This is a genomic window from Nonomuraea sp. NPDC050680, assembly GCF_040654555.1.
Classification (GTDB): domain Bacteria; phylum Actinomycetota; class Actinomycetes; order Streptosporangiales; family Streptosporangiaceae; genus Nonomuraea.
In genome coordinates this window covers 56,036-111,520 of record NZ_JBFAIF010000006.1, presented here as the reverse complement: position 1 = coordinate 111,520, position 55,485 = coordinate 56,036, and the positions used below count along the sequence as shown (strand labels likewise).

Sequence of the window (55,485 nt, the reverse complement as noted above, 5' to 3'; positions counted from 1 at the left end):
CTATCGTGCCCGGCTCAAGCACCTGCCCGCTCTAGAGACCAGCGGGCTCCGACCAGCTCAAATCGACGCGGTCACCGGACTGGAGACGTCCCTCGGGCTCGACATGCCGCGTGCTCTCATCCAGATGGCGACCGGCGCAGGAAAGACGTTCACTTCAGTTACCGAGGCATACAGGCTGCTCAAGCACGGCAAGGCGCGCCGCGTCCTGTTCCTTGTGGACCGGAACAACCTCGGCCGCCAGGCCCTCGCCGAGTTCCGCAATTACGTAACCCCGGACGACGGCCGGAAGTTCAACGAGCTCTACAACGTGGAACGACTGGCCGGGGACTGCATCCAAGACTCCTCAAGCGTACTGATTTGCACGGTCCAGAAGATGTACGCGCTGCTGCGCGGCGAAGTCGTCGTCAACAACGACGCAGAGGACGACGCAGCCGAAGACAGCGATGCCGACTACGAGACCGATGCCCCAGTAGCCGTCGGTTACAACCCGCGCGTGCCACCGGAGTCCTTCGACCTGATCGTGGTGGACGAGTGCCACCGCTCGATCTACGGATTATGGCGCGGCGTGCTCGACTACTTCGACGCCCATATTGTCGGGCTGACCGCGACGCCGACCAAGCAGACCCTGGGGTTCTTCAACCAGAACCTTGTCTCGCAGTACACCTACGAAATGGCTGTAGCCGACGGCGTCAATGTGGACTTCGACGTGGTCCGCCTCTCGACCAAGGTCGGCGAGGAAGGGTCCCTCATTGAGGAGGGCACCACGGTCAGGGTGCGGAACCGCGCGACCCGCGCACAGCGGCTGGAGCAGCTCGACAGTGATTTCGTCTACGGCAAGCAGCAACTCGGCCGGAACGTCATCGCCGAGGACCACATCCGTACCGTCCTCACCACCTACCGAGACAACTGGCAGCGGTGGTTCCCCGACCGTCAAGTACTGCCCAAGACGCTCGTCTTCGCGGCGACCGACGATCATGCCGAAGACGTGCTGACCATCGCCAAGCAGGTCTTCAGCGTAGGCGATGAGTTCGCCACAAAGATCACGTACAAGGTTCGCAAAGCCGGGAAAAACCCGGACGACCTGATCAACGATCTCCGGCAGGACGCGCGACTCCGTCTTGCGGTGACGGTCGACATGATTGCAACGGGGACGGACGTACGAGCGCTGGAGTGCGTCATCTTCCTGAGGGCCGTCCGTAGCGCGGTCCTTTTCGAGCAGATGAAGGGGCGAGGATCAAGGACGCTAGACTCCGACGAGCTGCGTGAAGTCACCCCCGACGCGCCGGAAGACATCGCCAAGACCCGATTCATCCTGCTCGATGCGGCGGGCGTAACCGATTCACCCAAAGTGGACTCCAAGCCACTGATGTCAGCGACCGACAAGCAGATCAGCTTGGAGACGCTCCTCAAGAAGTGCGCGACCAGAGCCATCAACCTCACCGAGGCCGCAGCCCTCGCTGGCCGACTGGCCCGGCTCAACCAGCAGATCACTCCCGAAGAACGCGAGGAGCTAGCGACTGTCGGCAACGGCATGACGATCACAGCGCTCGCCCGCGCGATCGTAAGGGCGATCGACCCCGATGAGCAAGAGAAAGCCCGCGAGAGCGGTGGAAAGGCGGCTGCGCGAGTACTCGTAGAGGATGCGATCGCACCGCTCACCGGGAACCCCGCATATCGGGAACGAATCCTGGAAATCCGTCGCGACCATGACATCACTTATGACGCGACGACCAAGGACGAGATCCGCACCTTCGTCGAAGTGCCCCGCGAGGAGCGCGCGGGTTCCACAGTCGAGTCGTGGCATGCATACCTGGAGAAGCACCGCGACGAGATCACCGCGATCCAAGTTCTGAGCAAGAGCCGCGGTGGCGGACGCGACGCGCTCGCCAAGCTAAAGGCACTCGCCGCCAAGATCAAGCGACCGCCACACGCCTGGACCCCTATCGTACTGTGGGACGCTTACGAGACTCTTGGTCGGGCAGCAGACTCGCCTCTAGGCAACGCAGAGGTGCCCGATCTGGTCAGTCTCATCCGGTACGAGCTCGGGCTGGACTCTGACCTCAAGCCCTACCGTAGCGTCGTTGAAGAGCGATTCGCGGCGTGGCTGCTTCGCCAGGAGCAGGCCGGAACGGCGTTCACCCCGGATCAGCGATGGTGGTTGGAGCGGATCAAGGATGAGATCGCTATTGGCGTTGGCATCACAGTCGAGGCCATCAAGGGCGTAACCTTTACACCGCGCGGCGGTCAGGCTGGTCTCGTTCGAGACTTCGGCGGCCGGGACCGTGCCCGTGAACTGATCGACGAGATGGATCGAGAGCTGGCTTGAACGAGGCACTGCCGGACGGGTGGGTATGGACGACTCTCGACAAGGTAGCCCTGATACAAGGCGGAATCCAGAAGCAACAGAAACGTCGCCCCGTTCATAACCGATATCCCTTCCTGCGCGTAGCGAATATCGGCCGAGGGTCGCTCGATCTCGATGTGATCCACGAGATAGAACTTTTCGACGGCGAACTCGATCGATTTATGCTCGAATTTGGCGACCTGCTAGTGGTCGAAGGCAATGGCAGTGCCGATCAGCTCGGGCGAGCAGCCATGTGGCGCAACGAAATCCAAAAATGCGTTCACCAGAATCATCTTATCCGCGTTCGCCCAAGTTCATTGCTTGATCCGTCGTTCTTGCAGTATCTATGGAACAGTCCAGTGGTCACTCAGCAGCTGCGACGGGTCGCAAGCTCGACAAGCGGCCTGCATACGCTGAGTACAGCAAAGCTCAAACGAATTGAGATTCCGCTTCCACCTTTTGCTGAGCAACTCCGCATCGTCGAGATCCTCGAAGACCACCTTTCTCGACTTGATGCGGCTAATCGTTACATCGCTAGAGTTCGCCAATCTACAACCTCGTTTGATAAAACACAGCGTCGCGAGCTTCTCGACCCGTGGCTCTCATCGACCCGGAAGCTTAAAACACTTCTAGCCTCGCGCCTTATTAATGGTCGATCGGTTCCCACAGACGACGATGGCTTCCCTGTCCTCCGCCTCACTGCGATCAAGAACAGGGTCCTAGACCTTTCGGCACGGAAGGGTGGGTCGTGGCAGAGAGAAGATGCCACGCCGTTCCTAGTTGAGCGCGGCGACTTCATGGTGAGTAGAGGGAATGGCTCCCTACGCCTGGTCGGGCGCGGGGCTCTCGCCGTTGATGACCCCGATCCGGTTGCTTTCCCGGATACGATGATCCGCGTACGGCCGAATTTGGATGTCGTTGATCCTGAGTTCCTGGCTTTTGTATGGGACTCGCAAACTGTACGTCGCCAGATTGAGGCCGCTGCGCGGACAACCGCAGGAATCTACAAGATCAATCAGAGCATCCTTGAAGCGCTTGACATTCCGATACCTCCACTCGATGTACAGGCTCGCATAGTTGGAGCCGCCCTGGATCACTTTACAGTGATAGAGCGGTTGATGGAGGAAGCCGCCATGGCACAGAAGCGATCCGAGCACCTTAGACGCTCCCTCCTAGTGGAAGCTTTCACAGGAAGGCTGGCCCAGCAAGACTCGGCCGATGAACCAGCCATGGAAATTCTCAAGCGAACCGAGACGGAGCATTACAGCCGACCGAAGAGTCTTCGCTCTCGTAAATCCGGTCCGAACAAGACTACACTTCCACCGCCGAAGATCACAGTTGTGCCAACTGGCACGCAGGAAGAGCTAGCGCTGTGACCATTGACACGCCTTCCAGCACGACCGCCACAGTCCAGGCTGAGACAAACTCTCTCGTCTCAAAGCTCTGGAACTACTGCACAGTTCTTCGCGATGACGGACTTTCCACGATTGATTACGTGGAGCAGCTTTCTTACATGCTCTTTTTGAAGATCGCCGACGAGCAGTATCAAAGCGACCTATCCGAAGAGCCAAAGCGGATTGTTCCAGAGCACTTGGACTGGTCGTCTCTAATCGCAAAGAAGGGCGAAGAGCTAGAAGCCCACTACCGGACCGTCCTCGTAGAGTTGGCGAAAAACCCGCACACCAACCTCGGGACGATCTTCGCTAAGGCTCAGAACAAAATTACCGATCCGGCAAAACTCCAAAAACTCGCCGTTGAACTGATCGGAAAACAGGAGTGGGCTGCTGCCGGGGTCGACATCAAGGGCGACGCCTACGAAGGCCTGCTGGCCAAGGGCGCTGAGGATGTCAAGACCGGCGCTGGCCAATACTTCACGCCTCGCCCACTGATCGACGCGATCATTGACGCCGTACGCCCGACCCCGGATGACACGATTCTGGACCCTGCATGCGGCACCGGCGGGTTCCTCATTGCGGCCCACGCCCACATCGCTCGCGAGTACGCCGGACGCATGACGAAGGCCCAGCAAGATCACCTTTCGTCGAGCGCCATTCGGGGCGTCGAGTTGGTTCCAGGGACCGCGCGCCTCGCCGCCATGAACATGCTTCTTCATGGCATTGGTACGAGCGACGGACCTTCGCTGATCGACGTCCGTGATGCTCTGGCCAAGCAGCCAACCGGCGATGAGCGGGTTTCGCTCGTGCTCGCCAATCCGCCATTCGGTAGGAAGTCCTCCATCACCGTCTACGGCACCGACGGCAGGCTGGACAAGGAGGACATCTCCTACGACCGGACCGACTTCCGTTCTACAACGACGAACAAGCAGCTTAACTTCCTCCAGCACATCATGTCCGCACTCAAGGTCGATGGCCGTGCGGCAGTCGTCCTGCCAGACAACGTGCTTTTCGAGGGCGGGGCCGGTGAGGCAATCCGACGGCGACTGCTCCAGGATTTCGACGTCCACACCTTGTTGCGTCTACCCACCGGCATCTTCTACGCCGGTGGCGTGAAGGCAAACGTTCTGTTTTTCGACAAGAAGGCCCCCCGAGCTGACAAGAAGCCGTGCACCTCCAAACTGTGGGTCTACGACTTCCGGGTAGGCCAGCACTTCACCCTTAAGACCAGGCAGCTCCGACGCCATCACCTGGACGACTTCGTTACCGCATACCTGCCGGGGAAGTCACGTAAAGGCCGGGTAGCGACCGAGCGTTTTGCAGCGTACGACGTTGCCGACCTCCTCAAGCGCGACAAGGTAAACCTGGACATCACGTGGCTCAAGGATCCGACTCTAGAAGACTCAGACAGCCTGCTTCCCCCAGCCGTGATCGCACGCGAAATCGTCGATGACCTGCAAGCAGCGCTCAACGAGTTCGCCGCGATCGCCGAGGCTCTGGGCGAGCCGGTGGACGACACGTCGGCGCCTGAGGTTTGATTCGCTGCCGCGCCGTTCCCGGTGCTCGGGCTTAGCGGCCCTGCACTCCGGGTCGGCTGCCATCGAATGACGTGGTGACCAGATGCGGCGAGCTGAGTGGGACATCCCCGGATGATCAATCGGACCGAGTGAGCCCATCGCTGCGTTTCAGCAAGTCAGACCATATGAGCATCCGTTTCAGCCCGCGCTCGCCTAATGTGTGTGTTGTTCATAGCGAGTGCTCATTGATGCCGTGACGATCGCTGACTGGACAACTCGGCCTAACAGATATGGCGACCCAAGGCCCGTCCTCCATCGGGCCCTGGCCGGGTTCTCCAGTCGCGGATCGAGGACCCCGTCCTCGCTAACCCTCCCGCTTGAGCGCGTAGTTCAGATTCCTTCCGATATGAACTTGGTCATGTTTCAAGGGCGGCCTCGATTCGGAGATTGATCTCGCTGTCGCGCCCGTCGAGGCACTTGGCGTACCGCTTGAGGAGGACTTCCACGCTGTTGCCGGCGCGCTCCGCCACCACGGTCGCGTCGACACCTGCGTTGAGCCACGTGGACAGGGCGGCATGGCGGAGATCGTAAGGCTTTCCAGCGAGCGGCGAGGCGACCTGCTGTGGGGTCAGCGCGAAACGGCGGGCCTCTTCCCAGGCCCGTGAGTAAGTCGAAGCGCCGAGAACGCCACCACGTTCGTTGCGGAACAGCCGTCCGTCTGGGGCCATGCCGAACTCTCGGAGGTGATCTCGCAGGATGCGAACCAGTTCGGGCGGGATCGGCACCGGTCGAACCTCGCGTTCCTCCCTCTGCTTGAGCCCGCGCTGGTCGTGTACCGTCCCGCTGTCGGTCCATTGCTTGCCGCTGCTTGGGCGGGTGACTTCGAGAGTGAGCAACCCCCATCCCTCTTGCGGTAGAAGGCAATCGCTTTCTCGGAGCCCGATGGCCTCGGCTGGACGGAGGCCGGCGAAGTACAGCGTGGCGAAGAACGCCACGAGGCGGCGTCCTCGCGCACGATGCCAGCTGCCAACGTAGGAAAGGCTTACGAGGAGTTCGCGGGCCTGGACGGGGTTGACCACGCATCGCCGGTCAACAGTGTTGTCTCTTGCTACCTTCTTCTGCTTGACGCGCTTGAGAGAGTTCTCGTCCAGCTCGCCGAGGTCGATCGCGTATTCAAGAGCGGTGTTGAGGCCGCGCCGCCGACGGGCCGTCGTGTCGGCCGCCGCCCGTTTGCCGTCGCGTGTGAGCGTGAGTTCCTCGCAGACGTTGCGCACCACGATGGGGTCTGCGAGATCGCTCACGTTAACGGTGCCCTTCTGGAGGAGGCGAACGGCGTAGCTGAGATGTGGCGGCGCCACCTCGTCTTCCTGGCGCGGTAGGAGGGCCCACTGCATCGCGGCTCTGATTTCTTTCTTGGAAAGTTTGGCAGCCTCGTCGGCCAGGAGGGCGAATGTGGCTACCGTGAGGCTGTCCACGATGGCCTCACGGGTCTTGGCGGCGGCACCCTTCCACCGCATGCGCACGTACTTCCTGCAAAAGTCGTACCAGCTCAGAGCCGCCTTCTCCGTCTTGGTCATGGAAGCAGGTAGGCCGGTGAGCGTGTCGAAAGGTTCACCCCTCTTGGCGGCCTTGAGCAGGTCGGCGCGGAAGCTGTCGGCAAGTGCCTTGGTCAGGAACGCCTTAGACTTCGGCTCAGTGCCGACCTTCCATCGAAGCTGGTACGGCTTGGCGCGGCCCTTGCGGTTGCGGATGCTCCAGATCACGACGTCGTGAGTCTGCATGTCGCCCCTTCCTAGGCTGCGGTCTGCTCGAAGGTGGTGAGCCAGGCGTCCAGGTCGCAGCGGCGGACCTTGCGCTTGCCGTTGGGGAGCTTCAGGGACCTCGGGCCGCGGCCGGTGTGCAGCCAGCGGTAGAAGGTGGACTTCGGGACGTCGATCTCGTCGAGGACTTCGGCGATGGTGAGCAGGGTCTTGGGACGCGTTGTCATGGTGGTGCTTGCCTTTCGGGCATCGTGATCGGTGCTGGGTGATGCCTCGGCGGTTGTGCTTGGCGGCTGGTCGCCGAGGGTGTTCGCGGGTGGTTGGGCCGGGGTGAGCCGTCCCAGCCGTCCCAGGGTCATTTCCGCAGGTCAACCCTGGGACGGCTTGATTGGACGGGACGGGTCATGCCGTCCCAGCGATAGGAGCCGTCCCGCTCTGGCCTGCGGTGACGAGGCTGGGACGGCTGGGACGTGCGTCCCTCTCGATCGGGACGACATCGGCGTCCGGGACAGGGTCGAGGCTGGGGCAGTAGCGGGCCCAGGCGTCGGCGAAGTCGGCGCGCTGGTAGCCCTTGGCCTGGCCGTTCGGAAAGCGGATGTTGCCCGAGCGGATGTCGTACTCGCGCAGCATCGTGCCGAGCTTCATCGCGGTCAGTCCGGCGGGGCCGTGGTCGGCCCACTCACTCTCGGGGTCGCTCTTGAGGCGCTCCAGCATGACAGCGGTGGGCAGGGCGGTGTCGGGGCCGAAGGCGGTGCGGCAAGCAGTCAGTAGGCGTACGCGGGCCGAGGTCTGGCCGTTGTCATCGGCCTCGGCGGTGAGCTGCAACGTGGCGGCGCGGGCCCGATCCGGCCAGCCTCCCCCAGCATGGTCAGCAACGATGACCAGGGGTTCCCAGGTATCGGCCGCACGGTCTTCGACGGGCATGCTCGGCTCAGCCTCCTCCAGAGCGGACAGGTCGGCGCGAAGCCACTGGTTCAGGTCGGTCGCCAACCCGCGAAGCGGAGCGCGGTCGCGGCGGTGGCGGTATGGGGCGGCGGTCTCGCCGGGGGCGCGGCGGCGCATGCGGATGACGACGGCGCGGTCTTCAATGGTGTCGGGCATGGCTCCGATGCCGGCGAGTGCGGCCATGGCGAAGGTCGGGATGCTCTCGACGCGGTTGGTGGCGGCGTCGTAGCGTTTGGCAGGGCGGTTGCGCTGGTGTCCGGCGTTGAGCAGGCCGCGGAGGTCTTCGTTGCCGTCGGCCTTGGGGCCGAAGATGGTGTCAGCCTCGTCCACGAGCATTGTCGGCGGGTCTTCGGTGATGGAGCGGTAGACGGCGGCGCTGGATGAGTTGACGGTGATGAACGGCTCATGGCAGGTGGCCTCCACCACGTCCAGCAGCCGGGACTTACCGCAGCGCTTCTCCGGGCCTCGGATGACCAGGCGGGGAGCGTGCGCCCATGCGGGCTGGGCGTGGGTGGCGGCGATCCAGAGAGTGACGGCGTCGGCGGCCTCGGGGCTCGGCAGGATGACGTAGCGGGTGAGCGCGGCGCGTAGTCGGTCGAGCAGGGCGGCGCCGGTGGGTGTGCGGTCGTTCATGGCTGGTGCTCCTAGCGTGGTGTTCATGCGGCCCTGCAACGGCGTGGCTGGGCTTTCATGCCTGCGGACAAGCCCGAGGCGATGACGGCGGCGATCTCGCGAGGCGGGTTCGGATCACCTTCGGCGTTTGCGGTCTCGGCGGCGGACTGGAGGGCGGTGATGACGACCTCGGCGGGCAGCACGCCGCGTGTGACGAGCTGGCCAAGGTTGAAGGCGGCAGTGTTGAGCGCGCGGTTGCGCTCGCCGCGTAGGGCAGCGGCCACACGTTCGACCTCGCCCCGTAGCGCGGCCTCGCCGTACTTGGTCAGCCGGTGATCGGGCAGGCTGGCCAGCAGATCGGCGGTGCTCATCGAGGGCGGTGCGGTGGGTGAGAGTGCCTCGGCAAGCCAGGGCGGGAGCGGCGCGAGCGGTAGGTCGTGAATGATCTCGTAAGAGCCGGTGCCGTCCGGTTGGGTGACGTGGCTGCCAGGGCCGACGACGTAGCCACCGCAGGCGCGGGTGTCGATCAGCCAGCCGAGGCCGCCCTTGTGGCCTGCGCTGTTGCGTAGCCGTAGCCCTTCGGGCGGGGTGAAGTAGAGATGCATGCCACCGCGCCGAGTGCGGACGGTGAAGGTGTCATCGGGGTACGGCTGGCCGCGCTCGGCGCACAGCAGGCGGAAGACGTGCTCTCCGTTCTGGGGGTGATGCTGGTCGAGGCCGGCGGGCGGGCGCTCGCTGGGCTTGGGCTGGTCGAGGTCGATCACGACCAGCCGGGACGGACCGCAGGCGATACCGATGTTGTACGGCTGGCGCGGCCAGAAGGCCGCGATGCGGTCGGTGTCGGTGGTGGCGTGACGCTCCCAGTCGGTGAAGCCGCGCAACGGCTTCTTGCCGCGCGGGGTGAGCGGGAAGACGTACCAGCCACGGGCGGCGGCCTGGAGGGCGGCGCGGGTCAGGTCAGGCCACCCCATTGGACGCCTCCTTGGCCCCATGGAACCCGAGGCGGTAGTCCTCGGCGGGGACGTGCATGAGTGCGTCCAATGGGGTGGCGGCGTGCTCGTCGAGCGTGAGCCACTCCCGGCCGAGGCGGTTGAGGTCTTCCAGGTGTGGGTGTGGTGCGGTGGTTCGGGTGTAGCGGTGGGAATGGGTGCTGGTCGGTGTCATGCTGGCAATGCCTTTCCTCGTGATCGGGGTGGGTGGCCTCGGCGGTTGTGCTTGGCGGCTGGTCGCCGAGGCCGTATCCCGGTGCTGCGTGAGCGTGGCTAGAAGGGCGGCTTGTCGCCTGTTGGGGCGGCGGTGGTGGCCCATGTGTCGGGTGCGCTGCCGTTGTGGCTGGTAGGGGCATTGCGGGCCGCTCTGGCGGGCTTGGCGGTGGCGAAGCGCAGGGACGGGCCGAGCTCGTCCACGGTCATCTCAAAGACGGTGCGGTTTTCGCCCTCGTCGGTCTCGTACGTGCGCATCCGGAGCTGTCCAGAGGCGATGACGCGGGTACCTCGGGTGAGCGACTCGCAGATGTGCTCGCCGAGGTCGCGCCAGGCCGAACAGCGCATGAACAGGGCCTCGCCGTCCTCCCACTGCTCAAGCTGCTTGTTGTAGACCCGCGGGCTTGAGGCGATGGTGAAGGTGGCGACGGCCGTGCCGGTCTGGGTGAAGCGGAGTTCGGGATCGTTGGTCAGGTTGCCGATGATCGTGATGGTGGTCTCGCCGGACATGGCGGGCTTCCTTCCTTGAGGCCGGGGTTAGTGGGTGCCGTCGCGGTACAGGCGGCGGATGTAGACGTAGAGCTGCCAGCCGAGGCGAGGCCGCATGCCGGTGCCGTCGCAGGCGCGGCAGGTGCGGTTCTTGCCGCCGGGGCGGCAACGGATACAGCGGCCCCAGGGCCACGTCAGGCAGACGATGATGTAACTGAGAGTGATTGACGGTAGGCAGACCGCTAGAAGGGTGAGGACAGTGGCCATGTGGGCCTCCAGGGCCGTTTTCCGGGTTTCCGCAGGTCAGGGTCTAAGTGCTAGAGCGCAGGTAGAGTGCGGTTTCGGGCTCTAGGAGGGCCTCTAGACCTAGAGGGGTCTGCCTCTAGGTCTAGAGGCGATCGACGGAGCTACGACGCCTTACCTCTGTCACGCTGGGTGACTGCTGAGGCGATGTCGTCACGGGTGATGCCGATGCGGTTCGCGCCCTTGCCGCCGCTTTCGGGCGTGCCCCAGACCTGCATGGTCTTGATGCCGTACGGCTTGAGCGCGGTCGTGAGCTGGGCCGTCTTCGCGCCGCCCTCTAGGCGCGCCCACGGGCCGTAGACGTCGGGTCGCAGTTCGGCGAGGCGATCCACGATTGCCTCGTTCCATACCTTGGCCTCGGACGGCGGGACCACGGCCAGGATGTCGGCGAGCAGGTCATAGGTGGGCGCATGCTGCTCGGGCGTCTCGCCGAGGGCGTGCCCGCTCAAGGCTCCCGTGCTGGCCCGTAGCGCGTGGGCGCGGTCGGCGATGCGTTGCGTGGCGGGTCTCCAGGTAGGCGGTGCGCACCACCTTGGGCATCGGGGTCGCGCCGAGCAGGTAGCCGATACCGGCGTCCATCTTGGGTTGGAAGACGGTGGCGCGGATGCCGTTCTTGTAGGCGGATGTGCCGAGGATCATGTCGTTTTCGAGCTGGCCGGCGACTCGCAGGCAGAACCGGATGGTGACGTTCGCGCTGATGCCGGTGGGCAGGCTGTCCTTGTCCGGGCGCTGGGTGGCCAGCACCAGGATCACGCCGAGGGCGCGGCCGAGCTTGATGATGAACTCGGCGTCATCGCCGGCCTTGTCGCCGAACTCGGCGTGGGCGAACAGGTTCTGGCATTCGTCGAAGATGGCGACCAGCGGATGCAGTCCCAGTGAGCGTTTGTCGGCGATCTGCCGGGTGACCTTCTTGTCCGGGCACAGGTCCGCAGGCAGGGCCTTGAGGGCGGCGGCGCGGCGCATCACCTCCTTGCGGAGCAGCGCCAGCGAGTCGGCGGCGTAGCCGATGGCCTCGTCCTCGATGCCGGAGACGTAGCGGTGGCAGTTCTGCTCGTGCGGGTCGAGGTCGCCGGTGCCTTTGAGTTCGTGGATCCACAGTTCGGCGGTCGGGTCGAGGGCCGCGCCGGAGGCCAGCACCCGTACCGAGGCGGTCTTGCCCTGGCCGGGCTGCGAGCCGATCAGGATGTTCTGCTCAACCAGTGGTACGACGATGGCGCGGCCTCGGGGATCGCAGCCGAACGGGATGCCCTTGAAGACGTCGTGAGAGCTGGCCTTGAGCAGTGGGGACTTGATGACGGTCTTGGACAGGTCCTTGTCTCCCACCCAAAGGATCAGCCGTCCCTCGTGGATGGTGGAGTCGCCCTCAGGCCAGATGCAGCCCAGCGGGCGGCGTAGTGCCGAGGCCATGCGGTCGCGCTTGTCCATCACGTCGGCCACTGTCACGCCGTACGGCAGGTCGATGTCGGCTCGCCAGCCGGGGCCGTCGCGGGTGATCGGGGCGACGAATCGGATGGCGTCCTTGGGGTTCTTGGCGATGGCCTGGTTGATGCCGGCGATGCCGAGCACGGTTAGGGAGCGGACGACGATGTCGCTGGTGAGCTTCTCCACCGTGGACGGTACGACCGCGCGGTTGATCAGCGGGCGGTCTGCGGGCTTGCCGAGGATGCCAAGCGCGGCGATGGCGACCGCGAGCGCCGCCCACTGCACGGCGTTCGTCTGATCGGCCACGATGAGGCCTGCGATCAGCAGCGTGACCAGGGCGGTGATGGAGACCAAGATGCGTAGCCGTACGCGAGAGTCACGTTGCCTGCTGAGCTTCAGGTACGCCTCGGGGTCGGCCTTCTGGACCGCGGCCAGTCGTACCGGCTCGCCCTCCAGGTCGAAGGTCCATTTGATGACCCCGCCCACCAGGCGCAGGAACCCTCGCGGGGCGCGTGCGGTCAGCCGTCCGCCGTAGAGCGGCACGCGGCAGACCTGGTAGCCGGCCACGTGCAGGTAGTGGAGGCCGATCCACTTGACGGTCTCCGCTGCCTCCGTCCGGGAACGTAGCCACAGCGGGACGATTGGCTGTCGGCTGCGTGCCGTCGCCTCCAGCGTGGTCCGCCAGTCCGCAGCGGTCGGACCGGGTTGGTCGACGCGGACGACCGCGCCTTCCAGGACCGGTCCGTCCGCGCTCGCGGGCCTTTCCTCGGTGTCCGGCTCGGACCGGTCGGCGGGAATCTGCGGCTGACGTCCCGCACGGGCGGCGTCCAGGTGGACGATCTCGGCGTCCTTGCCGTTCCCCTGGTCCAGGGCGGCGGACCGGTCCGGGTCCTTGCCGTCCTCGTGGTTGGGATTGTCCTGCTGGTGGGTCATGATGTGTGCACCTCGTCTGACTTGCTGGTCGCGGGGTCCTGGGGCGCGGTCGTTGTCTTGGCGGATGAGGCCGCGCCCCACGTGGCGGTCAGGGACGATGCGCGGTCGGACCGCTGATCGTCCGGTCGGTCTGCGGGCTCTTCGGCGGCGGTCGGAGTGTGCGGTCCGTCCGCCTCGGTGATGCCGAGTTCGGCGCGCCAAGAGGCGGCGAGCAGCTCGGTACGGTCTTCCGGGAACGGGCGCTGGGCTAGTAGTTCGGCCAGCAGCATGGCGGTGATGGCCTGGTTGCGGTCGAAGGTTCGTCCGGGGTAGCCGGTGAAGCTCCAGCGTCCGCCGCGGAGTTCGGTCACGTTCGGGCAGTCGTCCGAAGTCATGTGTGTGTCGGTGATGGTCAGGGTCATCAGGCGGCCTCGTCTTCGCGTACGGGCGGCGTCTGGTTCGCGGGGCCTTCCGTCTTCAGGTGGGACAGGAGCGCTCCGGCACGGTCGGTCGAGATGCTTTGTCCTTGGCGGCGGATGGCGTTTCGCAGGCGGTCACGGGTCAGGGGCTCGCCTTGTGCCTTGAGGTCAGCGGCGACGCGTTGTCCGAGGGGGACGAGGTCGCCCACGTTCGGCCTCGTCTTCTTGGCGCGGGGGCGGTTGGAGGTGGGGCGCTTGCGCGGCGCGGGTGGCAAGGCCGGGGGAACGTTCGCCTGGTCGATACGTACGGCCTCCGCTTTCATCGGGATGTTCTTGGGCGTGAGCTCACCGAGGTAGTACAGAGCTCGCTCGCGGCGGGTGGCCTTCCAACGCCAGAGCAGGCCGTACCGGTCTTGTAGCTCTGTCTTGGCCAGGATGCGTTCGCGCTCGCGTCCGAGTGCCTCGGGGTAGCTGCAGATCTCCCAGAGCACCATGCGGCGCCAGAGTGCGACAGTCGCCATCGGCGCGAGCAGCCAGCGTGAGCGGCGGATCCCGTCCATGTGATCGGGCTTGGCCAGGTCGGCGCGCTTGCGGATGACATGGGCACCGACCTCGATGGCGATGACCCACAGCAGCGGGAGTAGTGCGTGGGCGACGACCGCGAACCAGTCTGTTTGACCGGGTGCGCTGAGGTACGCGGCCACGTTGAGGTAGACCGTCGCACCGGTCAGCGCCCACGGGATGAACCGGAGCCAGCTCAACCGCATGCCGAGCCGGGCGAGCACGATATCGAGTGCCGAGAACACGGCGATGCCTAGGTCGATGCCGAGCGGAACCGTCCAGGCGAACCAGCCGAACGAGGGGCCGGCGGCGTGTGCGACGCGCTCGAAGCTGTTGATGAACCCGAGCAAACCGAGCGCACCGGTAACGGCGGCGGTGACGGATACGGCTGTCCGCTCGCCCTCCGTGAGAGGGCGTGGTGCGGTGGTGGAGGCGTTCATGCGGCTACCTCCTCCGCACAGTCGAGGCAGGTGCCAAGGTGGCGCGGCAGCACGTACCCGACATCCGTCAGGCACACCGGGCAGGTACGGCGGGCGGCGTTCGCCTTTGCCAAGGCGACGCGCTGGCGAAGGGTCGCGGTGCGCTTGGGCAGGGCGAACCGGACGTCGTACAGGTAGGCGGCGCGGACACCGGGGGCACCGTAGCGGCGGGAGCACCACAGCACTTGGGCCTGAACTCCCTGACCGCCAGGACGCAGCCCTTCGGCGGTGAGCTGGCGAAGGGTGCGCAGGTGCGGCGGGGCCATCTTCCACGGGTAGGTGGGGATGCTGTAGCGGTCGCCAGTCGGGTCCCAGAAGCGGGCGCGGATGCGGCTTGGCATCAGGCCACCTCCAGGTCTTCCAGCTCGGCGGCGTGCTCGGCAACCTCGGCGGGCGTCCGGCCCGCCCAGATGCCCGAGGTAGGGCGCGTCTCCAACGCGTAGAGCTCGCAGAACAGCCGGGCCGGGCAGGTGGCGCAGACCTCGCGGGCGACGGCCTCGCGAGCGGTGCGCTCCTCGGCGGTTTCGATTGTGAGCCGAGGGCCGGTGTGCAACTCGGGGTCGTAGGTGCATTCGGGAAGCGGCGTTTCGCCGTCCACACGCCAGGCGGCTTCGACTTCAGCGAGCGACATACGCGCCGGATGTATCGGGCGGTTGCTGTTGTGTGCCACTGGTGGGTCTCTCTTCCTGCGGTTACTTGCTGACGGTCTGGACGAACCGCGCGAACGACTCGGACGCGCTCATGACCAGGTGCGCCGCCGCCTTGACGATGGTTGCTGCGCCTTCTGGGTCCTTCAGGGCGTAGAGGGCAGCGCAGATCATGAGGACGGTCGGGAGCACCTTTCGCGGACGGACAAGCATGTTGAGCCCTCTCGGTTCGAGAACCTGCGAGCAGGTTCTAAGAGACATAGAACATGTACAGTCACGGAGAGTCAAGTCCTAGGCACCGATCGTTTCGGGTTCCTGCGGGCCTCGCCTCGCTCGTTCCTGCTAACTCAAGGGTTCCTCGCCGCGCGCTGCGGCAACACTGTGATCACCCCCGGGACTGAATGCACAGGGGGTGCTTTTAGGGGGTGATCTGGTCCTCGACCAGGAGAAATATCCAGACCAAATTTGTGGAGTTCGAGCTGCGGAAGCCTTGTCCGCGCCATGATGCGAAGGCGCGGATATGTGGAGGTGAACGTGTCTCGAATGCCCAATGTTGCGCTCGCGCAGGCTATGCGGCGTGCGGATTGCTCAAATTCGGGACTTGCTTCGCGAGTGCGGCAAATTGCGCAGAAAGACGGCATAAGCCTGAGTTGCACCCATGTGGACGTCAAGCGTTGGCTTGATGGCGTGAAGCCTCGCTCGGCGACAGCACGGTTCATCGCCGAGGCCCTCTCGCAGAAGGCCGGCGTGACGTTCTCGTTGGACGACGTAGGCTTGGGCAGCGTCGTCACTCCGGAGACGCTTGAAGCCACCCTCGCCCACGGCGGCGGGATATCCGATGTCGGAAGCCTGCTGCTGGGTCTTACACGGCGGGACCTCGCCGATGATCCAGTTGCGCTGGAGTCCGTGATCGTGCCGGACGCCTGGAGTGAGGCCCTGATCGCGTGGCTGCTGTCTCGGCCTGAGCCGCATCATGCCATGGAGAATGCCCGGCCATCTGTCGGTGTGTGGGACGTCCACGCGATTCGGGCGACAACCGAGATCTTCGCGAACATGGGTTTTCAGTTCGGCGGCGGCCACGCGCGTTCTGCGCTCATTCAGTATTACAACCGCGAAGTCGTCCCGATGTTGAACGGAAAATTCACCGAGCCGGTTGGACGATCATTGTACGCGGCGGCTGCGGAAATCACGGAGCTGGTCGCCTGGACGGCTTACGACCTGGGCAGACATGGGCTCGCTCAGCGGTATTTCCTCCAGGGGCTACGCCTCGCACAGGCGTCGGGTGACCGCATGATGGGCGGTCTGCTGCTCGCCGATATGAGCCATCAGGCCAACTATCTTGGCCGTTATAACCAGTCGATACAGCTTGCACGGGCTGCCCAGGAAGGGTGCAAGGACGTCTCCACCGCCACGCCCATGGCCTTGTTCTACGCCATGGAGGCGCGGGCCCACGCAGGCAACGGCGATGAGGCCCAGTGCGCACGCGCGTTGCTCCAGGCCGAGAAGTATTTCAGCAAGCGCAATGTGGAAGATGACCCTCCGTGGTCACGCTACTTCGACGCCGCAGAGCTGGCCAGCGAAGGCGCGCACTGCTACCGCGACCTCAGAATCCCTTCACAGGCCATGGACTTCGTCGGTCAGGCCGTCGATCTCTGTGACCCGATGTACGTGCGGACGCTCGCCTTCGACCGCCTCGTCCAGGCGGCCAGCTACGTCCATATGGGGCATCCTGGGAAAGCGGCCTTGGTTGCGCTGGAAGCCGTCAACCTTGCCGGCTCCCTCAAGTCCGCGCGTTATCTCCGGTACGTTCGAGATCTGAAAGCCGACCTCGCGGGCTTTGACAGCGAAGATTCGGTCAGGGTGTTCAACGCCCTCATCGCCGAGAAATATCCCGCCCTCGGCAGCTAGAACGCCCGCCACTGACGAGGCGCGTCCGGATTCTGCAGGCAGAAAAGGCGATTACGGAACTCGCGAGCGATGGCCTCGTCTTCGTTGACGTTCTGCATCAGCCATGTCGTCATTTTCAACTCGTTGATGTCTCTGAGCACGGGATAGCCCTCCCATGCCAGGACATCGAAGCCGTAGCGGTCCGCGAACTGGTCATATTCGGCACGGGTACCCCAGCCCAGGGAGTGTTCAAGGGCTGTGACGGCGAGATCGGTCTCAGGGGGGCCGAAGGCGAAACGCTCCAAATCGATCAGCACTATGGTGCCGTCGGCGGTCTTGATGAGGTTGTCAGAGTGAGCGTCACCATGTACGGCGCAGGCGGCCAGAGGGAAATGCAGGGTCTCATAGGCCGTCCGGAGTTGCTGGTACTTCCTCAGCAGGAAGTGACGTTCCTCGTCTGAGAGGACATTGGTCGAGGAGATGCGTTCCGAGACGCGCCCAAGGATGTCGAGCTGTGGCAGCGCCAGATCTTCTGGAACTGGCAACCGATGGAGAGCCCGCAGGACCTCGGCTAGGTCGGTCAAAGTCGCGGCACCGCCGCCGTTGTCGATGAAGTGCCACACCGTGACGGGCTTGTCCCTGACAACGAGAGGTTGGGCGTGATGGGTCGTCCGCGCCGCTGGCAGTCCCGCTTCATGAAGCCAGGCGGACACGGCCACCTCTTTGCGAGCGTCGTCAAGAACGTCCAAGCTCCGCGCGATGCGCACTACGACCCGTTCGGCCGCCAGAACGAAGAGGGCATTCTCGCCGAGGCGGATCAACCGCGCGTCTTCGCTCGCGAGGCCAGCGGCCTTGCAGGCCTCCTGGAGGGTCGCCTGTGCTTCCTGAGAGGTGAACGGGACTGCGGCTGACTGGAACACGGTCACTAGGAGCCCTTTGGTTGCGTCTTGACCACGCGGCCTCTACCGGCGCGCTTCTCGACTATCCCCTCTGCTTCTAGCAGCGCGAACGCTCGCCGGACAGTGATACGGCCAACCCCTCGCTCTTGAGCCAGTGCATTCTCTCCGGGGAGCACGGCACCTATGGCGAACTGACCACTGGCTATGTCCTGCCGTAGGGCAGCGGCGACGTCATCAGCGCGCGTGTGCGCATGAGCGGGCCCACCGACGAACCACCCTTTTCCGTGGACGGAGGCGATCAGCTGCTCAGCGGCAAGCAACTGGAACGCCTGTCGGACAGTCCCTTTCGAGACGCCATGCTCATTCGCGGTCGCTGCTTCACCTGGTAGCTGTTGACCAGCCGCGAGGTCGCCGCTCTCGATGCGCTTGCGTATCGCTTCGGCGATCGTCTCGTACTGGGTCGCGGCTGTGCGCCGGCCTCCGGGTGGCAGTTGTCCCACCACGCAACGTCCGCGGCCTGCTTCGCTGACCACCAGTCCCGTGCGCTCCAGCTCGGAGACGGCCTGGCGTACTGTTCCTCGTGCCACGCCGTACGCGCGAGCAAGGACCGCTTCGGAGGGCAGCATGCCACCAGCGGGGGGATCCCCCTCGCGAATGCGACGGCGGATATCCTCGGCTATCCGAATGTAGGTGGGGCCATCCTTCGCCTTGCTCATCGCGCTCCCTCGCCGAGGCACATCGTCTCTAGAGTAGGGCGGACAGGCCAGGACCTGCGATGTATCGCGGTTTCACGCCTTCTTGGAGTCTTCCCCTCAATCGAGCCATGGACGCGATGTGGCGCCAGGTTGGCCAACAAGTCGCCGTTGAGAGGCTCCGAGCGCGATTCACAAGGGTAGCGACGCTCTACGCATCCCCCGGAGCAGTGCCTACGCCAGATGTGCGTGACCGTGCAGGCCTCCGCCTCTTGGCCGGCCTCGTACCACCGCGCCGCCTGGATTCGATGTCAGCATCGGCCGGGTCTTTGCATTCGTGCTCCTTCTCAAACTCCGCGATGAGCAGCCTCCAGATCTCACGCGCCTGCTTGTAGCGTCCCCTACCGGCTTCTTCATAGCCCTCGATAGGCGCAGCTCGGAGAACGAGGAACTGCCCACCCTGACCCGCCCACTCGTACACGCCGCAGCACGACGTCTCAGTGATCCGAATGTGGTCCGTCCGAGGGCGCAGATAAGGTTCCCAGCGCACTACGGGCACGTCAGGAGCCGACACGGCCACTCGGCGCCTCTTCGGCGTACTCCTTCAGGTAGCGGAAGACCTTGCGGCGGCATCGCTGCCATGCGCACGCGAAGGCGAGCTCCAGGAGCGTGTCGGCTTCGAGCTGCAGCTTGATGCCGTAGCCGATCTCATCGGCGGTCAGTTTGGGCAGCGGCCTCGCCCGCCAGACGCCGAGCTGGTCGCGCCACACGTAGAAGCGTCGGAACGCGCCGCGCAGGTCATGGGGCGAGATGCCAAGTATGGAAGTCATGCGGGATTGATCTCCCCGTGTTGCGTTGGGCAGGAACGTCAGCCAAAAATCCATTCCGACTGACGTTTGCCCACGTTAACTCTAGGGGCTCATGGCCACAAGGCTCATGGCAACATAGCCGCGTGACACTTGTGTGTTGTGATCGACTACAGCTCCGGGGTGCCGGTGTATCGCCAGGTCGCCAGCGCGATCCGCGACGACATCACCGCCGGCCGCTACCAGCCAGGAGCGTGGTTGCCCTCAGAGTCCCAGCTGGCGCAGCTGTACGAGGTGGGCCGGGACACGATTCGGGACGCGCTGGCGCACCTGCGGGCCGAGGGGCGAATCACCACGGTCCGCAAGCGGGGGTCAATGGTGGCCACTGAGCCGACCCGAGAGCCGTACCGAGTCCCTGTCGGGGCCCGAGTAATCGCGCGCATGCCGACTCCGGACGAGCGGCGGGATTTGGCTACGCCGGGGGAGCTGCGGGAGTTCGGCGGCATGCCTGCGGGCGTACCGGTCTTCGAGATCGCGCCGGGGCCCCGCAAGCATCGAAAGGTCCTACGCGGTGACCACGTTGAACTGACCTTCGACGATCCGCCCACCAACGAAAGCGATTGAGTCGCGATTGTCGTTGGCCGGGCGCTTCGGCGCTATTCAGATGATGTCGTACTTTCGCCTGATCGATGTGGCTTCTTCCTCGGTGACCTCGCTGGGTGTGCGGCTGAGTGCCTGGCGCAGTTCGTCCTTGATTGCTTGCGCGGAGGTGCGGGCTCGGGTGCTGTGTTGGGTGAGCTGGGCGTCGAACTGCTGGGCGGTCGGCCCTGTCCAGACCTTGCCGGTCCGGAACGTCCGCAACGGTCGCTCGATGTCGGCCTCGATCTGGTCGAGCATCGGGCCGATCGTGCGGGCAGCCTGCTGGAGCGCTTCGTACAGCGGGTTGCGGACCATCGCGGCCATTGGTTTCAGTCCGTTGTCTTCTTGGGGGAGGGGGTCGTGGTGAGGATCAGCTTCGGGGCGACCAGCTTCATCAGGGCGACCACGTCGGCGGTGTTGTCCCGGCCTTTGACGCCTCGGACGAGTTCAATGCTCAGGTTGTCGTAGCCGCGTACGAGTACTGCGGCGGCCTGGGCGTTGTTCGTGCTACCGCCCTGTCCGTAGTAACCAACCGCACCGGGAATGATGTCCGGTAGGCGTTTCGCGCCATGGCTGATCTCGAAGTCGACCTCTTCTTTCGATCCATCGGGGGAAAGTGTGATGTCCAGTGCCTTCAGCTTGTCGCCAGTCGGCAGGTAGACGAAGCATCCGCCACTGCCCCAGTCTTTGCCGGCGGTCAGGTCGAAATCCCCTTTGACGAGGGGGTTCTCCACGCCAGTCATCAGCCGTACCGCATCCAGCGGGATGTAGTCGCAGATGTAGGGTGCAGCGGCGACCGACGGCAGTGGCGTCTTGTTCACCGGAGGCTTTTCCTGCTGGCATGCGGTCAGCAGCACCAATGCGCTCAGTACCGTGATGGTGAAAGCGAGATGCGCCCTCATGGTCACTTGTATCCCGATGTTCCTTTTATGAATCCCGAGTCCAATTCTCGACCGACTTTATCCCATTGCGTTCCGACGAGGAGGTCATTGAGCCATGTCTCGTAGGCCTGGAGCCGTGGGTGGTCGCCGCCGTCGTATGGTGCCATCTCCTTGCGTGTCATCAGTGACTTTCCGTCGTCCTTCAGGAAATTGAAGCGCGATTTGCGGGGGTCGTCTCCCTTCTCCAGGTCGGGCAGAGAGGCCCATGGGTGTGTGTCGGAGGGAGGGTCGGCGCTGCCGAACAACCCGTGCTTGAGCATGGCGTCGGTGGCGATCTGGGCGAGTAGGAACTCGGCCTTGTCTTTGGCCGAGTTGGCGTCGTACGTTGCCTTGTTGACATTCTTCTCGGTCTGGGCCGAATCTTCGATCATGCCGCTCCAGGCGCCGACGACTCCGGCTGTTATGGCCCAAGGGGCTGTCTGTGGAATGGCGAGTCCGGTGTTCACCGCCGCCATGAGTATTTTCATGTTCTGCTCTTGGGCCTCGTCCAGTTCCTTGCCTTTCTGGATGGTGGCGAGCCCGCTGGCGTCCGTGATCAGTCCGAAGCCCGCACCGGCTTCTCTTGCGTTGACCGCGAGGATTCTGTCGTCCTTGGTGCTGGCGGTCTGCGCGGCGGCGTAGTCCAGCAGTTCTCTCGACCATGCGGTCTGTGCCGCCGTGACCGTTGCCAGGGCCTTCGGGTCGTTTTTGAATGCGTCTTTCATGACAGTACGCAGATCCTCTTTCTGAAATCCGGCGCTCCAAACCCGATCCTCTTCCGGAACGTTGGTGCGGTTGATCTCGATTACCGGGGAGCTATCAACCCTGGTCGCCTTGGCGACGTAGTTGACGTCGTTGATGTAGGCGGCCAGGATGCGGGCCGTGCTGCCGGTGGTGGCGAAGGATGGGCCTTCAGTGCCGGCCAGGATTCGCTGGGCTTCCCAGTGGATGAAGTCGGAGGCGATTTCGGCCGAGGTGAATCCGGGCGACGGTTCCTGGGGTGTGCCGTCGTGGTCTCGATAGGTCATGGTCGCGGCTTCCAGCGCTTGGCCGAAGGCGGCCCCGTTGTCGTACATTGGTCGTTCGGTCACGTAGCGCTTCATCACGCTGGGATCGCCGATGAAGAAGTCCTGGGCGGCCTTGGGATTGTTCCCCAGCGCTTTCATCACGCCGATCATCGGATCCTGCGGGACGCTTCCCACGCGGTTGTCCTGCGATGTCTTTCGGTCCAGAGCCTCCAGCGCCTTGGCCGCGGCCACCAGGAAATCCCGGTTGAACGTGCCGTAGGGGAGCAGGGCCGAGAGCGCGTGCTGGTCCACCGGCACCCTCAGGTTCGCGAGTAGCTCTTGTCGCCATGACGTGGTCAGCCGTGAACTGGCGGCGCCGAGGGCCTTGCCCAGTGCCTTTTGCGCGCGCTGTTTCTTGGTGTCTTTCTGGTAGACGAGTGCGGCCATGAGATGGCGGAACCGTTCGGTGCCGAGGGCGTACATCAGCTTGGTGGCGAATTCCGGGTCACCCGCTCGTTTCTCCAGTTGGGCGACGGTTTTCTCGTCTATCTCGCTGGAGGGTGTGAGTTCGCGCAGCTTGGCCGCGGCCGCGTAGACGTCGGCGTTGCCGGAGGCTCCGCTGTAGAGGGTCTCGTCGAAGGGCAGTATGCCGCCGGATGTCGCGGGCCCCCATTCGGTGTTCACCGCCTGGATGGTGTCGTTGCGGCGGCGCAGGTCCGGGCGGGTGGCGCCGATCCAGTTTCCGAGTTGCCGGATCGCGTCCAGTCGGGAGGTGTCCAGGTCGAGGTTCTGCAGCGTGCGGCGGATCTGTGGTTCGTTCCTGCCGAGCGTGGTCTCTGCCTGGCCGAGGTCGCGTTCGAAGTCGCCCATCAGCTTCGGGTCGATTCCGGAGTATCCCCAGTCGGGTGGCTGCGCGACCGCCGGCGAGGTCAGTGAGGGACGCGCCGGAGTCGTGTCGGCGCGGCCAGGCGCATCTCCCGGCGGATGTGTCGGCGGGCGCACCGGTGACTGCTCGGGAGACGGCTGGGGAACCGGTGAAGGCGTCGTCATGGCGGGTCTCCGGCATGCTCGACAACAGCCGGATCCTCGCACGATCCAGGACCTCCGGCGAGAGGCGCATAACGTATCAGCATGCTCACCCCCGGCTTCTGAAACGCCAGACGCCAACATGTACGCAGACGACACCCCCCCGGTTCACCCTTGCCGATAATAGACACAACCCGCATAGATTCGGTCGGCCGGGTTGGAGGCGCGCCAGCCGCTCGAAGTAGATGCCACGGAATGGCCGGAATGGGGGGCTACCCTGGTCGTCACGAGATAGTTCGACCTTCCGTAGCAATCGCGCTGCGCCGATTTGAAGTCCTCGCGCTGGGGCTCTTATACCTGACCCCAGTGAACGCCGAGAATTGTGTCACCTCATAAAACTTGTTTGGTACTTTGCCAACGCCAGCCGGCCGGGTTACGTTCGTGCCGTGTGACCTGTAGTTTCGGCGCGATCGGCGAGGTGCGGCGTGGCACGAGGTTCTGGTTCGTCGGGGTCCTACCGAGACTGGGAAGCTGAGCGGCGAAGGCAGGAGCGCGCCGCCGAGCAGGCCCGGCAGAAGCAGGAGCGAGAACGTAAGGCGCAGGACCGAGAGCGTCAGCAAGCTGAAGCGGCTGAACGGGACGCCGAGGCGGCCGGTCGCACCCGTAAGCTTGAGGCGCGCATCGAGGAGTTGGAAACCGTCCTGCGGGGTTCGCTACAGCGGGACCCGCGAGTCCGTCTCGCCTCCCTTCGCCGCAGGCCAGAGGTTCCGCCACTGGATCTTGGCCCATTCGCGACTCCTAAGCCTGCCCCCGTTTGGCATCCGCCTGAGCCGCCCGGACGGCTACAGCGGATGCTCGGCGGCACGCAGCGGTACGAGTCAGCCCTGCGCCAAGCTGAGGCCGAGTTCGCTCAAGCACAAGCCGACCATCAACATCAGGAGACCCAACGGCAGAAGCAGGTGATCGAGCGCCGCCGTGCTCGTCAACAGCAGGTTGCCGAGGCCGAACGGGCTGCCAACGAGTTCAACGCTCGCCTTGATGCCATGGAGGCGGGGCTACGGGTCGGCGACCGTCATGCGGTCAGCGACTACATGAATATGGTCTTGCGAGCGTCCCTGTACCCCGAGGGCTTCCCCACCGAGCGCATGACCGGCTACGTCCCGGAGTCCTCGTTGCTTGCAGTGGAGTGGTATCTGCCCCCGCCGGAGATCATTCCCGAGCAGAAGCTCTATAAGCACGTCAAGACCCGCAAGGCCATCGAGCCGACCCCCCGACCCACCCTTGAGGCCCGGCAGATCTATCAACGGGTAATCGCTCAGATTGCTCTTCGTACGCTGCGTGAGATCTTTGACGCCGATCCCGGCCAGTTGATCACCACAATCGTGTTCAACGGGCTGGTTCGCACGGTGGATCCAGCTACGGGCCAGCAGATCGAACCGTACCTGATCACATTGCGAGCCACCCGGGAGCAGTTCGCCGACCTCGTCCTCACCGAGCCTCGCTTCAAGCCCGTCGAGTGCGTCCGACGGCATTTTCACGCCGACGTTTCCCAGCATCCGGACGAGTTGGTCCCCGTCGAGCCGGTCATGCACTTCAGCATGGCTGATCCCCGCATCGTCGATCCCATTGACATCATCTCCGACATCGACAAGCGGCCGAACCTGCTCGATCTTTCCCCGAAGGAATTCGAGGCGTTCATCCAGAACCTGTTCGCCAGGATGGGCTTCGACACCAAGCTCTATCAGGCCAGCGGCGACGGCGGTGTGGACTGCGTGGCCTACGACCCGGACCCGATCAAGGGCGGCAAGTTCATCGTGCAGGCCAAGCTCTACACCCAGACGGTCAAGCCGACGCACGTGCGCGACTTGTATGGAACCGTGCAGCACGAGGGTGCCACCAAGGGCATCATGATCACGACGTCTGGTTACGGGCCCGAGAGCTACAAGTTCGCGGCAAGAGTAACCTCAACCTCATCGACGGCGCGGGGCTGCTCTCCCTCTGCCACAAGCACGATATCCCCGCTCGCATCCTCCGCCGAGGAACGAAAAAGCCCTGATCACTATCACCTTCGTGTCATGCCAGGTGGACGAGGAGCACGCTCGCCCCTCAACAGGCATGCGGCCTACCATGATGCGCCTCCTCGGCAGGGGCTCTCTGCACAGCCGTGGACCATGTGTGGACCATCCCTGGCCTTGATCGAGCGCCTTTCCTGCATCGCACCTGGTCAAAGGCATGTCTCCGAATGAACCTGCAATCCTCTCCGGAGCCGGGTGCGTAGGTTCGAATCCTACAGGGGGCACACGATCTTGACCGGCGGTTCCGGCCGCTGACCAGGGCGAACATCGTACGAACGGGCGGGCCTCCAGTCTCACGGAGTCCCGCCCGTTCTCGTTGACGCTCGCGGGTTGTGGGCCAGGATAGAGCTTCTGACCAAGCCTCGAACGGTGAGGCGGCGCCATGCCATGTGTGCCTTCCTCACATGCCGCACTACCTCAATGAAGGGCGGCGTTGGAGAGCGCCGCGACGCGGGGCCAGGGAGCAGCCTTACATTGACATCGGGCCTCAAGAAAGGCATCCGTTGGGGAGGCCGCGCCCGTGCTAAAGCCGCGGCATGACGTGGGTGGCTATCGAGGGCGGGTCCCCAGGTGCTGAGAGATGCGCAGTAGGTAGCCGTCCGGGTCCTGCACCGCGAACTGGCGCACGCCTACGGCGTCGACGGTGCGCTCGTACCAGCGCTCTTCCAAGGGAAGCCACATCTCGTAGCCGGCGGCAAGCAGCGTGGTGTGAATCTGGTCTACGTCATCCACTTCGACAGTGAGGTTGATCCCCCGCCCGTAGGGGTAGTCCAGCTCCGCGCGCGGGTAGAGACGGTCCCGGCTCAACGGCTGCTCCAGCATCAGATCCGCCCCACCACGTTCTAGGTAAGCAAATCGCTCCTGGGGACGCTCGTAGCGAATCTTGAAGCCCAGCAGGCGGTAGAAGGCCAGGCTGGCCTGGATGTCGGAGCAGATCAGTTCAGGAACAAGTCGAGACACTTCGTCACTCTGGCAGTTCCCCAAACACTCCAGCAAATCTCATCGTCGTGCCATGGGGCTTTCGGGGAGCCCATCGGCCCGGTGATCGTTTCCGGTCACAGCACTAGCCATGAGTTCGTGCAGCTTGGCCGCGGCCGCGTAGACCTCGGCGTTGCCGGAGGCTTGGCTGGTGTCGCTTGGAGGCTGAGGACCACTTCTTCGTCCGCGTGGGTTACGACCAGCACGTCTATGTCGGCAGCGCGCTTCCGTGCCTGTACGCGGTGGCGCTTCATCCACTGGGAAGCCCAGCGAATCCTGGCCGGCACCGAAGGCCCGTCCTTCGCGACCACCGGCGCGACGTCCCGCATCCTGGCCGCCTACATCAACGACGTCGACCGCGTTGCCAAGATGGCCGATTCCGGCGATTCAAAGGTCTTTGGAGCCGAACGCGCCTATCAGCCGAACGAAGCTCAGGTCTGGGGCGCGCAACACCCACCAGCGAGGACTCTTCGCCGAGCCGATCAACCAGTCACCGTACGACCCACAACTCGATAAGGACGATCCTGCGCGCACGCCCGCGAGCGAGGTTCTGCAGCGTGCGGCGGATCTGCGGCTCGTTCCTGCCGAGCGTGGCCTCCGCCCGGCCGAGGTCGCGTTCGAAGTCGCCCATCAGTTTCGGGTCGATTCCGGAGTATCCCCAGTCGGGCGGCTGCGCGACCGCCGGCGGAGTCAGCGAAGGACGCGCCGGAGTCGTGTCCGCATGGCCCGGCGGATTTCCCGGCGGACGCACCGGCGACCGCTCGGGAGACGGCTGGGGAACCGGCGAGGGCATCGTCATGACGGGTCTCCGGCATGCTCGACAACAGCCGGATCCTCGCACGATCCAGGACCCCCGGCGAGAGGTGCAGAACGTATCAGCATGCTCATCCCCGGCTTCTGAAACGCCAGATGCCAACATGTACGCAGAAGACGCACCCCCGGGTTCAACCCGGTCAAAGATAAAGAGGGTTCCCGCGCAACCGACACCGGCCTGCGGGCTGGCTTCAGCGCGCCGAAGTCCACCGCCTCGCACGCCTGCACCCGCATCGCCATGGACCTGACCTACCTGGCCGGTGAGACAGTGCCGGGATCGTCCGTGTCGCGGTAGGACTTACGCAGCCTGTTCGCCGTGATGGCCAGGTTCGTCATGGTTCTGCTTCTCAGGGGCTGCGGGTCACAGGCTGCGGGCGGTGATGTCGCCGTTGGAGGTGGTGGCGTGGATGTCGAGTTCGGCGGTGCCGTTGTTCTTGAGGTTGTTGGTGATGCGGCCGTGGGTGGTGCCGGCGTCCAGGGCGGCCGAGACGCCGGCGGCGGCGTTGACCGAGATGTCGCCGGACTGGGTGCGCAGCACGACCTTGCCGCCGGTGGCCTCGGCGATCCGGATGTCGCCCCGTGCGGTGCTGATCTCCGCGGGACCGCCCAGCCGGCCGACCTCGACGTCGCCGTCGGTCGCGGTCAGGCGCAGGCTCGCGATCTCGTCGAGCTTGATCTGGTGGTAGGCGCCTTCGAAGGCGACGTCGCCGAGGCGGCCGACGGTCCGGAGTTCGGCGCTGCCCGTCTTCGCCTGGACTTGGGAGCCGGCGGGCAGGTTGACCGTCACCTCTATGGCGCCGGTGGGGCCGAGGTACTGGTTCTTCGTCGCGGTCTGGATCCGCAGGACACCGTCGGCGTATTCGACCGTGGTCAGCTCGGCCGCCTTCACGTCACGGCTCTTGGAGGCGTTGGCGGGCTGGACCTCGACGGTGGTGTCGGCTCGGTCGGCGGCGATGAACTGGACGCGTCCGGCGGGGATGTCCAGGATGGTGGTGATCGGGGCGGGGGTGTCGAACGTGTGCATCGTGTGCTCCTATGGAATCTGTTCTGACGTTCAGGTGAAGGTACGGATGGCGGAATGCCGTCCTGGAGGTGCCCAGGGGTATTTCGATCGATGAAACGATCGATGAAACTCGGTGTCAGTCGTCGATGGCCTGGTAGAGGGTGGTCCAGAAGTCGTGGATGAGCCGGGCCGGATCCGGGGTGGCCAGCCCGATCTGGGTGAGCAGGACTCCGGTGAGCTGGTTGTGCGGGTCGGCGTAGGCCGAGGTGCCGGTTCCGCCGTCCCAGCCGAACTGGCCGATCGGCGCGTAGTCGCCGCAGTAGGCGCGCACCGCCATCCCCAAGCCCCAGCCGCCGTGCTGCCCCTGGCCGAAGCTCAGATGGACGTTGTCGCGGGCCAGGGCGTTGCGGGCGGCGTTCTGCTCGGAGGTGAGGCGGTTGGTGGTCATCAGCTCCACCGCCGGCCGGGACAGGATGCGCTCGCCCTCGTGCGTCCCGCCATTGAGCAGCATCCGGAAGTAGGCGTGGTAGTCATCCACGGTGGACACCAGCCCGCCGCCGCCTGACTGGAACGCCGGCGGCCGGCTCCACCGTCCCCCCTCAGCCTCGTCCCACACGTGGAACCCCCCGGTCTCCGGGTCGGGGAAGTAGACAGGCGGCAGCCGGTCGATCTTGCCGGCGGGCACGTGGAAGGCGGTGTCCGTCATCCCCAGCGGGTCCAGGACGCGCTCTCGCAGGAACGACTCGAACGGCCGGCCCGTGACCCTGGCGACGAGCACGCCGAGCAGATCGCTGGCGAGGTCGTACTGCCAGCGCTCTCCGGGCTGGTACGACAGCGGCAGCTCGCCGAGGCGGCGCATCCACTTGTCCGGCTCGGGTGCCGGCCCCGCGTCCGGGTCGTAGTTGGACCGCTCGAGAACGGCGGTCATGATGGGGGAGCCCATCAACGGCAGATCCACGCCGAGACCGAACGTGGAGGTCAGCACGTCCCGCACGGTGATCGGCCGCCGGGCGGGGACGGTGTCGTCCAGCGGGCCGTCGGGCCGCTTGAGCACTTGACGGTCGGCGAGTTCGGGCAGCCACTCATCTACCGGGTCGTCCAGTCGCAGCCTGCACTCATCGAGCAGGATCATCGCCGCCGCCATCGTGACCGGCTTGGACGTGGAGGCCATCCGGAAGATCGTGTCCCGGCCCATCGGCGCGCCACCGTCATGGAGCATCGTCCCGAGCGCCTCGACGTGCGTCTGGCCGCCCCGGCTGACCAGGGCGACAAGTCCGGGGATCTTCCCGGAACCGACATACCGTGCCAGCACCTCGTGCAGTCTGCGCAGTCCCGCTGCGGACAGGCCGCTGTTGCCAGTTCCCATGGTCAATCTCCTTGCCTACAGTGTTCGATCTTGCGAGACCCGCCCCAGCGCGTCGCTCATGGGCTTCCATGAGCGACGCACGAGGGTCGGGAGTGAGTTCGGCGTGGCCCAGTTCGCAGCCCCAAGACCGCGATCGCTGAACCGTTCATGGCGTTCACCATCGCCGACCGCTCTGATATCGGGCCGTTGCCGTCCTGACGCGGCCCCTGATCTGAATTGCTCAGGTCAGCAGCCGAGCCGGTCGGCGATCACCCCCAGCACCTGCCGAAGATCGCGTGACATGCGGGCACGCAGGCCGATCTCGGCGATCCCGGCGGCGAATCCCGGATGGCCGGGAAAGACCTGGTGGACGCGATGGGTCACCCGGGTGCCTGCGGGGCAGGCGGTGGCGGCGTGCACCCCGGCGTACCAGCTCCGCACCGCCAGCATGGACTGGGCCTGATCCACCTGGATCTCCACCGGCTCCAGCGCTCCGGCGAGCTCGGCGCGGTAGGTGCCGGCGCCGGACCCGGCCACGACGGTCATCGCACCCTGTCGTGCCGCCGAAGCCCTGGCCAGGACCAGCAGGTTGTCATCACCCACTCGCCCCTCGGTGACGGCGAGCAGGAGCGGGGCGATCGCTGTGACGGGCGCGGCGAGTGTCCCGTCCACTTCCCACCGGACGGGCAGCGCGTCCAGCTCGGCGAGCAAGGAAGACGTCGTGTGCATGGCCCAGAGCTTCGATCCGGAGGCCGGTCCGGGACAAGCCATGACAGGCATTCCGGGACAAGGGAAATCCCACCGATGCCCGGCTGACCTGCGCTGTCACGCCGACGGGCGGCTGTCGCGCGGGTGTCCCGGGACGGGACGGGACACCCGGGCCAGGCTCAGGACACCTGGGTCAGACCCGCACGCGCCGCCGACACCAGATAGCTGAGGCTGTCCGCGGTGGCGATCTCCAGCGCCTCCTGGAAGTGCCGCGCCGCGGCGTTCCGATCGCCCGTGGCCAGGCAGGCCCGCGCGTACGGGAGGAGGCTGCGCACCATCCGATGCCGCTCACCGGCGCGTTCGAGAATCCGGATGGCCTCGGCGTGCCTGGCCGTTGCCTCCTCCGCGCGACCGAGGTGGCGCAGGGCGACGGCGGTGTCGGTGAGGCTGGTCGCCTCGAAGATCGGATGGCGTGTCGCCCGGCTGAGCGCGACGGCCCGCTCAGCCAAATCGAGGGCGGTCTGGACGTCACTCAGGCCGAGTGCCGCCCGGCCGAGCACGTCCAGGCACATGCGCTCCGTCTGCCGGTCCAGCCCGCGCGCGGTCTCGATCACCTCCGAGACGATCTCGCGGGCCTCGCCGTACTTGCCCAGCTGCACCAGAGCCTGGCCGAGCCCGGTACACACCCGCACGCGGGCGGCGGCCTCGCAGGGTGGCAGCAGTGCGGCCGCTTGGCGCAGGAGTTCGACGGCGACTTCGGCGTCGGCGGCGTACTCCCGGATCTCCGCCAGCTGCAGGAGGGTGATGGCCTGGCCGATGATGTCGCCCTCCGCGGCCATCAGTACGCGGGCCGTCTCGAGCTCTGGCACCGCCTCCTCCAGCCGGCCGACGCGCATCAGCACGGCGCCCAGCAAGTACCGGTGCGAGGCGAGCATGCGGCGCTCGCCGAGCCTTTCGGCGGCGGGCATGCTGATCCTGAGCCCGTGGACCAGTTGCGCCGTGCCACCGCGCCGCGCGTGGGAGATCGTGGCGAGCTGGCCGAGCCCGACCGCCGGCGCGTCGATGCGCAACTCCACGGCGAGTTCGAACGTCGCGGTGATGTTGATCCACTCGGTGTCCAGCCAGTCGACAGCGGTGTCGTAGCCGAGGAGGTCGGGAAGCGCGGGAGGTGGCTGCGACACGATGACCGGCAGGGGGATGATGATCTCCATCAGCTTCTTCACGGCCAGCATGCCGCTCAGGTAGTAGTCGCCCAGCCGGGCGATCGCCGGTACGGGGTCGGCTGCGGCATCGTCGGCGCGGGCGACCTGCCGCAGCAGGTCGTGCATCCGGTAGCGACCCGCCGCCGGCTCCTGGACCAGATGGACGTCGACCAGGTCCTCCAGCAGGCAGCGGGCGTTGCCCAGCGGGATCCCGGCCAGGGCGGCCGCGCCGTAGGCGTCGATGTCCTCGCCCGGCACCAGCCCCAGCAGCCCGAACATCCGCCGCTGGGCGGGGTCGAGCTGCCGCAGCGACATCCCGAACACCTCCGACACCGCCAACTCGCCCTCGCGCAGCCGTTCCACCAGGGTGTCGAGCGTCCACGCGGGCCGGTGCCGCAGTCGCGCGGCGGCCACCCGGATGGCCAGCGGCAGGTTCCCGCATCGGCGCAGCACCTCGCCGACGTCACCAGGCCGGGTCCCGCCCGCGGATGCGGCGAACAGCTCCGCCGCCTCCTGGGCCGGCAGGACGTCCAGCGAGATCGGCTGGACGTCGTCCAGCTCCACCAGCCGCCGACGGCTGGTGATCACGACGAAGCTCTGGCCGGCGCCGGGGAGCAGCTCGCGTACGTGATCGGCGTCGGCGGCGTTGTCCAGCAGCACGATCGCGCGCCGCGTCGCCAGCTCCGACCGCCACAGCGCGGCCCGCTCGGCGACCCCGTCGGGAATCCTGCCGGGAGGCAACCCGAGCGCGGTCAGCAGCACGCGCAGCGCCTCCGCGGGCTCGATCCGCTCCCGGCCCGGAGTGAACCCGTGCAGGTCCAGGTAGAGCTGGCCACCAGGGAAGTCGGCGGTCAGCAGATGCGCGGCGTGTACGGCCAGCGCGGTCTTTCCCACCCCGCCCATGCCGTCGATCGCCACCATCGTCGTGTTCCGCGCTGCGCCGAGGAGGGCGGCGAGCTCTTCCCGGCGCCCAGTGAAGGCGGTGATGTCGTGTGGCAGGTCGTTGCGCACTGACGCAGGGGCGGCCACGCTCGTCTGGGGCCCGTCCTTGGCCCGCTCCCACACCTCACGCATCGGCCTGGGGTCACGACCGGCTGCCTTGCACAGCGCCACCACCGTCGGCCAGGGTGGAACGGCCTGGCCGGAGAAGTAGCGCGACAGCGAGGAGCTGCTGCCGTGGACGTCGCGGGCGAGTTCGCGCAGGCTCCGTCCGGTCAGGTCACGCAGCTGCCGTAGCCGCTCCGCCAACTCCTCGCTCACTCTTGCCGGCCCCCCTCAAGGTTCACGCGCCGATCTTAGGCGTCCTTTGTGGATAGCCGACCAGCGGCATCAGCCCTCGTTGCGGGGGCCTCCGGTTCACGCCGGGTGAGCACCAAGGGGGCTTCCTCAGTGACGGCGATCGTGTGCTCGGAGTGGGCCGTGCGTGAGCCGTCGGCCGACCGGATCGTCCAGCCGTCGGGGTCGTAGACGATCTGGTCGGTCGTACGCGCGAACCAGGGCTCGAGTGCGAGGGTCAGCCCCGGCCGGAGCTTCAGGCCGCGGCCTGCCCGGCCCTTGTTGGAAACGTGGAGCTCCTCGTGCATGGTGCGGCCGATGCCGTGGCCACCGAACTCGGTGTTGACCGGATAGCCGTAGTCGAGGGCCACCGCCCAGATGGCCGCCGAGATGTCACCCACGCGGTTGCCCGGACGTGCCACCGCGATCGCCGCCTCCAACGCTTCCTCGGTGGCGCGGATGATCCGCAGGTCCTCCTCGGCAGCGGTCCCGACGACGACCGTGCGCGCCGAGTCGGCCACCCAGCCGTCGATGCCGACCGCGAGGTCCGCACTGAGCACGTCCCCGTCGCGCAGTTTGTAGTCGTGAGGCAAGCCATGCAGGACGGCGTCGTTGACGGACAGGCAGATGACGTTGCGGAACGGGCCACGGCCAAAGGACGGCGAGTAGTCCCAGTAGCACGACTCCGCCCCGCGCCGTTTGATCATGCCGCGCACGTGGTGCTCCAGGTCCAACAGGTTGACGCCCACGTCAGCGAGCCGGCCGACCTCGGAGAGCACCTCGGCGACGAAACGCCCGGCCACATGCATGCGTTGGATCTCCGCAGGCGTCTTCAGTTCAATCACGAATACCTCGCGTCAAAGTGTTGGTATAGTTATACCAACACTTTAACACTTGCCGGTATAGTAATACCAACCCTATCCTGGGAGCATGGTCCGCCAACCGCTCACACCTGAACAGATCGAAGCCGGCAGGCGTCTCGGCGCCCTGCTGCGTCACGCGCGAGCGGGACGCGACCTAGCAGAAGTCGCGCACGCGGCCGGTATCTCGCCGGAAACCCTGCGCAAGATCGAGACTGGACGACTGCCGTCCCCCGGATTCGGCACGATCGTCCGCCTCTGCGAGGCGCTCAACGTGCCGGTTCAGGAGTTGGCAGATACCTGGCGCGGCAACGACCTGCCGCTGGAAGCCGTCTCGTAACAGCCGTCGCGGCCGGACACGAAGCCGGCCGGCGACGTAAATCCCGATGAGATCGGGCGGTTGCCGACACTACGATGAAGGCCGTGATTCCGACCCTGGGCAAGGCGTTGCGCTGATGGCCGTGAGCATGCACGACGTGGCTCGCGCCGCCGGCGTCTCCCAGCGCACGGTCTCCAATGTCGTCAACAACTACGAGTACGTCCGCCCGGAGACGCGCCAGCGCGTGCTCGACGCCATGGCGGCACTCGGCTACGTCCCCAACGCGGCCGCCAGGAGCCTTCGGTCCGCCCGTACGGGGCTCATCGCGCTCGTCGTGCCCGACTTCAGGGCGCGCATCTTCGCCGACCTCGCGGGTCCGGTCGTGCGCGAGGCCGAGGCACTCGGATACACGGTGCTGATCGAGCTGACCGGCTCGGATCGGGAGCACGCAGGCGCCGGCTGATGCTGCTCGGCTACGATCTCCACGGCGGCCAGACGGCACGCATGCGGGTACGGGGCTTTCTCGAAGGGCTGGCGGAAGCGGGACTGACGGCGTACGAGGAACTGCTGGTCGGGGCCGGCTGGACCCGCGGGGGCGGTCAGTCGGCGATCGAGGAGCACCTGGACGCCGGGCGGCCGATGCCGGACGCCATCTTCTCTGCTACGTAGCAAAAGGTCTTGACTTATCCCATGTTTGCGCAAACCCGAAAGGCGCCAGATGTCGATTTCCGCTGCCCACGATGTGCCCCGGCCGGAATATCCGCGTCCGCAGATGGTCCGCCAGGACTGGCTCAACCTCAACGGGCCGTGGCAGTTCGAGATCGATGCCGCGGACTCCGGCCTGGAGCGTGGCCTGCGCGAACGTGAGCTCTCCGGGACGATCACCGTGCCCTTCGCGCCGGAGTCGGAGCTGTCCGGAGTCGGGCACACGGACTTCATGGAGGCGGTCTGGTACCGCCGCACCGTGACGATCCCGGCCGCGTGGGCGGGCCGCCGGACCCTGCTGCACTTCGGCGCCGTCGACCATGACGCCACCGTGTGGGTGAACGGCGTCGAGGTGGCCCGCCACCGCGGCGGCTTCTCCCCGTTCACGGCCGACCTGTCGGAGGCGGCGCGCCCCGGCGAGGAGGCCACGATCGTGGTACGCGCCCGCGACTCCCGGTACGGGCCGCAGGCACGGGGCAAGCAGGCCACCAGGTCCAGGCCAGGCCGGCCGCCGCCGAAGATGCGAGCTGAACGACACGAGGACGGAACGCGGCGGTAGCTGGTCAGGCGGCGGTGACCAGGCCGGTGCGGTAGGCGAGGATCACGAGCTGGACCCGGTCGCGGGCGTCGAGTTTGGTCAGCAGATGGCCCACGTGCGACTTGGCGGTACCGGGTCCGATGTGCAGCCGCTCGGCGATCTCGGTGTTCGAGAGGCCTTCCGCGACCAGCGTGAGAACTTCACGCTCGCGTTTGGTGATCGCCTTCAGCAGGTCAGCTGCCGGAGGTGGCGAGGTGGCGGGCCGGGCGGCGAACTCCCCGATCAGCCGGCGGGTGATGCCGGGGCCGAGCAGCGCGTCGCCGGCCGCGATGACCCGGATGGCGGCGAGCAGTTCGAGCGGCGGGGTGTCCTTGAGCAGGAATCCGCTGGCCCCGCGGCGCAGCGCTCCGTAGACATACTCGTCCAGGTCGAAGGTGGTGAGTATGAGCACCCGTACGTCACTCACTCCGGGTGAACCGGCGGTGATCAGGCGGGTCGCCTCGAGACCGTCCATGTCGGGCATCCGGACGTCCATGAGGACGACGTCGGGCCGTCGTTGGCGGGCCAGTTCGACTGCTTGGATGCCTGTGCCGGCCTCGCCGACCACCGTCAGGTCGGGTGCCGTCTCGACAATGCCGCACAGGCCGGCCCGGACGAGGGCCTGGTCATCGGCGACCACCACCCGGATGGTCATGCGGCGCTCTCCGCGCTCGCGGTGAGGGGCAGCCGGGCGGTGACCTGGAAGCCGCGCTCCGGCAGCGGCGCGGCCCGGAACCAGCCGCCGTAGAGGTGTACGCGCTCCTGCATGCCGATGAGGCCATGACCGAAGGCGTGGCCGTCGGCGGCCTGACAGCCCTGGCCTTGGTCGGTGATCTCGATGGTGAGTTCGCTCTCCTGATAGTCGACAGTGGCGCGGGCGGCGGTGGTGCCGGCGTGCTTCACGACGTTGGTGAGGGCCTCCTGCACGATCCGGTAGGCCGACAGGTCGATCCCTGCTGGTAGGTCGCGGGGGCTGCCGGTGACCGTCAGATCGACTCGTACACCCGCTTTGGCGGTCTGTGTGAGGAGCCGGTCCAGGTCGGCGAACCGGGGGGCAGGGGCGAGCGCGGGAATCTCCGCCGTATGGCAGGGATCCTCCGCGCGGAGGACGTCGAGCAGCCGCCGCATCTCCGCGAGGGTCTCCCGGCCGGTGGTCTCGATGGCGCTCAGTGCGGCGCGGGCCTCGGCGACCTTGTCGTCGATGACCAGATGACCGAACCCGGCCTGGACGGTGATCACGCTCATGCTGTGGGCGACCACGTCATGGAGCTCCCGGGCGATCCGCATCCGCTCCTCGGCGACGGCTCGTTGGGCCTTGTCCAGTTCGGCCTCGGCCAGCCGGGAACGGTGCCGCAGGAGTTCTTCTCCGTACCTGCGGTGCTGGCCGACCGCGTACCCGGCCGTCCAGGCGGTGATGAAGGCGAGCGCGAAGGGGACGACCGCGCTCGGGTGGATCGGGAGCATCACCGACGGCAGTACGGCCAAGGAGGCGGCGAGCGCGGCGAGCGCGATACGCAGGCGGCAAGCGACCGCCACCAGGTAGAGGACGTAGGCCAGGGGGGCCATCGCCAGCACGCCCATCCCCTCCGCCACCGGAGTCGCCAGCAGCGCCGTCAGCAGCGTCCCGTACGCGGCGAGCGGGTGGCGCCGCCGGAGCGCGACCGGCAGGGCGACGAGCGCGGTCCCGGCCAAGGCCAGTGGCAGATGGGCCGCGCTCTGGTCGTGAGCCAGCATGGCCAGGGCGAACAGGGCGTAAACGGCGGCGGCCAGGTAGTCCAGCGCCAGCCAGTGGCTGGACCGCAGCCGTTTGATCAGCGGCGGGCGCGGCTCAAGGTGCATACGCCCACGGTAACGGCGTCCGCCCGGTGATTCATCGGCCCCGCGGCCTATGCCCGCAGGCATACGTTCGGTCCCGATCACGACCGCATGGGCCTCTGGGGAGAGCGCAGAAAGTGCCCTGTGGGCAGACGACTGCCACCCCGTCCGCCCGGCAGTCTGAGGGCACGGCGGGCTTCCAGATGAAGGTCGTGGAGAAGCGTGTCGCCAATACCGCGAAAGGGAGTTGCGCATGCACCTGTCCATAAGAACGGTGGTCTCCGCCGGGGTCGCGCTCTGTGTCAGTGTCACGACGGCGGCCGGAGCGGCCGCGTCCACGCCCACAGGGCACGGGTTCCAGTGCGTCGTCGACACCGTCGTCCAGCCACCGGTCCCCGGCGCCATCCTCGACGTCACCGGGCCGCGTAGGCACTTCAACGGCGCGAGCGGGAAGTTCACGTTGGGCGGCCGGAATCTCCGGCCGACTGACACCTTCCGTATCGCGAGCCTGACCAAGACGTTCACCGCCGCCGTGGTCCTCAAGCTCGTCGAACAGCACAAGCTGAGCCTCGACGACCGGATCGGGAAGTACCTCGACGCGAGCCTGGTGAGTCGCGTGAACGTGGCGGACGGAGTCTCCTACGGCTCGCGGATCACCATCCGGCAGTTGCTGAACCACACCGCGGGCCTGTACGACTACGCCACCGACCCCCGGTGGCAGAACGACGTGTTCGCCCACCCGCACAAGAGCTGGACTCCGCGGGAACTCGTCGAGTGGGCGATCACCAACGGCGCGCCGTACTCCCAGCCCGGCGCGGGCTACCACTACTCCGACACCGGCTACGTCCTGGCCGGATTCATCATCGAAAGGGTCACCGGCAAGCCGCTCGCGCACGCCTATCGCACCCTGATACTCGATCCACTGCGGATGAAGGACACCTATCTGGAGCACTGGGAGAAGACGCGCGGCGGCCCCCTGTCGCACCCTTACTGGGGCACCGTGGACACCTTCTCCTTCAACCCCACCTTCGACACCTTCGGCGGCGGCGGCCTCGTCTCCACCAGCGCCGACCTGACCACGTTCATGCGCGGCCTGTTCGGCGGCACGGTATTTCGGGACCCCACGACCCTGCGCACCATGCTGACCACCACCCCGCAGAGCGGCGGGACCTATGGGCTCGGCATCCAGAAAGGCGCCGGGGCCGACGGGGAGAGGTTCTGGTTCCACAACGGCGCCTGGGGGGCGTTCCAGATGTACTCGCCGGCCCGCCGGATCTCCATCACCGGCACCGTGAACCAGGCGGCTCCTCCCCACCCGCTTCTCCAGAACGCCTTCGCACTCGCCCTCGGCAAGCCGGTCCCCCCCTGCAGCGCGCCGTAGCCCTCTTCCGCACGATCGACAAAAGCCGGTGATCAAATCTGCGAAGCTCACCAAAGGGTACGGATCTACCCCGGTCGTCGACCATCTGCCCTTCGAGGTCCTTCCGGGGCGGATCACCGGCTTCCTCGGCCTCAACGGCGCCGGCATCAGAACCCGGAAGCTTCCAATACTTGCCGGACTTCGGGCACGTCGCGGTAAGGCTCCAAACGCGCACGAACAACGTTCCCCCGCTGAGCGGTTCGATCGCTCGCGACGTCGGCCGATATGGCGAACATGCGCGTCGCTGTCCGCGCGGCTTCCTCCGGTTCGTTCGCGTCGGCGAGCGCGACGGCGAGCCACGAAAGGTAGAGCGCGAGTTCGCGTGTATGTGTGCTGTCGTATCGAGCGAGTACGTCGGTAAGAAGTGGGACAGCGCGAAGTGGACGGCGTAGTTCCGTGTAGGACCGAGCTTCCATCACTTGCAATTCGCCAGCGTCAACCCAATAAAGGTAACCCGGTTCGTCGTCTCCGTTGCCCTGAGCGAGTGCCGTTTCAGCTTCGCCGAGTGCCCGCATGGCGGACTGTGCTTCTCCGGCGCGAGCGTGTGCCCATGCGAGCCGATCCGAAGCGAGCGCGCGAGCCCTGGCCGGTGCGTCCGGTCCGGCCGCGTCCAGCGCCGCACGTGCGAGCGCGATCCCTTCGTGAACGTCTCCGATGTTCGAGATCTGATACGCCAGCGATCCAATCAGATTGGATTCAAGAGTTCCGTCACCGGCTTCATGCGCAGTGCTGATCCCGAGTCGGTATGTGCGTGCGGCTTGTTCGTGCTGTCCGGCATCGCTCGCGACCCAACCGGCGATTTGAGCGAACTCGCCGATTGTCGTCAGCAACCGACGGCCGACGTCTTGCGTGTACGAACTTGTTCGGTAGACGCGAATAGCGGCGTCGAGTTCGCGGAATGCGGGTTGAATCAGATCACCACCGGCGAGAACGTCGTCAGCGAGCCGCAAACCGTGAACCCGTGCGCTGAGGTCTGCAACATTGCTCATTCCGAGACGTGAACCGGCGCGGTTCGCGATGGGACGAAGCGGTTCGGTTTCCCGCAATAGATCTCTGAGCAAATCGCTCGGGGTTCGCTCTTGCTGAACGGATCCGTCGCCGAACAACTCGTCTTCGTCCATTCCGAGCACACGGCAGTAAAGAAGACGGTACGGGTCGCGCGGTTGATGTGTTCCGGCTTCGTAGTCGCGAATCCGACGAATGACCGATGAACGAGCTGGGAGAGTTGCGCGCAAAGGTTTATCGGCTGCTTTCTCCAATTCGCTGGCCATGTCGTTCTGTGACCACCAACGCTTACGCCGTTCGTTGCGCAAGCGTTCAGCCCATGCCGGACGCTGCTTCGAAGCCACGCGCGTACCTCTCCGGTCGGCGAGTCCGTTCCTGTCCCCCAGTGTCCTCTAGACGCAGCATGTGTGCGGGTACTTCCGACCGGTGGACTTGGAGTTTGTAAGGGCAGTCCTGCCGACATGGCGGGAGCCGTCGGCGCGGACACGTCGAACGGCTCCCTTGATCAGGAAGTGAGGTCCTGATCTATGACTCAGACTAGAGCAGACGTGGGCAAAGTCGCCGTCGAGATCAACGGCATGTTGGTCTACGTCCGCAAGGAATCACCGAACGTCTACCTGGTCGAAGCACACACGGACATGGCTACGCCCGAACGGGTGACGGCGTCGATCCTGACGACGGATCTCATGTTCGCGTGGACGTACTTGATCGAAGAGCTTGCCGATCGTGGGTGGGGACACGTGATCGCGTACGACGCCATGATCAAGACGCATCCCCGGTGGTCTCGAAGTCTCGGCAGAATCGACGGACCGACCAAGCATCCGAACCCGCTACGACACACACCGGCCGACGGACAATGACGGTGAGTCCAGATCTTCCCCCTGATCTGGAATGGCGACCGTACTTCCGTCAAGGCGCGCGCTGTCGCATGAAGGAATCCATCGTGCGTGGCGATGTCGAATACGAGCTATGCACCGAAGGTGGCAAGTACGTCATTCGACGGACTGAACGGAAAGGCGACCGAGTCGTCATGACCGAGACGGCTCGCGGTTGTCAGCGCGACGCCGAAGCCGTGTGGGTCAGAATCGTTCACGCCTTGCCGTAGTCGTCGGCCGTCCGGCCGGGCCCCGTTCCCCTCAGTGGCGGACGGGGCTTCGTGTGCTCGGGACCGGCCGCGGTCAACCGGCGTGAACTGCGGCCCCGCCCGCCAGGCCGTGCGCGCGAGCCATGCGCCCGGGTAGGCCACGCGGCGCGTCCAGTTCCATGGCAGGTTCCCGGCGAGATCGGTGAGTGAGGGTCAGGAAGAGCGGGCCGTGAGCCTTGTGCTTGCCGGAAAAGTTCGTACGGTTATCGGGTCCGTTTCGCGGCGCCTCTCGTCCGGGGTAGAGCGGAGACACTTATGTGAGGTCTGTAACCTGTGATTTCACGCTGGCGTCAACCGGGCGACGATATCCCCTGCTGGCGACTTCGACCGGATTGTCCAGCAGTTCGGTGAACCCCAGCTCAGCGCCGCCGACAAGGGTCGTGTCATCTCCAAGAGCAGCGATCCGCAGTTTCACTCCTTCGCGCGAAACCGGCAGTACGTTGGCGGCGATGCGATTCCGCACCTGTGCTGAGGCCCCTCGGTAAACATCGCGCAGTATCCCGCCGAAGACCACGACGCCCGGGTTGAACAGGTTGATCAGATTGGCGACCCCGACACCCAGCCAATCGCCCACATGGGTCAGCGCCGCTCTGGCGGATTCGTCGCCTCGCTCAGCGGCGTGTACCACGGACGCCACCGCGTCACGCCCGATCAACCCAGGGGGCCAGTTGGCCGCGCTGAGCAGCGCGTCCTCCCCGACCTCCGCTTCCAGGCAGCCGCGCGAACCGCACCCGCACGGCCGCCCGTCATGTGCGTTCACGATCATGTGACCGGCCTCGGCGGCGTAGCCGTCGTTGCCGTCCAGGCGTTTGCCGTCGACGATGATGCCGCCGCCCACGCCGACATCGCCGTGCAGATAGATGAGATTCCGGAACCCGATCCCAGCGCCTCTCTGGTTCTCCGCGACCGCGCCCAGGTGAGCCTCGTTGCCCACTCGCACAGGCAGGCCCAGGGCCAAACGGCGCTCAAGTTCCGGCCCGAACGCCTGATCTACCCAGCCGGTGTTGGGCCCGAATCGCACGGTGCCGTCCGCCGGCCGGATCATGCCGCAGAACGACGCGCCGATGCCGACGCACACGGCATCGCCGGGAACGTCGCGGAGCAGTTGGCGGGCGAACTCGGCGAGAGTTCCAACGACATCGTCCAGGTCGGGGTACTTGCGTTGGCGCACGGCCTCACGGCGATCGAGTATCACGCCGCCCAGGCCCACTCGCGCGGCCAGCAGCCGGTCCACTGCCACATCAAAGGCGAGCACGAATACGCGATCAGTGTCTGGGCTGACCACCAGAGACGGTCTGCCCGCTCTGTGGGTGTCTTGGGGAAGCCCTTCCTCGACCAGGCTCAGTGCGGCGAGTTCGGCGGTCAGCCCCATGATCGTCGTGCGGTTCAGCCCCAGCTTCTCCCCGAGCACGGCACGCGAAGTCGGACCGTTCAGGTGGACATGGCGTAGTAACGCCCCGAGGTTTGTCCGGCGGGTCTCCTCATTAGGCGCCCCAGGCTTTGTGATCTTCATGATCCGAGTCTCCCGGCTACTTCACTCCATTTCCACTGCGTCGGGGTCCACAGGAGACCCCGTCCCTCCGTGAGGACGGCCGTGACCAGTGCGACGATCACTCGGTTGAACACGCGCCCAGGCGGGGTTCGAGGCACGCGGCAATCTTCGACCGTGTCGGCCGGCATGTCCACCGAGGTTCGACCCCGCAGATCGGCTGTCCGCGGTCAGCCGGACCGCATCCACTCCGCCCGGCCGAGAAGGAAGTGACTGAGGGGCACAGTTCCCGGCAACGTTCGTGGTCGTGGAACGGCCATGGAACGCCCTTAGAGAGGAGAACCGTCACCGTTCGAAAAGGAGAACACATGCGCCACCAGACTGGCTTCAAGCGCCGCGTGTTGACCGTCCTGGTCATGTTCGCCATGGCCCTCGGGTTCCCGGCCGCCGCCCAGGCGAGCTCTCTTTCCTCGACCGCGTTGCGCAGCAACGCCGCCAGCACCGCCAAGTGCATCGGTCTGGCCAACAACGGCAGCACCGCCAACGGCACCCCGCTGGTGATCTGGGACTGTCATTTCCATGCCGACCAGATCTGGCAGGGCAACAATGACCGTTCTATCCGCACGCTCGCCGGCAGCGGCAAGTGTGTCGGTCTGGCGAACAACGGGAGCACCGTCAACGGCACGCCGCTGGTGATCTGGGACTGCCACCTGCACCCCGACCAGCAATGGAGGTTCGCGGCCTTGGGCGCCAACATCTACTCCATCCGCAGCTTCGCCGCCAGCACCGCCAAGTGTGTCGGTCTGGCCAACAACGGGAGCACCGTCAACGGGACCCCGCTGGTGATCTGGGACTGCCACCTCCACCCCGACCAGCAATGGGGTCTGCCTGACTCTCCGGCGGCCTTCGGATTCGCTTCCTGATCGAGGTATCGCCGCCACGAGCTCCACGACATCTCCACCGGCGCTCAGGACCGCCCCAGCGGGAGGTCCTGAGCGCTTCCGGCTGCCGGAAGATCGTGCACGAGAGCGTTGGACACATGCTCCCCGCACAGGGACACCTGCTCCCCGAAGGTCAGCGCTCATGCCGGGTCATCGCGGGACTGGCTACGCGCGGCCCAGCAGGGCCCGGGCCACCTCGACGTCGGTGATGAGGATGTTGATCCAGCGCCCGCGTACCGCTCCCCGGATCGCGGCCAGCTTGGCCGCGCCGCCCGCGACCCCGATGCGGCGCTCCACGGCGCGCAACTGGTCGGGGGCGATGCCGATGATGCGGTCGTCGAAGTCGGCTTCGACGGCTCGTCCGTCGGCGTCGAAGTATCGGGTGCAGACGTCGCCCACGGCGCCGAGCTCCTGAAGCTGCCGCTGGTCCTCGGGGGCGATGGCGTTGCCGGAGCGGCGGAGCAGGGGAGAGGGTTCGAGGGTGCCGATGCCGAGGAGGGCCAGCGTGAGCCGTGACCACGACTTCATGACCTCGGCGACGGCGGGCTCCTTCGACAGCATGTCGCGGAGTTCGCGGCTGTGGACGAGCGCGGCCGACGGCGCGAAGACGGGGCGCGCTCCGGTCAGCTCGGCGAGGCGGCTGGTGAGGCGGGTCGCGTGCAGTTGCACTTCGGGGCTTCCCGATCCGCCGACTATCTGGACGACCTCTTCCGCGACGGGGGTCGTCTTGGCCCGCATGACGTTGATCGCCTCCAGGAGCGTCGCGCTCCAGGAGGAGATGCCGATGACGTCGCCGCCCTTGAGTGTGGCGTCGAGGTAGGCGGCCGTCGCGGCGGCGAGCGCCGGGATGACGTCGGGCCCCACGCCCTCGGTCTCGACGACGACGGCGTCGCGCAGCCCGTACTGCTCTACGAGGGCTTCCTCGAGCTCGGCGTGTACGCCGTCGGGGGAGACGACCACGGTACGGACGACGGCGCGGTCGGCTGCCTCTTTGAGGAGGCGCGAGACGCGCGGCTGCGACATGTTGAGATGGGCGGCGATCTCTGGCTGGCGTAGCCCGCGCTCGTGGTACATGCGGGCCACCTTGACCAGCAGCCGCATGTGGTCGGGGCTGGGAGTCGAAGCGATCACCACGTGTGTTCCCCGTCCTTTCTCGCTCCGGTGAGCGCGTCGCCCGGAGTGTCCGGTCTGCATGCTAGACGTTGGAGTGGCTAGAGGCGATGTCGTCGCCCCTAGCCGCCGGCGCCTCAGAGTTTCGCGAAGACGCCGTACTGGTCGGCGTTGTCCTTCGTGATGATCTCGCAGTCGATCGACTGCTTCTCCGGCTGCCCGGTCGCTCCGGTTTTGACGAACTTGTCGGCCTGCTCGACCGCGGTCGTGGCGCCGAGCGCGGCCGGCTGCAGGGATGTGGCGAGCATGGTTCCGGCCTTGATCTGCGCGATGGCGTCCGGGCTGCCGTCGAAGCCGACGACGATGACGCCGGTCTTCTTGGCGGCCTTCAACGCCGCCACGGCGCCGAGTGCCATCGTGTCGTTGCCGGCGATCACGCCTTGGATGTCCGGGTTGCGCTGGAGGATGGTCTCCATCTTGCTGAAAGCCTCCTGCTGGTCCCAGTTCGCGGTCTGCTGGGCGACCCTCTTCAGGTCCGGGTACTGCGAGATGACGTCGCCGAAGCCCTTGGAGCGCACGCCGGCGTTGGTGTCGGATTCCTTGCCCGTGAGCTCGACGTAGTTGCCCTTCTCCTTCATACCCTTCACGAACTCCTGGGCGGCGAGCTGGGCTCCCTGGGAGTTGTTGGAGACGATCTGGGCCTTGGCGATGCCGGTCTTGTTGATCTCCCGGTCGATCAGGAAGACCGGGATCCCGGCGGTCGTGGCCTTCTGGACGGGGCCGATGGAGGCGTCGGCGCCGGCGTTGTCGAGGATGATCGCCGCGGCCTTGCGCGAGATGGCTGAGTCGATCAGCTCACTCTGCTTGTTCGGGTCGTCATCGTGGGAGTCCACCGAGGTCTGGTAGCCGAGCGACTCGGCCTTCTTCTTGGCCGCGTCCGCCTCGGCCTTGAAGAACGGGTTGTCCGGCGAGGGGGTGATGATCGCGATCAGGTTGCTCTTGGGCGCGGAGGCGCTCGACGAGGAGCTGCTCGACGGCGCCGAGCCCGCGGGTGCGCCGGATGATCCGCATGCGGTCAGCGTCAGCAGCCCTGTGGTCAGGGCCGCCGCGGCCTGGACGACCAGGCGACGGCTGGGGTGGGACATGGTTTACCTCCTGGATGACGCGCCGGCGTGGACGCGGGATGGGGGATGGGACCGGTTCTGGAACCGTTCCGGCCTGGCATCTGGCAATGGGGTGGGATGAGGGTCAGCGGGCGGGGGTGCCGGATCTGACCGGGGTGTCGTCGGCGGTCTCCGCTTCGTCGGCGGTAGCGACCGCGACCGCCGAGGCGGCGGCGCCGCGGCGCTGGAAGCGCTGCTGGGTCTGGTCGAGGATGACCGCGACGATGATCACAGTGCCCTTGATGAAGATCTGCCAGAACGTCGAGACCCCGACGATGACCAGGCCGTCGGCCAGGAAGCCGATGACCAGGGCGCCGACCAGAGTGCCGCGTACGTTCCCGCGGCCGCCGGACAGGGCGGCGCCGCCGATGACGACGGCCGCGATGGCGTTGAGCTCGAAGCTGTCGCCGGCCTGCGGCGCGGCCGAGGTGAGCTCGGAGGCGATGATGAGGCCGGACATCGCGGCGCAGGCGCCGGAGATCATGTAGACGATCACCTTGACGCGCTGGACGGGGACGCCGGTGAGCTCGGTGGCCCGCTCGTTGCCGCCCGTGGCGTAGAGCCAGCGGCCGAAGGGCGTCGAGCGGAGGAGTACGGCCACGACGGCGGCGAGGATGATCATGATCCAGATCGCCACCGGGAGGCCGAGTGGGCGGCCGCCGCCGATCCAGTCGAAGCCGGTGTTGTGGGTGCTGGGGTCGCCGCCCAGTTTGGGATAGGTGGTGCCGCCGGAGATCAGGAGAGCGGCGCCGCGCGCGACGTACAACATGCCCAGGGTCGCGATGAAGGGCGCGACGTTCAGCCTGGTGATGAGCAGGCCGTTGATGCTGCCCATCACGGTGCCGGCCGCGATGCACAGGATGATCACCGCCCATACCGGCGGGTAGGCGATGACGCCGAACAGGCTCAGATGTACGCCTTGGAGCAGTTCGCCGGCGATCACACCCGACAACCCGACGATGGAGCCGACCGACAGGTCGATGCCGCCCTTGAGGATCACGAGCAGCATGCCGAGCGCCAGGACGGCGTTGATGGCCACGTGCTTGATCATCGTGATCAGATTGTCGACGGTGAGGAAGGAGTCGGACAGCAGGGCGAAGACGATGATCAGGACACCGAGCGCGATGAACGCACGTAGCTCGAAGATCGAATTGAGCGTCTTCAGGCGGCGGGCCTCCGCCGCCGCCCGGCGGCGTTGGCGCAACACGGCTGCGTGGTCGCTGGTCAGGGTGTCAGCCATGGCTAACCTCTTCGATGGTGTCGGCGCAGTCGGCCAGGCTCATTGGCTGGCCTCTTCGGTGGTGTCGGCGCTGTCGGCCAGGCTCATTGGCTGGCCTCTTCGGTGGTGTCGGCGCTGTCGGCCAGGCTCATCAGCTGGTCGCGGGTGATCTCACCGGCCCGGAGGTCGGCGATCAGCCTGCCGCGGACCAGTACGAGCAGGCGATCGGGTATGTGCAGCGCCTCTTCGGTCTCAGACGTGGTGAACAGCACCGCCAGGCCGCGTTCGGCCTGCCGCGCCATCAGTTCGAAGACGTCGGCCTTGGCGGCGACGTCCACGCCGCGGGACGGTTCGTCGAGCAGCAGCACGCGGGGGCCGGTCATCAGGGCTTTGCCGATGACGACCTTCTGCTGGTTGCCGCCGCTCAGCGAGCCGATCGGGGCGTCGGGGCCGCTGGTCTTGACGGTGACATCGGTGATCATCGTCTGGACGGCGGCGCGTTCCTTCGTGCGGTTCACGAAGAGGCGGCGCACGAAACCGGTCAGCGCGGCCAGGGACAGGTTCTGCCCCACGCTCATCGTCTGGACCAGCCCGTCGCGCTGGCGGTCCTCGGGGACCAGGGCCAGCCCGGTCTGGATGCGGCGTCGTACGGTGCCGACGACCGGCTCGCCGTACAGGCGGATCTCGCCCGAGTCGGCGTGCAGGCGGCCGGCCAGGCACTCCAGGAGTTCGGTGCGCCCGCTGCCCATGAGCCCGTAGATGCCGACCGTCTCCCCGGCGCGGACGGTCAGCGAGACGCCGTCGACGGCCAGGCGGTCGGGGTTGGCGGGATCGGCGACCGACAGCTCGACGATCTCGAGCGCCACCGGCCCGAGCTTGGGCTCGCGGGCCGGGAAGAGGTCGTCCTGGTCGCGGCCGACCATCTTGCGTACGACCCAGGCCAGGTCGACGTCGGCGGCGGCGGCCGTGGCGACCATGGAGCCGTCGCGGAGCACGGCCACGTCGTCGGCGATGTCGAGCGCCTCCTCCAAGTGGTGGGAGATGTAGACGATCGCCACGCCTTCGGCCGTGAGCTCGCGGATGACCTGGAAGAGGACCGCCACCTCCGGGGCGCTCAGCGCCGACGTCGGCTCGTCCATGATCAGGATCCGGGCGTCCTGCAGCAGCGCGCGGGCGATCTCGACGAGTTGCTGCTGGCCAAGCCGCAGGTCGCCGACCATCAGATCGGGGTTCAGAGCCCCGTCCAGACGGCGGAGCACGGTGGTCGCCAGCGACCGCTCGGCCGCGCGGTCGACGAGCACGCCGCCGCGGGTCCGCTCCCGCCCGAGGAACAGGTTGTCCTGGATGCTGAGGTTCGAGCACAGGCTCAGTTCCTGATGGATGATCGAGATGCCGCGATCGGCCGCGTCTCGGGCGCTGCCGAACTCGACGACCTTCCCGTCGAGCTCCACCTGGCCGGTGGTGGGCGACTCGACCGCGCTGAGGATCTTCATCAGCGTCGACTTGCCGGCGCCGTTCTCGCCGAACAGCACCACCACGCGCCCCGGGACGATGTCGAGCGAGACGCCCTTGAGCGCCTGCGTCCCGCCGTACACCTTGGTGACGTCGACCGCCCGCAGTACCGGGGCTGTGGCGGTGTCCGGCTTGTCCTGCGTCGCCGTCACGACGCCGCCTCGACCGAGATCGGGGTGACGGTCAGCACGTCGGCGCTCAGCGGCGTCATCGCGCCGACCACGGTGATCTTCTTGCCGTCGAGCGACGGTACGTCGAGCGACGACAGCACCTTCGCCTTGACCTCGTTGTTCAGGGCGGTGCCCGCGTCGGCGTAGTCGACCTGGTTGACGAACTGGCCGAACGCGATGAAACCGACGGCGTCGCGCAGCGCCGTGCCGTTGATGGCCGGGCCGATCTGCACCTGGACCCTGGTCTTGCCGATGCCGGGCACCTCGACCGGCAGCAGGCCGCTCTTCGCCGAACCGGCGGTGCCGGTCAGCGTGACGGCGTAGCTGTACGGTCCGGTGCCGGCGCGGTGACCGTACTTCTGGCCGGCCGCGTCCGTGTCGCCGGCGATCGCCTTGCCCAGGGTGACGATGTCGACGGCCTTGCCCTTGATCGCCGGGACGACCTTCGGCCCGTAGGTCGCGGCGCCGTAGCGGGCCGGGTCGAACTTCGCCTGCTCGCCGGCGCGCGGCGCGGTGTCCGAGCGGTACGTCGTGCCGGCGATGATCGCGATGATCACCAGCACGAGCGCGATCAGGCTGCCGCGGCCCAGCGTGATGCGGCTGGGCCGCGAATTCCGCACTGCTGTCATGACGTACTCCCGTTCGCGCGTGCGCCGAGGTCGCGGGCGACCGTGAGGCGCTGGTGCCATCTCGCCGCGGCTGCCCTGCGGTGCTCCGCGCTCCAGTCAGGGGTGAAGATCTCCACGTCGCCGTCGGCCCGCCGCTCCAGGTCGGCGGTGGTCCACAGGCCCAGCCCGAGACCGGCCAGGTCCGCCGCGCCGCCCGCCGAGAGCTCGTGATGCCGGGTGCGGGCCACCTCGACATCGCTGAGGCCGGCCTGCAGCCGCATGAGCGCGGTGCTGCGGGTCAGGCCGCCGTCGGCGACGATCCGGCGAAGGCCCGGCATCGCGGTCAGGACGTCGTCGACCTGGTGCGCCACCGACTCCAGGGCCGCTCGCGCGAGCTGCTCCCGCCCGGTGCCGAGATCGAAACCGGCCAGCACCGGCACCGCCCGGGGGTCCCACCACGGCGCGCCCAGGCCACCGAAGGCCGGCACGAGGGTGACGTCGCCCGCGTCGGATTCGGCCGCCAGGTCGACGACCTGGTCGGCGGAGATGCCGAGCAACTCCGCCAGCCAGGTGAGGGTCCGGCCGGTGGAGCGGATGTTCGCCTCCCTGGCGAAGGTCGGCTGCCCGGTCGACCAGGCGATCGTGTCGCAGACCGGGCTGCGCGGGTCGCCCAGCCCACCCAGCCCACCCGGGCCGCCCGTGCTGCCCGTGCTGCCCGGATCGTCCAGCCCACCCGGGCCGCCCGTGCTGCCCGGCGACTCCGCGACCGTCATCACCGACGATCCCGTGCCGTAGGTCACCTTGACCACGCCCGGCCGCCAGCCCGCGTGGGCGAACAGCGCGGCGTGCGAATCGCCCAGCACCGCGAGCACGGGCACCCCGGCGGGCAGCGGGTCCAGGTCGCGGACCGTGCCGAAGGGGCCGGTGGAGGCCACGACGCGGCCCAGCGCCGCACGGGGGACGCCGAAGATCTCCAGTAGTTCGTCGTCCCAGTCACCGGTCGCGAGGTTCAGCAGCTGAGTACGGGAGGCGTTGCCCACCTCGGTGACGAACTCACCGGTGAGCGCGTCGAGCAGCCACGCGTCCACGGTGCCCAGACGCAACTCGCCGCGCCTGCCGCGCTCGCGCGCGGGGTCGTGCCGGTCGAGCAGGGCGCCCATCTTCAGCGCCGAGAACATCGGGTCCAGCGGAAGCCCGGTACGGCGCCGGACCAGGTCGCCGTACCCTTCGTCCAGGAGCTGGGCCGCCCGGTCCGCGCCGCGGCGGTCCTGCCAGCCGACCAGCGGCGCGAGCGGCCGCCCGGTCGCCGCGTCCCACAGCACCACCGACTCGCGCTGGGTGCTCAGCCCGATCCCGCGTACGGTCCGCGGATCGGCCTGCCGCAGGCAGGCGGCGACGGCGTCGCGGACGCTGCCGAGCAGTTCCTCGGCGTCCTGCTCCGCCAGTCCCGGCGCCGGGTGACTCTGGGACAGCGGCGCACTGGCGCGGGCCACGACCTGGCCGGCGGCGTCGACCAGCAGGGCCTTGGTGGAGCCGGTGCCCTGATCGATGGCGAGGACGAGCGGTTCCATCAGACCCGTCCCAGAGCCTCACGGGCGGCCTTGACGATGCCTTCGGCGTTCAGGCCGAAGTGGTCGAGCAGGAAGGACGTGCTTCCTGTCGGTGCGAACGTCGGGACGCCCAGCATGCGTACGGGGACCGGATGACGCTCCGCGACGACCTTGGCGACGGCGGCGCCCAGACCGCCGGACAGCAGACCCTCCTCCGCGGTGATGATCGCGCCGGTCTGCTCCGCGGCGGCGACGACCTCGGCCACGTCCAGCGGCTCGACGAAGGTCATGTTGACCACCCGCGCGGTGAGGCCCTCCGCGCGCAGGAGCGCGGCGGCGTCGAGGGCCCGCGAGACCATCGTGCCGATCGCGATCACGGTCAGGTCGTCGCCTTCGGCCAGGCGCGTCGCCCGGCCGGCCTCGAAGGGCGCGCCCGCCGGTGTCACCGCGGGCACCTTGAAGCGGGGGATCCGGATATAGGAGGGGAGACCGGACGCCGCGGCCCAGCGGACGGCGTCGCGGGTCTGCGACGGGTCGGCCGGGACGACGATCCGCAGCCCGGGGACGGCGCGCATCCAGGACAGGTCCTCGATGGAGTGGTGGGTGGGCCCCAATTCGCCGTACGCCATGCCCGGACTCTGCCCGCACAGCACCACATGCCGGTCGCTGTAGGCCACGTCCGCCTTGATCTGCTCCAGGGCGCGCCCGGTGAGGAACGGCGCCGCGGCGGACACGAAGGGGATGAAACCGGCGTTGGCCAGGCCGGCTGACACGCCGACGAGGTCCTGTTCGGCGATCCCCACGTTGATCAGGCGGTCGGGGAACTCCTCGCGGAACTTGACCAGGTTGCTGGATCCGACCGAGTCATTGCAGACCGCCACGATCCGCTCGTCGGCGCGGGCCAGGGCGGCCAGCTCCTCGCCGAAGTCGACGCGGCAGTCGAACGTGGGCGCCTGCTCGGCGAGGGCGGTCATCGGCTCAGCTCCTCGAGCGCGAGCTGGACCTGCTCGTCGGTGGGCACCTTGTGGTGCCACTCGACCCGGTCTTCCATGAATGAGACACCCTTGCCCTTGACGGTGTTGGCGATGACGGCGACGGGCCGGCCCGTCGACGACGGCGCGTACGCCTGCTTGATCGCCTGGTGGTCGTGGCCGTCGATGACGCGCACCTCCCAGCCGAAGCTCGCCCACTTCTGGTCGAGCGGCTCCAGCGACTTGGTGTCCTCGGTGCGTGCGCCCTGCTGCAGCCGGTTGCGGTCGACCACGGCCGTCAGGTTCGCCAGGCCGTAGTGGGCGGCCGTCATGGCCGCCTCCCAGTTGCTGCCCTCCTGCATCTCGCCGTCGCCGAGGACGACGATGGTGCGCCAGGTGTCGCCGCGCAGCTTGGCACCGAGGGCGCAGCCGGTGGCGACCGGGAAGCCGTGCCCGAGCGGGCCCGTGTTGGTCTCCACGCCGGGCACCTTGACCCGGTTGGGGTGGCCGTTCAGCGGCGACAGCGGCGCCATGTACTCGGTGAGCCGCTCCTGGGGGAAGAAGCCGCAGGAGGCCAGCGTCGAGTACAGGGCGGCGGCGCAGTGCCCCTTGCTCAGCACGAACCGGTCGCGCAGGGGGTTGGCCGGGTCGTGCGGGTCGAGCCGCAGCGTCCCCCACATGGCGGTCACCAGCAGGTCCGTCACCGACAGGTCGCCACCGACGTGCCCCATCCGGGCCGCCTGGATGGTCGTGAGGATGTCGCGCCGGATGCGGGTGGCGATTCCGGCCAGCTCGGGGGCCGCCTCGGCGGGCGACGCCGCGCGCAGGAGCGCGCTGCGCTCGACGTAGGCGCGGGCGACGGGCTCATCCAGTTCGAGGGGCCTGGACGCGATCTTCACGGCGGTCATGCGGACTCGCTCTCGGCGAGTGCCCGGTAGAGCGCCCGCTTCGCGATGCGCTGGGCGCCGAGGGCGTCCTGCGCCGACTGGGCCGCGGCGAGCGCGTCGCGGTCGAGGTAGCCCAGTGCGTGGTGGAAGGCGCGCATGGTACGGATGCCCGCCCGCGCCGCCTCGACGGAGTCCTCGCGGAACGGGAACTGGTCGAGCTGCCAGACGCCCTCCCAGCCGGCGTCGCGCAGGGCGAAGAAGAACTCGAACGTCTCCAGCAGGTGCACCGAGCCGACGACCATGTCGTCGTCCCAGCCGCGGAAGTTGTCGTTGACGTCGATGGCGAACAGCCGGTCGCGGCTCATCGCCATCTTGGCGGCCTCGGCCGGCGACTCGCCGCCGTACAGGGAGTGGCCGAAGTCGAGCAGGATGCCGACGTTGTCCACGCCCATGTCCTCGATCGCGAGCAGGGTGCGCGCGACGGAGGAGAAGACCATCCGGTTGCGCGGCTCGCGCGGCTTGTACTCGATCGCGAACTTCAAGTCGGGGAACGCCTGCGCGAGCTCGCGGACCGCGCCGACCGACTTGTCCCACAGGTCGGTGTAGTCGGCCTGGAAGGGATAGTCGTAACCGTCCTGCCCCGGCCACAACTTGATGTAGTCGACACCCAGCTCACGCCCGACCTCGGCCGCGGCCGCCACCAGGTCGATGGCGTCCCGGCGTACGGAGGGGTCGGGGTTGGTGAAACCGCCCTTGGCGAACTTGCCCGTGTAGAACTCGGGCGTGACCGCGATCGCGCGCAGGTTCTGCTCGGCGAGCGCCGCCCGCACCTCGGCGGTGCTGATGCCGCCGGGCGGAAAGGGCCAGTTGAGGTCGACGACGGACAGGTCGCCCACTGCCCCGGCAAGCTTGATGCAGTCCAAGACCGTCTTCGGCTCGCCGTAGCCGTCAGTCGCATACCGGTCGACATAGGTGGCGAAGTGCCAGATGCCGGCCCCGTAGACCGGCTCGTCCTGCTGGTGAATGTTTATGCGATCACGATCAGACATGCAAGCAAGCTACGGGAGGATGAAAAGTGATGTCAATGGGGTGCCCTCGGCCACGTGCGGGCAACCTTGACGACATCCAGGGGCAACATGAATACTGCGCATGCATTTGCCACTCAGCGGTGAATAGATATTCGCAGAAGGAGTTGCCGTGCCTCCCTCCAGACTCCCAGCCCTCCGGAGAGGGCGACCTGTCCGGGCATTGACCTGCGTGATCGCGGCTCTCGGCATGACTGTCGCCACGCTCCCCGCAGCGGCCGAGGCTGGCGACTTCCCCCAGGAAGGGAACCTGCCCAGAACGGTCGTCACCACGGACATGGAGCAGGACGACTACGCCTCGCTCATCCGGTATCTGCTCTACACCAACGAGGTCGACACCGAGGGGATCATCTACAGCAGCGGGAAGTTCCACTGGTCGGGAGACGGCAAGGGCACGCCGTTCTTCCTCCCCGACCGGGAGTACACCACGCCGCAGACATCATGGCGATGGACCGGGACGCGGACCATCCAGGACCAGGCCCTGCGCGCGTACGCCGAGGTCTACCCCAATCTGCGCAGGCATGACCCCCACTACCCCACGCCGGGCGAGCTGCTGTCCAAGGTCAAGATCGGCAACATCGAGTTCGAGGACGAGATGGCCAAGGACACCGAGGGCTCCGACCTCATCCGCGACCTGCTGCTGGACCACGATTCCCGGCCTCTGTACCTCCAGGCGTGGGGCGGCACCAACACCATCGCCCGCGCCCTCAAGTCGATCGAGGACCGCTTCGCCAGTACGAAGCAATGGCCTCGCGTCAAGGCCGCGGTCTCGAAGAAGGCGGTGATCCTGGCCAGCGGATTCCAGGACGACACCTACGCGCAGTACATCGCGCCCGTCTGGCCGGACATCCGCGTCGAGAACATGGCGGCCGGCTATGCCACCTGGGGCTACAACTGCGAGCGCGGGCAGGGCAACGTCCGAGGCCTACCGGCTGACCGCGCCTACTTCAGCGGCGCGTGGATCAAGCAGAACATCCAGATCGGGCCGCTGGGCTCGCTCTACCGGTCATGGCTGGACGGCCAGTCGATGCCGGGCGACCAGCTCGACATCTTCGGCGACCCCGAACGCGCCGCGACCGGCTGGTGCAAGCCGCTGGCGCCGTACGACTTCCTCTCCGAGGGCGACAACGTCGCCTTCAACCCCTTGCTCAAGACCGGCATCCAGCAGCCGGAGAACCCACTGCTCGGCGGCTGGGGCGGCCGGGCGACCCAGACGACCACCACGCCGAACCTGTGGACCATGGTGAGCGCGGAGAAGGACGAAACCGGCGCCGACGTCAGGAACTACACGACACTGCGATGGGCCGGAGCCGCGCAGAACGACTTCGCGGCCCGCATGCGGTGGACGCTGACCCCCAGATACCGCGACGGCAACCACCCGCCCACGGTCGACATCCACGGCAACGACACCGTCCGGGCCCGGCCCGGCTCCGTCGTCACGCTGACCGGCCTCGCCACCGATCCTGACCAGGACCCGGTGACGCTCCGCTGGTCGCAGTACCGAGAAGAAGGCAGCTACCCCGGCACCGTCACCATCACCGACCGCGGTCGCGGCCGGGCCGCCGTCACCGTCCCGGCGGACGCCACACCGGGTCAGACCATCTCGATCATCCTCCAGGGCACCGACGACGGCACGTTCCCCCTCACCCGCTACGACCGCGTGTTCATCCGGGTCGTCTGACAACGCGCGACATTACCCGGCGAGCCGTTCTGCCCGCCGGGTGATGTCGGGTCAGTAGGCCGACCATACCCGCAATATACCGGCGATCATTACTGTCTTCCCTTGCCCCGCCGGAGTCGCCGGCAGGGTTGGGAAAGGACGACCAATGATTCGACGGGTGCTTCCGGCCGCCGCCGCGGCAGGCGCGCTGGCGACGGCCTTCTTCCTCGGAGGATCCGCTTCAGCGGCGCACGCCGACGCGGCGTTCATGAAGACCAAGGCGCAGAAGATCGCCTTCGCACTGAATCTCACGAAAAACTCGCCGGGGAGTGCGCGGGACTGGATGTGGGCGCGCCAATACCAGAACAGCAAGGGCATCAAGGACTACGACCTCAACTGGAACACCAACTACTGCAGCCACAGCCCCGACAAGGTTGCCGGGGTCAGCCTCAAGAACGCGTGCGCGCGGCATGACTTCGGCTACCGCAACTTCAAGAAGCTCGTCGGCATCAACAAGCTGATCAGTGATCACAAGTCCAGGATCGACAACGCCTTCTACGGTGACCTGCTGCGCGCCTGCGACAGCGCGTCGAACTCCGTCAAGAGGAAAACGTGCAAGTACGCCGCGGCGAATTACTACACGGCCGTGAAGAATTACACGCCGTCCTGACCCTCAGCCTGGATCCACCGAGCCGAATCTGATGCGAGTGTCGTGCCACCGAGGGTTGGCCGCCGAAGACCATCAGGAGCGACACGGCGGCCACGGCGGTCAGCGTGAGCGCTCGGCGTAGGTCGCGCCTTGACGGCTCAGTCGGTGCTCGGCGACGGCCGGGCCGCCCGCCCGCCGACCAGCAGCAGCGCGCCGACGGCGGCGACCATCCCGACGGCGATGACCGGTACCAGAGCCTGGAAGCCCGGCCCGGCGACCACCAGGCCGAACATCGGCGGACCGAGCAACGACCCGAGGCTGCCCGCCTGAGCGACGACGCCGTTG

General features: G+C 66.7%; 57 protein-coding genes (2 of these 57 only partly in view). 16 read left to right on the top strand and 41 right to left on the bottom strand.

Annotated features, from left to right (window positions below):
* The 3 genes in view from AB0H88_RS23000 to AB0H88_RS22990 are tightly spaced (each overlapping or abutting the next) and all read left to right on the top strand, a layout consistent with a single transcriptional unit that may run on beyond the window.
* Positions 1–2,326, top strand: partial view of a DEAD/DEAH box helicase family protein gene (locus tag AB0H88_RS23000; protein WP_357647540.1) — the 3' portion only. The gene continues 1,211 nt to the left of window position 1, outside the view; only the last 2,326 of its 3,537 coding nucleotides appear in the window; its start codon lies off the left edge, out of view; its stop codon occupies positions 2,324–2,326.
* Complete coding sequence (locus AB0H88_RS22995) at positions 2,323–3,720, top strand: restriction endonuclease subunit S (RefSeq protein WP_357647538.1); 1,398 nt, start codon at positions 2,323–2,325, stop codon at positions 3,718–3,720. The genes AB0H88_RS23000 and AB0H88_RS22995 overlap by 4 nt, the downstream gene beginning before the upstream one ends.
* A complete protein-coding gene (locus tag AB0H88_RS22990; protein WP_357647536.1) occupies positions 3,717–5,276 on the top strand; it encodes a class I SAM-dependent DNA methyltransferase in 1,560 nt (519 codons plus the stop codon). Before AB0H88_RS22995 ends, AB0H88_RS22990 begins: the two co-directional genes overlap by 4 nt.
* Before the next feature lie 395 nt (positions 5,277–5,671).
* Here the strand turns inward: AB0H88_RS22990 and AB0H88_RS22985 are convergent, their stop codons facing one another.
* From AB0H88_RS22985 to AB0H88_RS22920, 14 genes are all read right to left on the bottom strand, one after another.
* The gene (locus tag AB0H88_RS22985) at positions 5,672–7,036 is read right to left on the bottom strand and encodes a site-specific integrase (RefSeq protein WP_357647534.1); all 1,365 of its coding nucleotides are present in this window, start codon (positions 7,034–7,036) and stop codon (positions 5,672–5,674) included.
* A gap of 11 nt (positions 7,037–7,047) precedes the next feature.
* Entirely contained in the window at positions 7,048–7,242 is a 195-nt protein-coding gene (locus tag AB0H88_RS22980) for a helix-turn-helix domain-containing protein (RefSeq protein WP_189138696.1), read from the bottom strand.
* A 175-nt stretch (positions 7,243–7,417) separates the two neighbouring features.
* Positions 7,418–8,593, bottom strand: a complete 1,176-nt coding sequence (locus AB0H88_RS22975) for a DUF3631 domain-containing protein (protein WP_357647532.1) — start codon at positions 8,591–8,593, stop codon at positions 7,418–7,420.
* Positions 8,594–8,616: 23 nt separating this feature from the next.
* Positions 8,617–9,543 (bottom strand): bifunctional DNA primase/polymerase, encoded by a 927-nt coding sequence (locus AB0H88_RS22970; protein ID WP_357647530.1) that lies wholly within the window; start codon positions 9,541–9,543, stop codon positions 8,617–8,619.
* The gene (locus AB0H88_RS22965) at positions 9,530–9,736 is read right to left on the bottom strand and encodes a hypothetical protein (protein WP_357647528.1); all 207 of its coding nucleotides are present in this window, start codon (positions 9,734–9,736) and stop codon (positions 9,530–9,532) included. The genes AB0H88_RS22970 and AB0H88_RS22965 overlap by 14 nt, the downstream gene beginning before the upstream one ends.
* Before the next feature lie 98 nt (positions 9,737–9,834).
* On the bottom strand, positions 9,835–10,284 hold the full coding sequence (locus AB0H88_RS22960; protein WP_357647526.1) for a single-stranded DNA-binding protein: 450 nt from the start codon (positions 10,282–10,284) through the stop codon (positions 9,835–9,837).
* Positions 10,285–10,311: 27 nt separating this feature from the next.
* Entirely contained in the window at positions 10,312–10,530 is a 219-nt protein-coding gene (locus AB0H88_RS22955; protein WP_357647524.1) for a hypothetical protein, read from the bottom strand.
* A gap of 140 nt (positions 10,531–10,670) precedes the next feature.
* Positions 10,671–11,015: a hypothetical protein gene (locus AB0H88_RS22950; RefSeq protein ID WP_357647522.1), complete on the bottom strand. Its 345-nt coding sequence runs from the start codon at positions 11,013–11,015 to the stop codon at positions 10,671–10,673.
* Positions 10,963–12,921: a cell division protein FtsK gene (locus tag AB0H88_RS22945; protein WP_357647520.1), complete on the bottom strand. Its 1,959-nt coding sequence runs from the start codon at positions 12,919–12,921 to the stop codon at positions 10,963–10,965. Before AB0H88_RS22945 ends, AB0H88_RS22950 begins: the two co-directional genes overlap by 53 nt.
* A complete protein-coding gene (locus AB0H88_RS22940; RefSeq protein WP_357647518.1) occupies positions 12,918–13,322 on the bottom strand; it encodes a hypothetical protein in 405 nt (134 codons plus the stop codon). The genes AB0H88_RS22945 and AB0H88_RS22940 overlap by 4 nt, the downstream gene beginning before the upstream one ends.
* Complete coding sequence (locus AB0H88_RS22935) at positions 13,322–14,320, bottom strand: DUF2637 domain-containing protein (RefSeq protein ID WP_357647516.1); 999 nt, start codon at positions 14,318–14,320, stop codon at positions 13,322–13,324. The genes AB0H88_RS22940 and AB0H88_RS22935 overlap by 1 nt, the downstream gene beginning before the upstream one ends.
* On the bottom strand, positions 14,317–14,700 hold the full coding sequence (locus AB0H88_RS22930; RefSeq protein WP_357647514.1) for an RRQRL motif-containing zinc-binding protein: 384 nt from the start codon (positions 14,698–14,700) through the stop codon (positions 14,317–14,319). Before AB0H88_RS22930 ends, AB0H88_RS22935 begins: the two co-directional genes overlap by 4 nt.
* Entirely contained in the window at positions 14,700–14,990 is a 291-nt protein-coding gene (locus AB0H88_RS22925) for a WhiB family transcriptional regulator (RefSeq protein ID WP_357647512.1), read from the bottom strand. The genes AB0H88_RS22930 and AB0H88_RS22925 overlap by 1 nt, the downstream gene beginning before the upstream one ends.
* 61 nt (positions 14,991–15,051) lie before the next feature.
* The gene (locus AB0H88_RS22920; RefSeq protein ID WP_357647510.1) at positions 15,052–15,219 is read right to left on the bottom strand and encodes a hypothetical protein; all 168 of its coding nucleotides are present in this window, start codon (positions 15,217–15,219) and stop codon (positions 15,052–15,054) included.
* 309 nt (positions 15,220–15,528) lie between these two features.
* On the opposite strand from AB0H88_RS22920, the gene AB0H88_RS22915 reads away from it, so the two are divergent.
* A complete protein-coding gene (locus AB0H88_RS22915) occupies positions 15,529–16,914 on the top strand; it encodes a hypothetical protein (RefSeq protein WP_357647508.1) in 1,386 nt (461 codons plus the stop codon).
* Here AB0H88_RS22915 and AB0H88_RS22910 read toward each other — a convergent pair.
* The 3 genes from AB0H88_RS22910 to AB0H88_RS22900 all read right to left on the bottom strand — a co-directional run bounded on the left by AB0H88_RS22910 (position 16,911) and on the right by AB0H88_RS22900 (position 19,314).
* Complete coding sequence (locus tag AB0H88_RS22910; protein ID WP_357647506.1) at positions 16,911–17,819, bottom strand: aminoglycoside phosphotransferase family protein; 909 nt, start codon at positions 17,817–17,819, stop codon at positions 16,911–16,913. The two genes, AB0H88_RS22915 and AB0H88_RS22910, sit on opposite strands and share 4 nt — an antisense overlap.
* Positions 17,819–18,508, bottom strand: a complete 690-nt coding sequence (locus AB0H88_RS22905) for a GntR family transcriptional regulator (protein ID WP_357647504.1) — start codon at positions 18,506–18,508, stop codon at positions 17,819–17,821. The genes AB0H88_RS22910 and AB0H88_RS22905 overlap by 1 nt, the downstream gene beginning before the upstream one ends.
* Before the next feature lie 536 nt (positions 18,509–19,044).
* Complete coding sequence (locus AB0H88_RS22900) at positions 19,045–19,314, bottom strand: hypothetical protein (protein ID WP_357647502.1); 270 nt, start codon at positions 19,312–19,314, stop codon at positions 19,045–19,047.
* A gap of 138 nt (positions 19,315–19,452) precedes the next feature.
* On the opposite strand from AB0H88_RS22900, the gene AB0H88_RS22895 reads away from it, so the two are divergent.
* Positions 19,453–19,914 carry a GntR family transcriptional regulator gene (locus AB0H88_RS22895; protein ID WP_357647500.1) on the top strand — a complete coding sequence of 154 codons (462 nt, stop codon included), beginning with the start codon at positions 19,453–19,455 and terminating at the stop codon, positions 19,912–19,914.
* A gap of 36 nt (positions 19,915–19,950) precedes the next feature.
* On the opposite strand, the gene AB0H88_RS22890 is transcribed toward AB0H88_RS22895, so the two are convergent.
* From AB0H88_RS22890 to AB0H88_RS22880, 3 genes are read right to left on the bottom strand one after another with little or no spacing between them, the layout of a single operon-like run.
* Positions 19,951–20,253 (bottom strand): hypothetical protein, encoded by a 303-nt coding sequence (locus AB0H88_RS22890; RefSeq protein WP_357647498.1) that lies wholly within the window; start codon positions 20,251–20,253, stop codon positions 19,951–19,953.
* 5 nt (positions 20,254–20,258) lie between these two features.
* Entirely contained in the window at positions 20,259–20,831 is a 573-nt protein-coding gene (locus AB0H88_RS22885) for a hypothetical protein (protein ID WP_357647496.1), read from the bottom strand.
* Positions 20,832–20,833: 2 nt separating this feature from the next.
* A complete protein-coding gene (locus tag AB0H88_RS22880; RefSeq protein WP_357647494.1) occupies positions 20,834–22,906 on the bottom strand; it encodes a DUF6571 family protein in 2,073 nt (690 codons plus the stop codon).
* 827 nt (positions 22,907–23,733) lie between these two features.
* Between AB0H88_RS22880 and AB0H88_RS22875 the strand changes: the two genes are divergently transcribed.
* Entirely contained in the window at positions 23,734–25,128 is a 1,395-nt protein-coding gene (locus AB0H88_RS22875; RefSeq protein WP_357647492.1) for a restriction endonuclease, read from the top strand.
* 378 nt (positions 25,129–25,506) lie between these two features.
* On the opposite strand, the gene AB0H88_RS22870 is transcribed toward AB0H88_RS22875, so the two are convergent.
* The 7 genes from AB0H88_RS22870 to map all read right to left on the bottom strand — a co-directional run bounded on the left by AB0H88_RS22870 (position 25,507) and on the right by map (position 33,126).
* Positions 25,507–25,917, bottom strand: coding sequence for a VOC family protein (locus tag AB0H88_RS22870; protein WP_357647490.1), 411 nt, complete (start codon positions 25,915–25,917; stop codon positions 25,507–25,509).
* A 508-nt stretch (positions 25,918–26,425) separates the two neighbouring features.
* Positions 26,426–26,734 carry a hypothetical protein gene (locus AB0H88_RS22865; protein ID WP_357647488.1) on the bottom strand — a complete coding sequence of 103 codons (309 nt, stop codon included), beginning with the start codon at positions 26,732–26,734 and terminating at the stop codon, positions 26,426–26,428.
* Between the two features lie 375 nt (positions 26,735–27,109).
* Positions 27,110–27,772, bottom strand: a complete 663-nt coding sequence (locus AB0H88_RS22860) for a DUF4097 family beta strand repeat-containing protein (protein WP_357647486.1) — start codon at positions 27,770–27,772, stop codon at positions 27,110–27,112.
* Positions 27,773–27,887: 115 nt separating this feature from the next.
* Entirely contained in the window at positions 27,888–29,117 is a 1,230-nt protein-coding gene (locus tag AB0H88_RS22855; RefSeq protein WP_357647484.1) for a serine hydrolase domain-containing protein, read from the bottom strand.
* 225 nt (positions 29,118–29,342) lie between these two features.
* Entirely contained in the window at positions 29,343–29,825 is a 483-nt protein-coding gene (locus AB0H88_RS22850; RefSeq protein ID WP_357647482.1) for a hypothetical protein, read from the bottom strand.
* Positions 29,826–29,983: 158 nt separating this feature from the next.
* Positions 29,984–32,266, bottom strand: coding sequence for a tetratricopeptide repeat protein (locus tag AB0H88_RS22845; RefSeq protein ID WP_357647480.1), 2,283 nt, complete (start codon positions 32,264–32,266; stop codon positions 29,984–29,986).
* Between the two features lie 35 nt (positions 32,267–32,301).
* Entirely contained in the window at positions 32,302–33,126 is an 825-nt protein-coding gene (map, locus tag AB0H88_RS22840) for a type I methionyl aminopeptidase (protein ID WP_357647477.1), read from the bottom strand.
* An 85-nt stretch (positions 33,127–33,211) separates the two neighbouring features.
* Between map and AB0H88_RS22835 the strand changes: the two genes are divergently transcribed.
* The 4 genes from AB0H88_RS22835 to AB0H88_RS22820 all read left to right on the top strand — a co-directional run bounded on the left by AB0H88_RS22835 (position 33,212) and on the right by AB0H88_RS22820 (position 34,724).
* Positions 33,212–33,481, top strand: a complete 270-nt coding sequence (locus AB0H88_RS22835) for a helix-turn-helix transcriptional regulator (protein ID WP_357647475.1) — start codon at positions 33,212–33,214, stop codon at positions 33,479–33,481.
* Positions 33,482–33,596: 115 nt separating this feature from the next.
* A complete protein-coding gene (locus AB0H88_RS22830; RefSeq protein ID WP_357647473.1) occupies positions 33,597–33,923 on the top strand; it encodes a LacI family DNA-binding transcriptional regulator in 327 nt (108 codons plus the stop codon).
* Positions 33,923–34,129: a hypothetical protein gene (locus AB0H88_RS22825; protein WP_357647471.1), complete on the top strand. Its 207-nt coding sequence runs from the start codon at positions 33,923–33,925 to the stop codon at positions 34,127–34,129. Before AB0H88_RS22830 ends, AB0H88_RS22825 begins: the two co-directional genes overlap by 1 nt.
* 49 nt (positions 34,130–34,178) lie before the next feature.
* Positions 34,179–34,724: a sugar-binding domain-containing protein gene (locus tag AB0H88_RS22820; RefSeq protein WP_357647469.1), complete on the top strand. Its 546-nt coding sequence runs from the start codon at positions 34,179–34,181 to the stop codon at positions 34,722–34,724.
* 4 nt (positions 34,725–34,728) lie between these two features.
* Here the strand turns inward: AB0H88_RS22820 and AB0H88_RS22815 are convergent, their stop codons facing one another.
* A complete protein-coding gene (locus AB0H88_RS22815; protein WP_357647467.1) occupies positions 34,729–35,397 on the bottom strand; it encodes a response regulator transcription factor in 669 nt (222 codons plus the stop codon).
* Positions 35,394–36,581: a sensor histidine kinase gene (locus AB0H88_RS22810; RefSeq protein WP_357647465.1), complete on the bottom strand. Its 1,188-nt coding sequence runs from the start codon at positions 36,579–36,581 to the stop codon at positions 35,394–35,396. The genes AB0H88_RS22815 and AB0H88_RS22810 overlap by 4 nt, the downstream gene beginning before the upstream one ends.
* A 229-nt stretch (positions 36,582–36,810) precedes the next feature.
* On the opposite strand from AB0H88_RS22810, the gene AB0H88_RS22805 reads away from it, so the two are divergent.
* Positions 36,811–37,938, top strand: coding sequence for a serine hydrolase domain-containing protein (locus AB0H88_RS22805; RefSeq protein WP_357647463.1), 1,128 nt, complete (start codon positions 36,811–36,813; stop codon positions 37,936–37,938).
* Positions 37,939–38,084: 146 nt separating this feature from the next.
* Here AB0H88_RS22805 and AB0H88_RS22800 read toward each other — a convergent pair whose 3' ends face one another.
* A complete protein-coding gene (locus AB0H88_RS22800) occupies positions 38,085–39,326 on the bottom strand; it encodes a transcriptional regulator (RefSeq protein ID WP_357647461.1) in 1,242 nt (413 codons plus the stop codon).
* A 204-nt stretch (positions 39,327–39,530) separates the two neighbouring features.
* Here AB0H88_RS22800 and AB0H88_RS22795 point away from each other — a divergent pair, with 204 nt between their 5' ends.
* Positions 39,531–39,842, top strand: a complete 312-nt coding sequence (locus AB0H88_RS22795; RefSeq protein ID WP_357647459.1) for a hypothetical protein — start codon at positions 39,531–39,533, stop codon at positions 39,840–39,842.
* A 68-nt stretch (positions 39,843–39,910) separates the two neighbouring features.
* Entirely contained in the window at positions 39,911–40,087 is a 177-nt protein-coding gene (locus AB0H88_RS22790; protein ID WP_357647458.1) for a hypothetical protein, read from the top strand.
* 292 nt (positions 40,088–40,379) lie between these two features.
* On the opposite strand, the gene AB0H88_RS22785 is transcribed toward AB0H88_RS22790, so the two are convergent.
* Positions 40,380–41,639, bottom strand: coding sequence for an ROK family protein (locus AB0H88_RS22785; RefSeq protein ID WP_357647456.1), 1,260 nt, complete (start codon positions 41,637–41,639; stop codon positions 40,380–40,382).
* Positions 41,640–41,983: 344 nt separating this feature from the next.
* Between AB0H88_RS22785 and AB0H88_RS22780 the strand changes: the two genes are divergently transcribed.
* Positions 41,984–42,538, top strand: coding sequence for an RICIN domain-containing protein (locus AB0H88_RS22780; RefSeq protein ID WP_357647454.1), 555 nt, complete (start codon positions 41,984–41,986; stop codon positions 42,536–42,538).
* A 183-nt stretch (positions 42,539–42,721) separates the two neighbouring features.
* On the opposite strand, the gene AB0H88_RS22775 is transcribed toward AB0H88_RS22780, so the two are convergent.
* The 9 genes from AB0H88_RS22775 to AB0H88_RS22735 all read right to left on the bottom strand — a co-directional run bounded on the left by AB0H88_RS22775 (position 42,722) and on the right by AB0H88_RS22735 (position 52,795).
* On the bottom strand, positions 42,722–43,690 hold the full coding sequence (locus tag AB0H88_RS22775) for a sugar-binding domain-containing protein (protein ID WP_357647452.1): 969 nt from the start codon (positions 43,688–43,690) through the stop codon (positions 42,722–42,724).
* Positions 43,691–43,803: 113 nt separating this feature from the next.
* Entirely contained in the window at positions 43,804–44,811 is a 1,008-nt protein-coding gene (locus tag AB0H88_RS22770) for a D-ribose ABC transporter substrate-binding protein (RefSeq protein ID WP_357647450.1), read from the bottom strand.
* A gap of 103 nt (positions 44,812–44,914) precedes the next feature.
* On the bottom strand, positions 44,915–46,069 hold the full coding sequence (locus AB0H88_RS22765; protein WP_357647448.1) for an ABC transporter permease: 1,155 nt from the start codon (positions 46,067–46,069) through the stop codon (positions 44,915–44,917).
* An 83-nt stretch (positions 46,070–46,152) separates the two neighbouring features.
* Positions 46,153–47,712: a sugar ABC transporter ATP-binding protein gene (locus AB0H88_RS22760; RefSeq protein WP_357647446.1), complete on the bottom strand. Its 1,560-nt coding sequence runs from the start codon at positions 47,710–47,712 to the stop codon at positions 46,153–46,155.
* Positions 47,709–48,359, bottom strand: coding sequence for a DUF2291 domain-containing protein (locus AB0H88_RS22755; RefSeq protein ID WP_357647444.1), 651 nt, complete (start codon positions 48,357–48,359; stop codon positions 47,709–47,711). Before AB0H88_RS22755 ends, AB0H88_RS22760 begins: the two co-directional genes overlap by 4 nt.
* The gene (locus tag AB0H88_RS22750; protein WP_357647442.1) at positions 48,356–49,909 is read right to left on the bottom strand and encodes an FGGY family carbohydrate kinase; all 1,554 of its coding nucleotides are present in this window, start codon (positions 49,907–49,909) and stop codon (positions 48,356–48,358) included. Before AB0H88_RS22750 ends, AB0H88_RS22755 begins: the two co-directional genes overlap by 4 nt.
* Positions 49,909–50,862, bottom strand: a complete 954-nt coding sequence (locus AB0H88_RS22745; RefSeq protein WP_357647440.1) for a transketolase C-terminal domain-containing protein — start codon at positions 50,860–50,862, stop codon at positions 49,909–49,911. The genes AB0H88_RS22750 and AB0H88_RS22745 overlap by 1 nt, the downstream gene beginning before the upstream one ends.
* Complete coding sequence (locus AB0H88_RS22740) at positions 50,859–51,767, bottom strand: transketolase (protein WP_357647438.1); 909 nt, start codon at positions 51,765–51,767, stop codon at positions 50,859–50,861. Before AB0H88_RS22740 ends, AB0H88_RS22745 begins: the two co-directional genes overlap by 4 nt.
* Entirely contained in the window at positions 51,764–52,795 is a 1,032-nt protein-coding gene (locus tag AB0H88_RS22735) for a sugar phosphate isomerase/epimerase family protein (protein ID WP_357647436.1), read from the bottom strand. Before AB0H88_RS22735 ends, AB0H88_RS22740 begins: the two co-directional genes overlap by 4 nt.
* 226 nt (positions 52,796–53,021) lie before the next feature.
* Between AB0H88_RS22735 and AB0H88_RS22730 the strand changes: the two genes are divergently transcribed.
* Both AB0H88_RS22730 and AB0H88_RS22725 read left to right on the top strand, forming a co-directional pair.
* Positions 53,022–54,512, top strand: a complete 1,491-nt coding sequence (locus AB0H88_RS22730) for a nucleoside hydrolase-like domain-containing protein (RefSeq protein ID WP_357647434.1) — start codon at positions 53,022–53,024, stop codon at positions 54,510–54,512.
* Positions 54,513–54,669: 157 nt separating this feature from the next.
* Positions 54,670–55,161 (top strand): phospholipase A2, encoded by a 492-nt coding sequence (locus AB0H88_RS22725; protein WP_357647432.1) that lies wholly within the window; start codon positions 54,670–54,672, stop codon positions 55,159–55,161.
* A gap of 137 nt (positions 55,162–55,298) precedes the next feature.
* Here the strand turns inward: AB0H88_RS22725 and AB0H88_RS22720 are convergent, their stop codons facing one another.
* Positions 55,299–55,485, bottom strand: the 3' portion of a protein-coding gene (locus tag AB0H88_RS22720; protein ID WP_357647430.1) for an MFS transporter. Its footprint extends 1,106 nt past the window's final position; 187 of the gene's 1,293 nt are visible here — the last part of the coding sequence; its start codon lies off the right edge, out of view; its stop codon occupies positions 55,299–55,301.

Bases quoted from the DNA above. Each gene is read 5' to 3' on its own strand.
- AB0H88_RS22985 (WP_357647534.1), bottom strand. From the start codon at position 7,036: ATGCAGACTCACGACGTCGTGATCTGGAGCATCCGCAACCGCAAGGGC.
- AB0H88_RS22980 (WP_189138696.1), bottom strand. From the start codon at position 7,242: ATGACAACGCGTCCCAAGACCCTGCTCACCATCGCCGAAGTCCTCGAC.
- AB0H88_RS22975 (WP_357647532.1), bottom strand. From the start codon at position 8,593: ATGAACGACCGCACACCCACCGGCGCCGCCCTGCTCGACCGACTACGC.
- AB0H88_RS22970 (WP_357647530.1), bottom strand. From the start codon at position 9,543: ATGGGGTGGCCTGACCTGACCCGCGCCGCCCTCCAGGCCGCCGCCCGT.
- AB0H88_RS22965 (WP_357647528.1), bottom strand. From the start codon at position 9,736: ATGACACCGACCAGCACCCATTCCCACCGCTACACCCGAACCACCGCA.
- AB0H88_RS22960 (WP_357647526.1), bottom strand. From the start codon at position 10,284: ATGTCCGGCGAGACCACCATCACGATCATCGGCAACCTGACCAACGAT.
- AB0H88_RS22955 (WP_357647524.1), bottom strand. From the start codon at position 10,530: ATGGCCACTGTCCTCACCCTTCTAGCGGTCTGCCTACCGTCAATCACT.
- AB0H88_RS22945 (WP_357647520.1), bottom strand. From the start codon at position 12,921: ATGACCCACCAGCAGGACAATCCCAACCACGAGGACGGCAAGGACCCG.
- AB0H88_RS22940 (WP_357647518.1), bottom strand. From the start codon at position 13,322: ATGACCCTGACCATCACCGACACACACATGACTTCGGACGACTGCCCG.
- AB0H88_RS22935 (WP_357647516.1), bottom strand. From the start codon at position 14,320: ATGAACGCCTCCACCACCGCACCACGCCCTCTCACGGAGGGCGAGCGG.
- AB0H88_RS22930 (WP_357647514.1), bottom strand. From the start codon at position 14,700: ATGCCAAGCCGCATCCGCGCCCGCTTCTGGGACCCGACTGGCGACCGC.
- AB0H88_RS22925 (WP_357647512.1), bottom strand. From the start codon at position 14,990: ATGTCGCTCGCTGAAGTCGAAGCCGCCTGGCGTGTGGACGGCGAAACG.
- AB0H88_RS22920 (WP_357647510.1), bottom strand. From the start codon at position 15,219: ATGCTTGTCCGTCCGCGAAAGGTGCTCCCGACCGTCCTCATGATCTGC.
- AB0H88_RS22905 (WP_357647504.1), bottom strand. From the start codon at position 18,508: ATGAGCAAGGCGAAGGATGGCCCCACCTACATTCGGATAGCCGAGGAT.
- AB0H88_RS22900 (WP_357647502.1), bottom strand. From the start codon at position 19,314: ATGACTTCCATACTTGGCATCTCGCCCCATGACCTGCGCGGCGCGTTC.
- AB0H88_RS22890 (WP_357647498.1), bottom strand. From the start codon at position 20,253: ATGGCCGCGATGGTCCGCAACCCGCTGTACGAAGCGCTCCAGCAGGCT.
- AB0H88_RS22885 (WP_357647496.1), bottom strand. From the start codon at position 20,831: ATGAGGGCGCATCTCGCTTTCACCATCACGGTACTGAGCGCATTGGTG.
- AB0H88_RS22880 (WP_357647494.1), bottom strand. From the start codon at position 22,906: ATGACGACGCCTTCACCGGTTCCCCAGCCGTCTCCCGAGCAGTCACCG.
- AB0H88_RS22875 (WP_357647492.1), top strand. From the start codon at position 23,734: ATGCTCGGCGGCACGCAGCGGTACGAGTCAGCCCTGCGCCAAGCTGAG.
- AB0H88_RS22865 (WP_357647488.1), bottom strand. From the start codon at position 26,734: ATGACGATGCCCTCGCCGGTTCCCCAGCCGTCTCCCGAGCGGTCGCCG.
- AB0H88_RS22860 (WP_357647486.1), bottom strand. From the start codon at position 27,772: ATGCACACGTTCGACACCCCCGCCCCGATCACCACCATCCTGGACATC.
- AB0H88_RS22855 (WP_357647484.1), bottom strand. From the start codon at position 29,117: ATGGGAACTGGCAACAGCGGCCTGTCCGCAGCGGGACTGCGCAGACTG.
- AB0H88_RS22850 (WP_357647482.1), bottom strand. From the start codon at position 29,825: ATGCACACGACGTCTTCCTTGCTCGCCGAGCTGGACGCGCTGCCCGTC.
- AB0H88_RS22835 (WP_357647475.1), top strand. From the start codon at position 33,212: ATGGTCCGCCAACCGCTCACACCTGAACAGATCGAAGCCGGCAGGCGT.
- AB0H88_RS22830 (WP_357647473.1), top strand. From the start codon at position 33,597: ATGGCCGTGAGCATGCACGACGTGGCTCGCGCCGCCGGCGTCTCCCAG.
- AB0H88_RS22825 (WP_357647471.1), top strand. From the start codon at position 33,923: ATGCTGCTCGGCTACGATCTCCACGGCGGCCAGACGGCACGCATGCGG.
- AB0H88_RS22820 (WP_357647469.1), top strand. From the start codon at position 34,179: ATGTCGATTTCCGCTGCCCACGATGTGCCCCGGCCGGAATATCCGCGT.
- AB0H88_RS22815 (WP_357647467.1), bottom strand. From the start codon at position 35,397: ATGACCATCCGGGTGGTGGTCGCCGATGACCAGGCCCTCGTCCGGGCC.
- AB0H88_RS22810 (WP_357647465.1), bottom strand. From the start codon at position 36,581: ATGCACCTTGAGCCGCGCCCGCCGCTGATCAAACGGCTGCGGTCCAGC.
- AB0H88_RS22805 (WP_357647463.1), top strand. From the start codon at position 36,811: ATGCACCTGTCCATAAGAACGGTGGTCTCCGCCGGGGTCGCGCTCTGT.
- AB0H88_RS22790 (WP_357647458.1), top strand. From the start codon at position 39,911: ATGAAGGAATCCATCGTGCGTGGCGATGTCGAATACGAGCTATGCACC.
- AB0H88_RS22785 (WP_357647456.1), bottom strand. From the start codon at position 41,639: ATGAAGATCACAAAGCCTGGGGCGCCTAATGAGGAGACCCGCCGGACA.
- AB0H88_RS22780 (WP_357647454.1), top strand. From the start codon at position 41,984: ATGCGCCACCAGACTGGCTTCAAGCGCCGCGTGTTGACCGTCCTGGTC.
- AB0H88_RS22770 (WP_357647450.1), bottom strand. From the start codon at position 44,811: ATGTCCCACCCCAGCCGTCGCCTGGTCGTCCAGGCCGCGGCGGCCCTG.
- AB0H88_RS22765 (WP_357647448.1), bottom strand. From the start codon at position 46,069: ATGGCTGACACCCTGACCAGCGACCACGCAGCCGTGTTGCGCCAACGC.
- AB0H88_RS22755 (WP_357647444.1), bottom strand. From the start codon at position 48,359: ATGACAGCAGTGCGGAATTCGCGGCCCAGCCGCATCACGCTGGGCCGC.
- AB0H88_RS22750 (WP_357647442.1), bottom strand. From the start codon at position 49,909: ATGGAACCGCTCGTCCTCGCCATCGATCAGGGCACCGGCTCCACCAAG.
- AB0H88_RS22745 (WP_357647440.1), bottom strand. From the start codon at position 50,862: ATGACCGCCCTCGCCGAGCAGGCGCCCACGTTCGACTGCCGCGTCGAC.
- AB0H88_RS22740 (WP_357647438.1), bottom strand. From the start codon at position 51,767: ATGACCGCCGTGAAGATCGCGTCCAGGCCCCTCGAACTGGATGAGCCC.
- AB0H88_RS22735 (WP_357647436.1), bottom strand. From the start codon at position 52,795: ATGTCTGATCGTGATCGCATAAACATTCACCAGCAGGACGAGCCGGTC.
- AB0H88_RS22730 (WP_357647434.1), top strand. From the start codon at position 53,022: ATGACTGTCGCCACGCTCCCCGCAGCGGCCGAGGCTGGCGACTTCCCC.